The 56,202-nt window shown below is 71.6% G+C and carries 53 protein-coding genes and 1 riboswitch (2 of these 54 running past the window's edge); of the genes, 32 read left to right on the plus strand and 21 right to left on the minus strand.

All coding sequences use genetic code 11. The annotated features are described in order from the left end of the window. The 8 genes from lepB to ACFWBN_RS15080 all read left to right on the plus strand — a co-directional run. On the plus strand, window positions 1-126 hold the 3' end of the coding sequence (gene lepB / locus ACFWBN_RS15045) for a signal peptidase I (RefSeq protein ID WP_385176325.1). It extends 654 nt beyond the left edge of the window; 126 of the gene's 780 nt are visible here — the last part of the coding sequence; its start codon lies beyond the left edge, outside the window; its stop codon occupies window positions 124-126. Beyond that, window positions 116-622: an NUDIX hydrolase gene (locus tag ACFWBN_RS15050; protein WP_385176328.1), complete on the plus strand. Its 507-nt coding sequence runs from the start codon at window positions 116-118 to the stop codon at window positions 620-622. Before lepB ends, ACFWBN_RS15050 begins: the two co-directional genes overlap by 11 nt. 55 nt (window positions 623-677) lie before the next feature. Continuing rightward, window positions 678-986, plus strand: a complete 309-nt coding sequence (locus tag ACFWBN_RS15055) for a DUF2469 domain-containing protein (protein ID WP_005311352.1) — start codon at window positions 678-680, stop codon at window positions 984-986. A gap of 108 nt (window positions 987-1,094) precedes the next feature. Next, window positions 1,095-1,466: a YraN family protein gene (locus ACFWBN_RS15060; RefSeq protein WP_385176331.1), complete on the plus strand. Its 372-nt coding sequence runs from the start codon at window positions 1,095-1,097 to the stop codon at window positions 1,464-1,466. Further along, entirely contained in the window at window positions 1,466-3,100 is a 1,635-nt protein-coding gene (locus ACFWBN_RS15065) for a YifB family Mg chelatase-like AAA ATPase (RefSeq protein WP_385176335.1), read from the plus strand. Before ACFWBN_RS15060 ends, ACFWBN_RS15065 begins: the two co-directional genes overlap by 1 nt. Then, window positions 3,097-4,260 carry a DNA-processing protein DprA gene (gene dprA, locus ACFWBN_RS15070; RefSeq protein WP_385176337.1) on the plus strand — a complete coding sequence of 388 codons (1,164 nt, stop codon included), beginning with the start codon at window positions 3,097-3,099 and terminating at the stop codon, window positions 4,258-4,260. The genes ACFWBN_RS15065 and dprA overlap by 4 nt, the downstream gene beginning before the upstream one ends. 209 nt (window positions 4,261-4,469) lie before the next feature. After that, window positions 4,470-5,306: an RNA polymerase sigma factor WhiG gene (whiG, locus tag ACFWBN_RS15075; RefSeq protein ID WP_385176341.1), complete on the plus strand. Its 837-nt coding sequence runs from the start codon at window positions 4,470-4,472 to the stop codon at window positions 5,304-5,306. A gap of 52 nt (window positions 5,307-5,358) precedes the next feature. Beyond that, window positions 5,359-5,916 carry a TetR/AcrR family transcriptional regulator gene (locus ACFWBN_RS15080; RefSeq protein WP_385176606.1) on the plus strand — a complete coding sequence of 186 codons (558 nt, stop codon included), beginning with the start codon at window positions 5,359-5,361 and terminating at the stop codon, window positions 5,914-5,916. 81 nt (window positions 5,917-5,997) lie between these two features. Here the strand turns inward: ACFWBN_RS15080 and ACFWBN_RS15085 are convergent, their stop codons facing one another. Further along, window positions 5,998-6,492 carry a M23 family metallopeptidase gene (locus tag ACFWBN_RS15085; protein WP_385176344.1) on the minus strand — a complete coding sequence of 165 codons (495 nt, stop codon included), beginning with the start codon at window positions 6,490-6,492 and terminating at the stop codon, window positions 5,998-6,000. Window positions 6,493-6,740: 248 nt separating this feature from the next. On the opposite strand from ACFWBN_RS15085, the gene rpsB reads away from it, so the two are divergent. From rpsB to ACFWBN_RS15130, 9 genes are all read left to right on the plus strand, one after another. Further along, window positions 6,741-7,655: a 30S ribosomal protein S2 gene (gene rpsB, locus ACFWBN_RS15090; protein ID WP_385176347.1), complete on the plus strand. Its 915-nt coding sequence runs from the start codon at window positions 6,741-6,743 to the stop codon at window positions 7,653-7,655. Window positions 7,656-7,790: 135 nt separating this feature from the next. Beyond that, complete coding sequence (tsf, locus tag ACFWBN_RS15095; protein WP_385176350.1) at window positions 7,791-8,627, plus strand: translation elongation factor Ts; 837 nt, start codon at window positions 7,791-7,793, stop codon at window positions 8,625-8,627. Between the two features lie 162 nt (window positions 8,628-8,789). Beyond that, window positions 8,790-9,569, plus strand: coding sequence for a UMP kinase (gene pyrH, locus ACFWBN_RS15100; RefSeq protein ID WP_385176353.1), 780 nt, complete (start codon window positions 8,790-8,792; stop codon window positions 9,567-9,569). A gap of 85 nt (window positions 9,570-9,654) precedes the next feature. Next, complete coding sequence (gene frr / locus ACFWBN_RS15105; RefSeq protein ID WP_031144133.1) at window positions 9,655-10,212, plus strand: ribosome recycling factor; 558 nt, start codon at window positions 9,655-9,657, stop codon at window positions 10,210-10,212. Continuing rightward, the gene (locus ACFWBN_RS15110) at window positions 10,212-11,288 is read left to right on the plus strand and encodes a phosphatidate cytidylyltransferase (RefSeq protein ID WP_385176356.1); all 1,077 of its coding nucleotides are present in this window, start codon (window positions 10,212-10,214) and stop codon (window positions 11,286-11,288) included. The genes frr and ACFWBN_RS15110 overlap by 1 nt, the downstream gene beginning before the upstream one ends. A 75-nt stretch (window positions 11,289-11,363) precedes the next feature. Next, window positions 11,364-12,476, plus strand: coding sequence for a 23S rRNA (adenine(2503)-C(2))-methyltransferase RlmN (rlmN, locus tag ACFWBN_RS15115; RefSeq protein WP_385176359.1), 1,113 nt, complete (start codon window positions 11,364-11,366; stop codon window positions 12,474-12,476). A gap of 58 nt (window positions 12,477-12,534) precedes the next feature. Then, window positions 12,535-12,644, plus strand: a riboswitch (TPP riboswitch). Between the two features lie 85 nt (window positions 12,645-12,729). Further along, window positions 12,730-13,812, plus strand: coding sequence for a thiamine ABC transporter substrate binding subunit (locus ACFWBN_RS15120; protein ID WP_385176362.1), 1,083 nt, complete (start codon window positions 12,730-12,732; stop codon window positions 13,810-13,812). A gap of 95 nt (window positions 13,813-13,907) precedes the next feature. Beyond that, window positions 13,908-15,524: an ABC transporter permease gene (locus ACFWBN_RS15125; protein ID WP_385176609.1), complete on the plus strand. Its 1,617-nt coding sequence runs from the start codon at window positions 13,908-13,910 to the stop codon at window positions 15,522-15,524. Continuing rightward, a complete protein-coding gene (locus tag ACFWBN_RS15130) occupies window positions 15,524-16,546 on the plus strand; it encodes an ABC transporter ATP-binding protein (RefSeq protein ID WP_385176365.1) in 1,023 nt (340 codons plus the stop codon). Before ACFWBN_RS15125 ends, ACFWBN_RS15130 begins: the two co-directional genes overlap by 1 nt. Here ACFWBN_RS15130 and ACFWBN_RS15135 read toward each other — a convergent pair. From ACFWBN_RS15135 to ACFWBN_RS15180, 10 genes are all read right to left on the minus strand, one after another. Continuing rightward, a complete protein-coding gene (locus tag ACFWBN_RS15135) occupies window positions 16,543-17,790 on the minus strand; it encodes a cytochrome P450 (RefSeq protein ID WP_385176368.1) in 1,248 nt (415 codons plus the stop codon). The genes ACFWBN_RS15130 and ACFWBN_RS15135 overlap by 4 nt on opposite strands. A gap of 45 nt (window positions 17,791-17,835) precedes the next feature. After that, window positions 17,836-19,230: an NAD(P)/FAD-dependent oxidoreductase gene (locus ACFWBN_RS15140; protein ID WP_385176372.1), complete on the minus strand. Its 1,395-nt coding sequence runs from the start codon at window positions 19,228-19,230 to the stop codon at window positions 17,836-17,838. After that, complete coding sequence (locus ACFWBN_RS15145) at window positions 19,220-19,456, minus strand: ferredoxin (protein ID WP_385176376.1); 237 nt, start codon at window positions 19,454-19,456, stop codon at window positions 19,220-19,222. Before ACFWBN_RS15145 ends, ACFWBN_RS15140 begins: the two co-directional genes overlap by 11 nt. 159 nt (window positions 19,457-19,615) lie before the next feature. Then, complete coding sequence (locus ACFWBN_RS15150; protein ID WP_385176379.1) at window positions 19,616-20,221, minus strand: hypothetical protein; 606 nt, start codon at window positions 20,219-20,221, stop codon at window positions 19,616-19,618. 103 nt (window positions 20,222-20,324) lie between these two features. Then, complete coding sequence (locus ACFWBN_RS15155; RefSeq protein ID WP_385176382.1) at window positions 20,325-21,230, minus strand: hypothetical protein; 906 nt, start codon at window positions 21,228-21,230, stop codon at window positions 20,325-20,327. 80 nt (window positions 21,231-21,310) lie between these two features. Then, entirely contained in the window at window positions 21,311-22,399 is a 1,089-nt protein-coding gene (locus ACFWBN_RS15160) for an LOG family protein (protein WP_385176386.1), read from the minus strand. Window positions 22,400-22,425: 26 nt separating this feature from the next. Further along, window positions 22,426-23,499 carry a hypothetical protein gene (locus ACFWBN_RS15165; protein WP_385176389.1) on the minus strand — a complete coding sequence of 358 codons (1,074 nt, stop codon included), beginning with the start codon at window positions 23,497-23,499 and terminating at the stop codon, window positions 22,426-22,428. Continuing rightward, complete coding sequence (locus tag ACFWBN_RS15170) at window positions 23,481-24,290, minus strand: ABC transporter ATP-binding protein (protein ID WP_385176392.1); 810 nt, start codon at window positions 24,288-24,290, stop codon at window positions 23,481-23,483. The genes ACFWBN_RS15165 and ACFWBN_RS15170 overlap by 19 nt, the downstream gene beginning before the upstream one ends. Window positions 24,291-24,449: 159 nt before the next feature. Continuing rightward, window positions 24,450-25,811, minus strand: coding sequence for an aspartate aminotransferase family protein (locus tag ACFWBN_RS15175; RefSeq protein ID WP_385176396.1), 1,362 nt, complete (start codon window positions 25,809-25,811; stop codon window positions 24,450-24,452). A 3-nt stretch (window positions 25,812-25,814) separates the two neighbouring features. Then, entirely contained in the window at window positions 25,815-26,318 is a 504-nt protein-coding gene (locus ACFWBN_RS15180; RefSeq protein ID WP_385176400.1) for an Lrp/AsnC family transcriptional regulator, read from the minus strand. Between the two features lie 170 nt (window positions 26,319-26,488). Here ACFWBN_RS15180 and ACFWBN_RS15185 point away from each other — a divergent pair, with 170 nt between their 5' ends. The 3 genes from ACFWBN_RS15185 (at window position 26,489) to ACFWBN_RS15195 (ending at window position 29,741) form a co-directional block, all read left to right on the plus strand. After that, window positions 26,489-27,928 (plus strand): gamma-aminobutyraldehyde dehydrogenase, encoded by a 1,440-nt coding sequence (locus ACFWBN_RS15185; protein WP_385176403.1) that lies wholly within the window; start codon window positions 26,489-26,491, stop codon window positions 27,926-27,928. 92 nt (window positions 27,929-28,020) lie between these two features. After that, window positions 28,021-29,199 carry a PotD/PotF family extracellular solute-binding protein gene (locus ACFWBN_RS15190; RefSeq protein WP_385176406.1) on the plus strand — a complete coding sequence of 393 codons (1,179 nt, stop codon included), beginning with the start codon at window positions 28,021-28,023 and terminating at the stop codon, window positions 29,197-29,199. Between the two features lie 77 nt (window positions 29,200-29,276). Further along, window positions 29,277-29,741 carry a hypothetical protein gene (locus ACFWBN_RS15195; RefSeq protein WP_385176409.1) on the plus strand — a complete coding sequence of 155 codons (465 nt, stop codon included), beginning with the start codon at window positions 29,277-29,279 and terminating at the stop codon, window positions 29,739-29,741. Here the strand turns inward: ACFWBN_RS15195 and ACFWBN_RS15200 are convergent. The 5 genes from ACFWBN_RS15200 to ACFWBN_RS15220 form a co-directional block, all read right to left on the minus strand. Next, the gene (locus ACFWBN_RS15200) at window positions 29,713-30,930 is read right to left on the minus strand and encodes a serine hydrolase domain-containing protein (RefSeq protein WP_385176412.1); all 1,218 of its coding nucleotides are present in this window, start codon (window positions 30,928-30,930) and stop codon (window positions 29,713-29,715) included. The genes ACFWBN_RS15195 and ACFWBN_RS15200 overlap by 29 nt on opposite strands. A 147-nt stretch (window positions 30,931-31,077) precedes the next feature. Further along, window positions 31,078-31,746: a response regulator gene (locus ACFWBN_RS15205; protein ID WP_385176415.1), complete on the minus strand. Its 669-nt coding sequence runs from the start codon at window positions 31,744-31,746 to the stop codon at window positions 31,078-31,080. Beyond that, window positions 31,743-32,909: a sensor histidine kinase gene (locus ACFWBN_RS15210; RefSeq protein WP_385176418.1), complete on the minus strand. Its 1,167-nt coding sequence runs from the start codon at window positions 32,907-32,909 to the stop codon at window positions 31,743-31,745. The genes ACFWBN_RS15205 and ACFWBN_RS15210 overlap by 4 nt, the downstream gene beginning before the upstream one ends. Beyond that, window positions 32,906-33,595 carry a glycerophosphodiester phosphodiesterase gene (locus ACFWBN_RS15215; protein ID WP_385176421.1) on the minus strand — a complete coding sequence of 230 codons (690 nt, stop codon included), beginning with the start codon at window positions 33,593-33,595 and terminating at the stop codon, window positions 32,906-32,908. Before ACFWBN_RS15215 ends, ACFWBN_RS15210 begins: the two co-directional genes overlap by 4 nt. 36 nt (window positions 33,596-33,631) lie before the next feature. Then, on the minus strand, window positions 33,632-34,657 hold the full coding sequence (locus ACFWBN_RS15220; RefSeq protein WP_385176424.1) for an adenosine deaminase: 1,026 nt from the start codon (window positions 34,655-34,657) through the stop codon (window positions 33,632-33,634). A 109-nt stretch (window positions 34,658-34,766) separates the two neighbouring features. On the opposite strand from ACFWBN_RS15220, the gene ACFWBN_RS15225 reads away from it, so the two are divergent. Beyond that, window positions 34,767-35,477 carry a DUF4190 domain-containing protein gene (locus ACFWBN_RS15225; protein WP_385176429.1) on the plus strand — a complete coding sequence of 237 codons (711 nt, stop codon included), beginning with the start codon at window positions 34,767-34,769 and terminating at the stop codon, window positions 35,475-35,477. Window positions 35,478-35,484: 7 nt separating this feature from the next. Here the strand turns inward: ACFWBN_RS15225 and ACFWBN_RS15230 are convergent, their stop codons facing one another. The 3 genes from ACFWBN_RS15230 to ACFWBN_RS15240 all read right to left on the minus strand — a co-directional run bounded on the left by ACFWBN_RS15230 (window position 35,485) and on the right by ACFWBN_RS15240 (window position 38,538). Beyond that, on the minus strand, window positions 35,485-37,089 hold the full coding sequence (locus ACFWBN_RS15230; RefSeq protein ID WP_385176432.1) for a TROVE domain-containing protein: 1,605 nt from the start codon (window positions 37,087-37,089) through the stop codon (window positions 35,485-35,487). A 484-nt stretch (window positions 37,090-37,573) separates the two neighbouring features. Continuing rightward, window positions 37,574-37,969 (minus strand): NUDIX hydrolase, encoded by a 396-nt coding sequence (locus tag ACFWBN_RS15235; RefSeq protein WP_385176435.1) that lies wholly within the window; start codon window positions 37,967-37,969, stop codon window positions 37,574-37,576. Between the two features lie 14 nt (window positions 37,970-37,983). Then, on the minus strand, window positions 37,984-38,538 hold the full coding sequence (locus tag ACFWBN_RS15240; RefSeq protein ID WP_385176438.1) for an NADAR family protein: 555 nt from the start codon (window positions 38,536-38,538) through the stop codon (window positions 37,984-37,986). Between the two features lie 194 nt (window positions 38,539-38,732). On the opposite strand from ACFWBN_RS15240, the gene ACFWBN_RS15245 reads away from it, so the two are divergent. The 8 genes from ACFWBN_RS15245 to ACFWBN_RS15280 all read left to right on the plus strand — a co-directional run bounded on the left by ACFWBN_RS15245 (window position 38,733) and on the right by ACFWBN_RS15280 (window position 48,539). Next, on the plus strand, window positions 38,733-40,247 hold the full coding sequence (locus ACFWBN_RS15245) for a gamma-aminobutyraldehyde dehydrogenase (protein ID WP_385176612.1): 1,515 nt from the start codon (window positions 38,733-38,735) through the stop codon (window positions 40,245-40,247). Window positions 40,248-40,295: 48 nt separating this feature from the next. Beyond that, complete coding sequence (locus ACFWBN_RS15250) at window positions 40,296-41,546, plus strand: PotD/PotF family extracellular solute-binding protein (RefSeq protein WP_385176441.1); 1,251 nt, start codon at window positions 40,296-40,298, stop codon at window positions 41,544-41,546. A 118-nt stretch (window positions 41,547-41,664) separates the two neighbouring features. Continuing rightward, entirely contained in the window at window positions 41,665-42,813 is a 1,149-nt protein-coding gene (locus ACFWBN_RS15255) for an ABC transporter ATP-binding protein (protein ID WP_385176445.1), read from the plus strand. After that, window positions 42,810-43,739, plus strand: a complete 930-nt coding sequence (locus tag ACFWBN_RS15260) for an ABC transporter permease (protein WP_385176448.1) — start codon at window positions 42,810-42,812, stop codon at window positions 43,737-43,739. The genes ACFWBN_RS15255 and ACFWBN_RS15260 overlap by 4 nt, the downstream gene beginning before the upstream one ends. After that, window positions 43,739-44,545, plus strand: coding sequence for an ABC transporter permease (locus ACFWBN_RS15265; protein ID WP_385176451.1), 807 nt, complete (start codon window positions 43,739-43,741; stop codon window positions 44,543-44,545). The genes ACFWBN_RS15260 and ACFWBN_RS15265 overlap by 1 nt, the downstream gene beginning before the upstream one ends. Before the next feature lie 23 nt (window positions 44,546-44,568). Continuing rightward, complete coding sequence (locus ACFWBN_RS15270) at window positions 44,569-45,987, plus strand: NAD(P)/FAD-dependent oxidoreductase (RefSeq protein ID WP_385176454.1); 1,419 nt, start codon at window positions 44,569-44,571, stop codon at window positions 45,985-45,987. Window positions 45,988-46,153: 166 nt separating this feature from the next. Beyond that, window positions 46,154-46,651 carry a hypothetical protein gene (locus ACFWBN_RS15275; RefSeq protein ID WP_385176457.1) on the plus strand — a complete coding sequence of 166 codons (498 nt, stop codon included), beginning with the start codon at window positions 46,154-46,156 and terminating at the stop codon, window positions 46,649-46,651. 85 nt (window positions 46,652-46,736) lie between these two features. After that, window positions 46,737-48,539, plus strand: coding sequence for a chitinase (locus tag ACFWBN_RS15280; RefSeq protein WP_385176460.1), 1,803 nt, complete (start codon window positions 46,737-46,739; stop codon window positions 48,537-48,539). Here ACFWBN_RS15280 and ACFWBN_RS15285 read toward each other — a convergent pair. Then, on the minus strand, window positions 48,505-49,278 hold the full coding sequence (locus ACFWBN_RS15285) for a phosphatase PAP2 family protein (RefSeq protein WP_385176464.1): 774 nt from the start codon (window positions 49,276-49,278) through the stop codon (window positions 48,505-48,507). The two genes, ACFWBN_RS15280 and ACFWBN_RS15285, sit on opposite strands and share 35 nt — an antisense overlap. A gap of 142 nt (window positions 49,279-49,420) precedes the next feature. Continuing rightward, a complete protein-coding gene (gabT, locus tag ACFWBN_RS15290; RefSeq protein ID WP_385176467.1) occupies window positions 49,421-50,767 on the minus strand; it encodes a 4-aminobutyrate--2-oxoglutarate transaminase in 1,347 nt (448 codons plus the stop codon). A 250-nt stretch (window positions 50,768-51,017) separates the two neighbouring features. Between gabT and ACFWBN_RS15295 the strand changes: the two genes are divergently transcribed. The 3 genes from ACFWBN_RS15295 to ACFWBN_RS15305 all read left to right on the plus strand — a co-directional run. Further along, entirely contained in the window at window positions 51,018-53,144 is a 2,127-nt protein-coding gene (locus ACFWBN_RS15295) for an ATP-binding protein (protein ID WP_385176470.1), read from the plus strand. Window positions 53,145-53,310: 166 nt separating this feature from the next. Beyond that, window positions 53,311-54,891, plus strand: coding sequence for a PucR family transcriptional regulator (locus ACFWBN_RS15300; RefSeq protein ID WP_385176473.1), 1,581 nt, complete (start codon window positions 53,311-53,313; stop codon window positions 54,889-54,891). 327 nt (window positions 54,892-55,218) lie between these two features. Then, window positions 55,219-56,202, plus strand: partial view of an aldehyde dehydrogenase family protein gene (locus ACFWBN_RS15305; RefSeq protein WP_385176476.1) — the 5' portion only. The gene runs 462 nt beyond the window's last position; only the first 984 of its 1,446 coding nucleotides appear in the window; the start codon lies at window positions 55,219-55,221; its stop codon lies off the right edge, out of view.

The following is a 56,202-nucleotide window of genomic DNA, read 5'->3' on the forward strand; positions in this document are numbered from 1 at the left end:
GGCCCCTTGCGCCTCCAGGTCGCGGCGGTGGTGGCCGGAGCGGTCCTGGTGCTGCTGGGAGCCGCGTACGGGCCCTTCGTACGGGTCCTCGGGCGCGGGCGGCGGGAGCGCGCCGGTGTCCGCTGAGGGGGCCGCAGGCGACGGCCCCCGCAAGGTGTCGCGGGTGATCCTGCTGGACCCGGCCGACCGGATCCTGCTGCTGCACGGCTTCGAGCCGGAGGACCCCGGGGACGACTGGTGGTTCACGCCGGGCGGCGGGGTGGAGGGCGTAGAGAGCCGGGAAGAGGCCGCGCTGCGGGAGCTGGCGGAGGAGACGGGGATCACAGAGGTGGAGCTGGGTCCCGTGCTGTGGCACCGGTACTGCTCCTTCCCCTTCGACGGGCGGCGCTGGGAGCAGGACGAGTGGTACTTCCTGGCACGAACCACCCAGACGGCGACCCGGATGAGCGGGCTCACGGAGCTGGAGCGGCGCAGCGTCTCCGGAGCCAGGTGGTGGACCTCCGAGGAACTTCTCGCGGCCCATGAGACGGTGTACCCGACCAGACTCGCCGAGCTGCTCCGGACGCTGCTCGACGATGGTCCTCCGGGCGCGCCGGTGGTCCTGGCCCCGGAAATCGTTTAGGGGCACATGGGCCTGGCGCACAATAGGGGGACGCACGGCTGAAGGGGAACATGCCATGAGTGCCGAGGACCTCGAAAAGTACGAGACCGAGATGGAGCTGAAGCTCTATCGGGAGTACCGCGACGTCGTCGGGCTGTTCAAGTATGTGATCGAGACCGAACGCCGTTTCTACCTCACCAACGACTACGAGATGCAGGTGCACTCGGTCCAGGGAGAGGTGTTCTTCGAGGTCTCGATGGCCGACGCGTGGGTCTGGGACATGTACCGGCCGGCCCGGTTCGTGAAGCAGGTGCGGGTGCTGACCTTCAAGGACGTGAACATCGAGGAGCTCAACAAGAGCGATCTCGAACTGCCCGGCAGCTGAGTTCCTTCCCCGTGTGGGTGACCGGGTTGTCCACAACGGCGGGGTTGTCCACCAAGATCCACAGGGTGGGCGGGGGCGCGGGATCGTCGGTACCGGAGGTGGTGCCGAATGAACGCGAAGGGCGTGGCACGGCAGGCATTGGGGCGGTACGGCGAGGAGCTCGCGGCGCGGCGGCTGGCCGAGGCCGGGATGACCGTGATCGCACGGAACTGGCGGTGCCGCGGCGGGGAGATCGACATCGTCGCCCGGGACGGTGACGCCCTCGTCGTGTGCGAGGTCAAGACCCGCCGGGCAGGCGATTTCGAACATCCCATGGCCGCGGTGCGGTCCGGCAAGGCCGAGCGCTTACGCCGACTCGCCGGGCGCTGGCTCGCCGACCACGGCGGACCACCCCCGGGCGGGGTCCGCATCGACCTGGTCGGAGTCCTGCTGCCGCGGCGCGGTGCGCCCGTGGTGGAGCACGTCAGGGGGGTGGCCTGATGGGATTCGCGCGAGCCTGTTCGGTGGCCCTGGTGGGCGTCGACGGCGTGGTGGTGGAGGTCCAGGCCGACCTGGAGCCCGGGGTCGCGGCCTTCACGCTGGTGGGCCTGCCCGACAAGACCCTGGTCGAGAGCCGGGACCGGGTGCGGGCCGCCGTGGTCAATTCGGGCGCGGCCTGGCCGCAGAAGAAGCTCACGGTCGGCCTCAGCCCGGCCTCCGTACCGAAATCCGGTGCCGGTTTCGATCTCGCCGTGGCGGCCGCCGTCCTGGGCGCCGCCGAGGTGGTCGACCCGGGGGCGATCGCCGATCTCGTCCTGATCGGGGAGCTGGGGCTGGACGGCCGGGTGCGTCCGGTCCGGGGGATCCTGCCGGCGGTCCTCGCCGCGGCGGAGGCCGGATACCGGCAGGTGGTGGTCCCGCAGCAGTGCGCCGCCGAGGCCGCGCTGGTGCCGGACGTCTCGGTGCTCGGCGTGCGCAGCCTGCGCCAGCTGATCGCGGTCCTGACCGACGGGGTGGTCCCCGAGGAGGAACTCCCCGATCCGCCGGGCCGCCCGGATCCGATACTGGCCGGGCTGGTCCTCCCGGGGGCGGGCCTGGGCACGGGCCTGGCGGCCGGCCGCTCCGGCCAGGGGGACGCCGCGGACTACCCCGACCTCGCCGACGTGGCCGGGCAGCACACCGCGCGCCGGGCCCTGGAGGTCGCGGCCGGTGGCGGCCACCACCTCTTCCTCAGCGGGCCTCCCGGGGCGGGCAAGACCATGCTGGCCGAGCGGCTGCCCTGGATCCTGCCGCCGCTCACCCGCCAGGACTCCGTGGAGGTCACGGCCGTCCACTCGGTGGCGGGCATCCTCCCGCCCGGCGAACCGCTCGTCGCCAGACCGCCCTACTGCGCACCGCACCACTCGGCGACCATGCAGTCCCTGGTGGGCGGTGGCAACGGGGTCCCCAGGCCCGGGGCCGTCTCGCTGGCCCATCGCGGCGTGCTCTTCCTGGACGAGGCCGCCGAGTTCCACAGCCGGGCGCTGGACGCCCTGCGGCAGCCCCTCGAATCGGGTCACGTGGTCATCGCCCGGGCGGCCGGCGTGGTGCGGCTGCCGGCCCGGTTCCTCATGGTCCTCGCGGCGAACCCGTGCCCTTGCGGACGCCACACCCTGCACGGGGCCGGGTGCGAATGCCCGCCCTCGGTGATCAGGCGCTATCAGGGCAGGCTGTCCGGGCCGCTGCTCGACCGGGTGGACCTGAGGGTGGAGGTCGAGCCCGTGACCCGGTCCGACCTGCTCGGGCAGGGCGGCCGGGGGGAGTCCACCGCGGTGGTGGCCGACCGGGTGCGGGAAGCCAGGGACCGCGCCGCGGTCCGGCTCGCCGACACCCCGTGGCGGCTCAACTCCGAGGTGCCCGGCCAGGAGCTGCGCACCCGGTGGCAGGCGGGCCCCGGAGCCCTGGCGCAGGCCGAGCGGGACCTGGAGCGCGGGCTGCTCACCGCACGCGGCCTGGACCGGGTGCTGCGCGTCGCCTGGACCGTCGCCGACCTGCGGGGGCGCGACCGGCCCGAGGCGCTGGACGTGGCCGTCGCGCTGGAGCTGCGGACCGGCATCGCCCGCGGGGCGACCCTGGCCGCGGGGGCCGGGCCGTGACCCCGGAGGAGCTGGCGCGGGCGGCGCTGACGCGGGTGCTGGAGCCCGGGGACGAGCACGGCGGGCGCTGGCTGCGGGAGTACGGGGCCGTCGGGCTGATGGGGCTGCTGACGGCGCCCGATCCGGAGCCGGGCGTGCCGGGCGGGGTGGGGGAGGAGCGGCTCGCCGGGTACCGCAGACGGGCGGCGCTCGCCGACCCCCGGCGGGACCTGGAGCTGGCCGCCGGATCGGGGGGCCGGTTCGTGTGCCCGGGATCGGCGGAGTGGCCGACCCAGCTCGACGACCTCGGCGACGCCCGGCCCGTCGGACTGTGGCTCCGGGGCAGACCGAACCTGCGCACCTGGGCGCTGCGCTCCGTCGCCGTGGTCGGCGCCCGCGCCTGTACCCCGTACGGGGCGCACATGGCCCAGACCCTGGCCGCCGGGCTCGCCGAGCGGGGCTGGGTCGTGGTCTCCGGGGCCGCGTACGGGATCGACGGCGCCGCCCACCGCGGGGCGCTGGCCTCCGGCGGGGCCACCGCGGCGGTGCTGGCCTGCGGGGCGGACGTGGCCTACCCGCGGGGACACGCCGGGCTCCTCGGCCGGATCGCCGGACAGGGGCTCGTCCTGGGAGAGCTGCCACCCGGCAGCCATCCCACCCCCAGCCGCTTCGTCCTGCGCAACCGGGTCATCGCCGCCCTGACCCGGGGGACGGTCGTCGTCGAGGCCGCGCACCGCAGCGGATCCCTGGTCACCGCCCGGCGGGCCCGGCAGCTCGGGCGGATCACCATGGGGGTCCCCGGGCCCGCCACCAGCGGGCTCTCGGCCGGGGTGCACGAACTGCTCCGGGGCGAGGCCGCCCTGGTGACCGACGCGGCCGAGGTGGTCGAGCTGGTCGGCTCCATCGGCGAGCTGGCTCCCGAGCGGCGCGGCCCGGTCGTCGCGAGGGACCTGCTGGACCGGGAGACCGTCCGGGTGCTCGAAGCACTGCCCGCCGGCAGACCGGTGGACGTGGAGCAAGTGGCACTTGCCTCCGGCACCGGCGCCGATGAAGTCATCGGCAGACTGTACGAACTTCACTCTCTGGGGTTCGTCGAACGGCAGGGCGACGGCTGGCAGTTGACCAGAGGAACGGCTGGAGGAGGCATACAAACCGGAGCCACCCGGCGAGGCGGTCGTTGACCTGGGGCGTTCCGGTGAAAGAGTGAAACCGATGAGAGACGCGGTCTTCCCGGTGGCAGCCGCCGGGACCGTGCGCCAGGCGCCGGTCCCGGGTCGCCCGCGCGAGTCGCGACGCCCCTGCGCCCCCGCGCGATCCCGTACTCTTCGCGCACCGCGACACTTCCGTCACGCTACGCTCCCAAGGAATCCCGCTCCGGCAAAGGCGAAGCATGCCCCAGCACACCTCAGGGTCTGACCGCGCTGCGGTGCCCCCCGCTGCCCGCGGCAGCGTGCGGTCCACCGCGCCCTCGTCCCTGGAGGTGCTCTGGCGCTCGTACAAGGACTCCGGTGACGAGCGGCTCCGGGAGCAGCTGATCCTGCACTACTCGCCCCTGGTCAAGTACGTCGCCGGCCGCGTCAGCGTGGGACTGCCGCCCAATGTGGAGCAGGCCGACTTCGTCTCCTCCGGCGTCTTCGGGCTCATCGACGCCATCGAGAAGTTCGACATCGACCGGTCGATCAAGTTCGAGACGTACGCCATCACCCGCATCCGCGGCGCGATGATCGACGAACTGCGGGCACTGGACTGGATCCCGCGCTCGGTGCGGCAGAAGGCGCGGGCGGTGGAGCGGGCCTACGCCACGCTGGAGGCCCAGCTGCGGCGCACCCCGACGGAGGCCGAGGTCGCCGGGGAGATGGGGATCGGGGTGGAGGACCTCCACGCGGTCTTCAGCCAGTTGTCCCTGGCGAATGTGGTCGCCCTGGAGGAGCTGCTGCACGTCGGCGGGGAGGGCGGCGACCGGCTCTCGCTGATGGACACCCTGGAGGACACCGCCGCCGACAACCCGGTGGAGGTGGCCGAGGACCGGGAGCTGCGGCGGCTGCTGGCGCGGGCCATCAACACGCTGCCCGAGCGGGAGAAGACGGTGGTGACCCTCTACTACTACGAGGGCCTCACCCTGGCCGAGATCGGCAACGTCCTGGGCGTCACCGAGAGCCGGGTCAGCCAGATCCACACGAAGTCGGTGCTCCAACTCCGGGCAAAGCTGGCAGATGTGGGGCGGTGAGCTTGCGGGACCTCCGTAGAGTGGACACGTGCCCAGGATTCGAGCGGCCTCCGTGGCCGAGCACCGGTCGATGCAGCGTGGCGCCCTCTTGGACGCGGCGCGCTCCCTGTTGTCCGAAGGCGGGACGGAGGCGCTGACCTTCCCCGCCCTCGCGGAGCGGACCGGGCTGGCCCGATCCTCCGTGTACGAGTACTTCCGGTCCCGCGCGGCCGTGGTCGAAGAGCTGTGCGCGGTGGACTTCCCCGTGTGGGCGGCCGAGATCGAGGCGGCCATGCAGGAGGCGGAGTCGCCGGAGGCGAAGATCGAGGCCTACGTGCGGAGCCAGTTGGGGCTGGTGGGGGACCGGCGGCACCGGGCGGTGGTGGCCATCTCGGCGAGCGAGCTGGACGCCGGGGCGCGGGAGAAGATCCGCGCGGCGCACGGGGGCCTGGTCGCGATGATCGTCGAGGCCTTGGCCGCCCTCGGGCAGCAGGAGCCCAGGCTCGCGGCGATGCTGCTCCAGGGTGTGGTGGATGCGGCTGTGCGAAGGATCGAGCTCGGGGCTGCCGAGGACCCGGCCGTGGTGACGGAGGCGGCCGTGGCCATGGCGCTGCGGGGCGTCCGGGGCTGAGGTTCCCGGGGCTCCGTCCCGGACCCCGCGCCTCAAACGCCGGCGGGGCTGGATCTGCCGCCGCAGGTGTACCCGTGCGGCTCAAGGATCGGGGCTCCGCCCCGTGGCTGGAGGTGCCGACGGGGCCGGGATCGGCAGCAGGCGGGGAGTCGGGCGGGGGACCAGGGTGAGCGGGTTGAGGTAGGTCTCGCCTGCCAGGAGGCCCCAGTGGAGGCACGGGGTCTCGCAGTGGGAGCCTGCCGTCAGGACCGCCACCACCTGGCCCGCGGTGACCTGCTCACCCTCCGTGACCAGGGGGCGGACCGGTTCGTAGGTCGTGCGCAGGCCGTTCGGGAGGGTGAGGGACATTACGCCGCGGCCGGCGACCTGGCCGGCGTAGTGCACCCGGCCCGGGCCGACCGCGCGGAGCTCCGCGCCCACCGGCGCGGACAGGTCCACGCCGCGGTGGCCGGCCGCGTACGGGGTCGGGGGCGGGTCCCACCAGCGGGCCACCGTCAGGGGCGCGGGCAGTGGCCGGACCCCGGGGACGGCCGCCTGGGCCAGCGCCAGCAGCAGGCTGAGCAGCAGTGTCGTCATGGACCACAGCGTCCTCCGGATGCGGGGACGGCGAACGGGCCTGTGGACAGACCTGCGCATGTGGACAACGGCGTCACCCGGCATACCGCCGGGTCCCGTACACTTCTTGTGGCGATCCGGGTCACCGGGTCGACTTCGCACGCCCCAGCGCCGACCGGAAACGGTCGGGTGACAGCGTCTCTCGGTCCCTTCAGGGGCAGGGCGCGGCGGGGCGTCAGGAACCAAACCGAGAAACCAAGGAGATGGCCATGGCCGTCGTCACGATGCGGGAGCTGCTGGAAAGCGGCGTCCACTTCGGTCACCAGACCCGCCGTTGGAACCCGAAGATGAAGCGCTTCATCTTCACGGAGCGCAACGGCATCTACATCATCGACCTGCTCCAGTCGCTGTCGTACATCGACCGCGCCTACGAGTTCGTGAAGGAGACCGTCGCCCACGGCGGTTCCATCATGTTCGTCGGTACCAAGAAGCAGGCCCAGGAGGCCATCGCCGAGCAGGCGACGCGCGTTGGCATGCCGTACGTCAACCAGCGCTGGCTCGGTGGCATGCTCACCAACTTCTCCACCGTCTACAAGCGCCTCCAGCGTCTGAAGGAGCTTGAGGCGATCGACTTCGAGGACGTCGCCGCCTCGGGTCTCACCAAGAAGGAGCTCCTGGTCCTCTCCCGCGAGAAGACCAAGCTGGAGAAGACCCTCGGTGGTATCCGCGAGATGTCGAAGGTCCCCAGCGCCGTCTGGATCGTCGACACCAAGAAGGAGCACATCGCCGTCGGTGAGGCGCGCAAGCTCCACATCCCGGTCGTCGCGATCCTCGACACCAACTGCGACCCCGACGAGGTCGACTACAAGATCCCGGGCAACGACGACGCGATCCGCTCCGTCACCCTGCTCACCCGCGTGATCGCCGACGCCGTCGCCGAGGGCCTCATCGCCCGCTCCGGCGCTGCGACCGGCGACTCGAAGCCGGGCGAGAAGGCCGCTGCCGAGCCGCTCGCCGAGTGGGAGCGCGACCTGCTCGAGGGCGACAAGAAGGCCGACGACGCTGCTGAGGCCGCTCCGGCCGAGGCCGCTGTCGAGGCCCCCGCCGCCGAGGCCGAGGCTGAGGCCGCTCCGGCCGAGGCCGAGGTCGTCGAGGCTCCGGCCGCCGACGCCGAGCAGGCCTGACCCACTGAGAGAGCCCGGCGTTCACGCGCAGGGCACTCACAGCACGGACGATGACGGCGGGGGAGCCGCGCCACAAGCGCGGCGCCTCCGCCGTTCACCCGTAGATCTACGACTTCGAGAGAGAATCACAGACTCATGGCGAACTACACCGCCGCTGACGTCAAGAAGCTCCGCGAGCTCACCGGCGCCGGCATGCTGGACTGCAAGAACGCGCTCGTCGAAGCCGACGGCGACGTCGACAAGGCCCAGGAGGCCCTCCGTATCAAGGGTCAGAAGGGCGTCGCCAAGCGCGAGGGCCGTTCTGCCGAGAACGGTGCCGTCGTCTCCCTGATCGCCGACGACAACACCTCCGGTGTCATCGTCGAGCTGAAGTGCGAGACGGACTTCGTCGCCAAGGGCGAGAAGTTCCTGGCCGTCGCCAACCAGCTGGCCGCGCACGTCGCCGCCACCTCCCCGGCCGACATCGAGGCGCTGCTCGCGTCCGAGATCGAGCCCGGCAAGACCGTCACGGCCTTCGTGGACGAGGCGAACGCCAACCTCGGCGAGAAGATCGTCCTGGACCGCTTCGCGCAGTTCTCCGGCGGTTACGTCGCGGCGTACATGCACCGCACGATGCCCGACCTGCCGTTCCAGATCGGTGTCCTCGTCGAGCTCGACAAGGAGAACGCCGAGGTCGCCCGCGGCGTCGCGCAGCACATCGCCGCGTTCGCCCCGCAGTGGCTCTCCAAGGAAGACGTTCCGGCCGAGAAGGTCGAGTCCGAGCGTCGCATCGCCGAAGAGGTCACCCGCGCGGAGGGCAAGCCCGAGGCTGCCATCGCGAAGATCGTCGAGGGTCGCGTCAACGGCTTCTTCAAGGAGGCCACCCTCCTCGGCCAGCCGTACGCGCTGGACAACAAGAAGTCCGTCCAGAAGGTTCTGGACGAGGCCGGTGTCACCCTGAAGCGCTTCAGCCGCATCAAGGTTGGCATCTGAGTCCGTCCGTACGCGACGGACACCGGACCCCGGTAGGGTCTGAGGCAGTCGTCCGCGCTTGCGCAGGACGACCGCAGATCTGACGAGGAGGCCATTGCCGCAAAGGGAACCGCAAGGACCCACCGGCAATGGCCTTCTTCGTATGTGCACGAGGAGATCTCCATGAATCAGGGCGTGGACCCCCACACCGCATCCGACGACAAGAGCGACCAGGACAAGAAGGGCCGCCGCTTCATGCTGAAGCTGTCGGGCGAGGCCTTCTCGGGTGGCAGAGGACTGGGCGTCGACCCCGACGTCGTCCACGCCATCGCGCGCGAGATCGCCGCGGTGGTCCGTGACGGCGCGGAGATCGCCGTCGTGATCGGCGGCGGAAACTTCTTCCGCGGCGCCGAACTCCAGCAGCGCGGCATGGACCGGGCCCGGTCCGACTACATGGGCATGCTCGGCACGGTGATGAACTGCCTCGCCCTCCAGGACTTCCTGGAGAAGGAGGGCATCGACTCCCGCGTGCAGACCGCCATCACCATGGGCCAGGTCGCGGAGCCGTACATCCCGCTGCGCGCCGTGCGCCACCTGGAGAAGGGCCGCGTCGTCATCTTCGGCGCCGGCATGGGCATGCCGTACTTCTCCACCGACACCACGGCCGCCCAGCGTGCCCTGGAAATCGACGCCGAGGCCCTGCTCATGGGCAAGAACGGTGTCGACGGGGTCTACGACTCCGACCCCAAGAAGAACCCGGACGCGGTGAAGTTCGACGCGCTGGAGTACGGCGAGGTGCTCTCGCGCGACCTCAAGGTCGCCGATGCCACCGCCATCACGCTGTGCCGCGACAACAAGCTGCCGATCCTCGTCTTCGAGCTGCTCGCCGCGGGCAATATCGCCCGCGCCGTCAAGGGTGAGAAGATCGGCACGCTCGTCAGCGACCAGGGAACCCGGGCCTGAGCAGTCCGCTGCCGGGCCGAGCCCTGCCCGGCCCCGCACGTCCCGCCCGCCTGAACCATCCATTCAAGACATGCAGGAGCACGTGGTGACCGAAGAGATCCTCCTCGAGGCCGAGGAGAAGATGGAAAAGGCCGTCGTCGTCGCCAAGGAAGACTTCGCCGCGATTCGCACCGGTCGTGCGCACCCGGCGATGTTCAACAAGATCGTGGCGGACTACTACGGCGCCATCACGCCCATCAACCAGCTCGCCTCCTTCTCGGTTCCCGAGCCGCGCATGGCGATCGTGACCCCGTTCGACAAGAGCGCCCTGCGCAACATCGAGCAGGCCATCCGCGACTCCGACCTGGGCGTCAACCCCAGCAACGACGGCAGCATCATCCGGGTGACCTTCCCCGAGCTGACGCAGGACCGCCGCAAGGAGTACATCAAGGTCGCGCGCACCAAGGCCGAGGACTCCAAGGTCTCCATCCGCGCCGTCCGCCGCAAGGCCAAGGACGCCCTCGACAAGCTCGTCAAGGACAAGGAAGCCGGCGAGGACGAGGTGCGCCGCGCGGAGAAGGAGCTCGACGACACCACCGCGAAGTACGTCGCGCAGGTGGACGAGCTGCTCAAGCACAAGGAAGCCGAGCTCCTCGAAGTCTGATGAACGACTCTTCCTGGCAGCCGGAGCCGGTTCCGGCGGGTCCCGCATACGATGCGCAGGTGGGCCCGCACACTCGGCCCATGCCCATCGTGCCCGATGCCGCCGGCCGTGACTTCGACGACCGGGAAGCACGCGATCGGGGGGCCGCCGCGCACGGCGGCTCCCTCTTCCGCGCCGAAACGCCGCCGCAGGAGCCCATGCCCAGCCCCCCGCCCCCGCCTTCGCAGGTACCGCAGGACGCTTCGCCCCCGCCGCAGAAGAAGCGTGCCGGGCGGGACCTGCGTGCCGCCATAGGGGTCGGCGTCGGCCTCGGCGCGGTGATCTTCGCTTCGCTGTTCATCGTCAAGGCGGTCTTCGTCGGCGTCATCGTCGTCGCGGTCGTCGTGGGCCTGTGGGAGCTCACCTCCCGGCTGCAGGAGAAGAAGGGCATCAAGGCCCCGCTCGTTCCGCTCGCGGTCGGCGGCGCGGCCATGGTCATCGCCGGATACGTCCGGGGGGCCGAGGGCGCCTGGGTCGCCATGGCCCTGACCGCCCTGGCGGTCCTGGTCTGGCGGATGACCGAACCGCCCGAGGACTACCTCAAGGACGTCACCGCGGGTGTCTTCGCGGCGTTCTACGTGCCCTTCCTGGCCACCTTCGTCGCGATGCTGCTCACCGCCCACGACGGGCCGCAGCGCGTGGTCACCTTCCTGGTGCTGACCGTGGTCAGCGACACCGGGGCCTACGCGGTCGGCTGGCGCTTCGGCAAGACCAAGCTCGCACCGCGCATCAGCCCCGGGAAGACCCGCGAGGGGCTGTTCGGAGCGGTGGCCTTCGCCATGGCGGCCGGCGCGCTGTGCATGGAGTTCCTGATCGACCACGGTTCCTGGTGGCAGGGCCTGCTGCTGGGGCTGGCGGTCGCGGTCAGCGCGACCCTGGGCGACCTCGGCGAGTCGATGATCAAGCGTGACCTGGGGATCAAGGACATGGGCACCCTGCTCCCCGGCCACGGCGGCATCATGGACCGGCTCGACTCGCTGCTGCCGACCGCCCCGGTGGTCTGGCTGCTGCTGGCGGCCTTCGTCGGCACGGGCTGATACCGTCCGGGCGGTTACTCTTGAAGGGCGCGCTGCTTCTGCGGCGCGCCTTTCGTCTTACGAGGAGTACCAGCCATGGCCCGCCCTGTTCCGGGAGAGCTCACCTTCGTCGCCCCTCGCGGGGCCAAGAAGCCGCCCCGGCACCTCGCCGACATGACCCCGGCCGAGCGCCGCGAGGCGGTCGCCGCGATCGGCGAGAAGCCGTTCCGGGCCAAGCAGCTCTCGCAGCACTACTTCGCGCGGTACGCGCACGACCCGGCCGAGTGGACGGACATCCCGGCGGGCTCCCGCGAGAAGCTCCAGCAGGAGCTGCTGCCGGACCTGATGAACGTCATCCGGCACATCTCGTGCGACGACGACACCACCCGCAAGACCCTGTGGAAGCTGCACGACGGCACGCTCGTCGAGTCCGTGCTGATGCGCTACCCCGACCGGGTCACCATGTGCATCTCCTCGCAGGCCGGCTGCGGCATGAACTGTCCGTTCTGCGCCACCGGCCAGGCCGGCCTGGACCGCAACCTCTCCACCGCCGAGATCGTGCACCAGATCGTCGACGGCATGCGCGCCCTGCGCGACGGCGAGGTCCCCGGCGGCCCCGCCCGGCTGTCGAACATCGTCTTCATGGGCATGGGCGAGCCGCTGGCCAACTACAACCGCGTGGTCGGCGCCATCCGCCGCCTCACCGACCCGGAGCCCGACGGCCTGGGCCTGTCGCAGCGCGGCATCACCATCTCCACCGTCGGCCTGGTCCCGGCCATGCTGCGCTTCGCCGACGAGGGCTTCAAGTGCCGCCTCGCCGTCTCGCTGCACGCGCCCGACGACGAGCTGCGCGACACCCTGGTCCCCGTGAACACCCGCTGGAACGTCCGCGAGGTGCTCGGCGCGGCCTGGGAGTACGCCGAGAAGTCCGGCCGCCGGATCTCCATCGAGTACGCCCTGATCCGCGACATCAACGACCAGGCCTGGCGCGGCGACCTCCTGGGCAAGCTGCTCAAGGGCAAGCGCGTCCACGTCAACCTGATCCCGCTGAACCCGACGCCGGGCTCCAAGTGGACCGCCTCGCGGCCCGAGGACGAGAAGGCCTTCGTGGAGGCCATCGCCCGGCACGGCGTTCCCGTGACCGTACGGGACACCCGCGGCCAGGAGATCGACGGCGCGTGCGGCCAGCTCGCCGCCTCCGAGCGCTAGATTTCGGTCACGAAGGCTCGCATTCGGCCACGGGGTACCCTGTGGCCGAACCAATTTCATATTCCGACAGGGGAGCGCCACAGCGCTGAGAGTGCGGCAACCGTCATCCGCAGACCCTCTGAACCTCGCCCCGGTCATTCGGGGTAGGAAGTTCGGTCACCACTCAAGCTGTTGCGCCCTGCCCGGCGTCCGCTCCCACAGAGCGCCGGGCAGGGCCGCGTCTTCTCCTGGACATCCCAGGAGGAATTCACCAGTGAGCACCACCAAGAAGATCGCGGGCGCCGCGCTCGCGGCCGCGCTGGGCGTCACCACGCTGAGCGCGTGCGGCGACGCGAACGACAAGTCCGCGGGCGCGACCGACAAGACCGTCACCCTCGTCTCCCACGACTCCTTCAACGTGACCGAGGCGGTCCTGAAGGAGTTCGAGCAGCAGAGCGGCTACACCGTGAAGGTCCTGAAGTCCGGGGACGCGGGCGCCGCGCTGAACCAGGAGATCCTCACCAAGGGCTCCCCGCGCGGCGACGTCTTCTTCGGCGTGGACAACACCCTCCTCTCGCGCGCCCTCGACAACGGCATCTTCACCGCGTACGAGGCCAAGGGCCTGGACGCGGTCAAGCCCGAGTACGTGCTCGACAAGGAACACCGGGTCACCCCGATCGACTCCGGCGACATCTGCGTCAACTACGACAAGGCCTACTTCGCCGACAAGAAGATCGCCCCGCCGCAGACGCTGGACGACCTGATCAAGCCCGAGTACAAGAACCTGCTGGTCACCGAGAACGCCGCGACCTCCTCGCCCGGCCTCGGCTTCATGCTCGCCTCCGTCGGCAAGTACGGCGAGGAGGGCTGGAAGGACTACTGGAGCAAGCTCAAGGCCAACGGCGTCGAGGTCGTCGACGGCTGGGAGCAGGCCTACAACGAGCGGTTCTCCGGCTCCGCGGGCGGCAAGAAGGCCAAGGGCGACCGCCCGCTGGTCGTCTCCTACGCCTCCAGCCCGCCGGTCGAGGTGCTGTACGGCGAGCCGCAGCCGGCCGAGGCCCCGACCGGTGTCTCCACCGGCACCTGCTTCCGCCAGGTCGAGTTCGCGGGCCTGCTCAAGGGAGCGAAGAACGAGGCGGGCGGCAAGGCCCTGCTGGACTTCCTGATCAGCAAGAAGTTCCAGGAGGACATGCCGCTCCAGATGTTCGTGAACCCCGTGACGAAGGACGCTTCCCTGCCGGAGCTGTTCACCAAGCACGGTGTGGTGGTCGAGAAGCCCGAGAACGTGGCTCCCGAGACCATCGCCAAGAACCGTGAGCAGTGGGTCAAGGCATGGACCTCGCTCGTCGTGAAGTAGGCGGCACCAAGGAGTCGGGCGCGGCGCCGGGGGGCGCCGCGCCGGACCCCGGCCCCCGCGAGGGGCCGCGGGCGACCGCCGTGCGGCTCGCCCTGATGGCCGTGCCCCTCGCCTTCTTCGGGCTGTTCTTCGCCTACCCCGTCGCCGCGATCGTCGGGCGCGGCCTCAAGACCGGCGACGGGTGGCAGTTCGGCCGGATCGGCGAGGTGCTGACCCGGCCCGACATCGCCGGTGTGCTGTGGTTCACCACCTGGCAGGCGCTCGCCTCCACCGCGCTCACGCTGCTGATCGCACTCCCCGGCGCATACGTCTTCGCGCGCTTCGAGTTCCCCGGCAAGCAGCTGCTGCGGGCCGTGGTGACCGTGCCCTTCGTGCTGCCGACCGTGGTCGTCGGCACCGCCTTCCTCGCGCTGCTGGGACGCGGCGGGCTGATGGACGAAGCGATGGGGATCCGGCTCGACACCACGGTCTGGGCGATCCTGCTCGCGCACGTCTTCTTCAACTACGCCGTCGTCGTCCGCACGGTCGGCGGGCTGTGGGCCCAGCTGGATCCGCGCCAGGAGGAGGCCGCCCGGGTGCTGGGCGCCGGGCGGTTCACGGCCTGGCGGCGGGTGACGCTGCCCGCGCTGGCCCCGTCGGTGGCCGCCGCCTCGCTGATGGTGTTCCTGTTCACCTTCAGCTCCTTCGGCGTCGTACTGATCCTGGGCGGCCCCTCGTACTCCACCCTGGAGGTGGAGGTCTACCGGCAGACCGCGCAGCTCCTGGACCTGCCGACGGCCGCCGTACTGACGATGGTCCAGTTCGCCGCGATCGGCGCGATCCTCGCAGTGCACGCCTGGACCGTGCGCAAGCGGGAGACCGCGCTGCGGCTGGTGGATCCGGGCCGCACCACGCACCGGCCGCGCGGCTGGGCGCAGCGGGCCCTGCTGGGCGGGGTGCTGCTGACGGTGGCGCTGCTGATCGTGCTGCCACTGGGCGTGCTGGTGGAACGCTCCTTCGACGCCCCCGGCGGATACGGCCTCGGCTTCTACCGGGCCCTGCAGGACGCGGGCGCCGGTGGCGGAACCTTCCTCGTACCGCCGCTGGAGGCGATCGGGAACTCCCTGCAGTACGCGCTCGCCGCCACCGCGATCGCCCTGGTCATCGGCGGGCTCGCGGCCGCGGCACTGACCCGGCGCGGGGGCCGTTTCGTACGGGGCTTCGACGCGCTGCTGATGCTCCCGCTGGGCGTCTCCGCCGTGACGGTGGGCTTCGGCTTCCTGATCACGCTGGACAAGCCGCCGCTGGACCTGCGGACCTCGTGGATCCTGGTGCCGCTCGCGCAGGCGCTGGTGGGCGTGCCGTTCGTCGTACGGACCATGCTGCCGGTGCTGCGCGCGGTGGACGGGCGGCTGCGGGAGGCCGCCGCCGTGCTCGGCGCCTCCCCGCTGCGGGCCTGGCGGGAGGTGGACCTGCCGCTGGTGCGGCGGGCGCTGCTGATCGCGGCCGGGTTCGCCTTTGCGGTCTCGCTGGGGGAGTTCGGTGCCACCGTCTTCATCGCGCGCCCGGACCAGCCGACGCTGCCGGTGGCCGTGGCGCGGCTGCTGGGACGGGCCGGAGAGATGAACTACGGGCAGGCGATGGCCCTGAGCACGATTCTGATGCTGGTGTGCGCGGTGTCCCTGCTGGTGCTGGAGCGACTGCGTCCCGACAAGACCTCGGGAGAGTTCTGATGACACTGCTTCGGCTGGACGGGGTGTCGGTCCGCTTCGGAGAGCGCGCGGTCGTGGACTCGGTGGACTTGGAGGTCGCCGAGCACGAGATCGTGTGCGTGCTGGGGCCGAGCGGGAGCGGCAAGTCCACGCTGCTGAGGGTCGTCGCCGGGCTCCAGCCGGTGTCCGGGGGACGGGTGGTGCTGGGCGGGGCGGACCAAGCCGGTGTGCCCGTGCACCGGCGGGGCGTGGGCCTGATGTTCCAGGACCATCAGCTCTTCCCGCACCGGGACGTGGGCCGGAACGTCGCCTTCGGGCTGCGGATGCGGGGCCTTCCGCGCGCGTCGTACGAGGCCCAGGTCGCGGAGCTGCTGGAGCTGGTCGGGCTCCCCGGAGCCCAGGGCCGGGCGGTGGCCTCGCTGTCCGGCGGCGAACAGCAGCGGGTGGCGCTGGCCCGGGCGCTGGCCCCGTCGCCGCGGCTGCTGATGCTGGACGAACCGCTGGGACAGCTGGACCGCGGGCTGCGGGAGCGGCTGGTGGTGGAACTCCAGGGGCTGTTCTCCCGGCTGGGCACGACGGTGCTCGCCGTCACGCACGACCAGGGGGAAGCCTTCGCGCTGGCCGACCGGGTGGTGGTGATGCGGGACGGGCGGATCGCCCAGGCGGGGACCCCGCTGGAGGTCTGGCAGCGGCCGGCCTCCGAGTTCGTGGCGCGGTTCCTCGGCTTCGAGAACGTGGTCCCGGCCGTGGTCTCGGGCGAGGCGGCCGGGACCCCGTGGGGCAAGGTCCCGGTCCCGGCCGGATCCCCCGAGGGGGAGCAGCGGCTGCTGATCCGCCCGGCGGGGGTGGTGCTCTGCGCTGCAGGCCTGCGGTGCGAGGTGGTGTCGCGCACCTTCCGCGGCACGCACGTCGCACTGCGGCTGCGGCCGGAGGCGGGGCCGGTGCTGGAGGCGGAGTGCGATCTGGCCGGGGCGCCGGCCGTGGGCGACCGCGTCGCGGTGACCTTCACCCCGGGCGAAGTGGTCGTCCTGCCCGCGGCCTAGGCGGGGAGGATGCCGTCGCAGGCGATCGGGAGGTGGCGCGGGCCGCGCAGGACCGCGTTCTGGCGGTAGGGCGGCGGGTCCTCCAGCAGCCGGGGGTTCTCCAGCCGGCGGGCGAGCTCGCTCAGCGCCAGCTGGGCCTCCTGCCGGGCCAGCGGGGCTCCGAAGCAGCTGTGGATGCCGCTGCCGAGGCCGAGGTGCTGGATGTCCTTGCGGTCCGGGTCGAAGCGGTCGGGGTTCTCGAAGCGGATCGGGTCCCGGTTCCCGGAGGCCAGCATCAGCCACAGCGAGGCGCCCTTGGGGATGGTGACACCGCCGATCTCGACGTCGGACAGGGTGCTGCGCTGGGGCAGCAGCTGCACGGGCGGCTCGTACCGCAGCAGCTCCTCGACGATCGGCACCGACAGCTGCGGTTCGGCGCGCAGCCGCTGCAGGACGTCCGGGTTGCGCAGCAGGGTCAGCATGCCGTTGGTGATCAGGTTGACCGTGGTCTCGTGGCCCGCGATCAGCAGGAGCGCCGAGGTGCTGAGCACCTCCATGGTGGTCATCGCGCCGTCCGGACCGTCCGCGGTCGCCAGCTGGGACAGCATGTCCTCGCCGGGGTTCTTGCGGCGCTCCTCGATCAGTCCGGCCAGGTACATGCCCAGTTCCATGCGGGCGTCCATGGCCCCCTTGCCGTGCTGGGTCGGGTCCGCGTCCGGGTCGGGGTCCAGGCTGGCCGCGAGGGTCTCCGCCCAGACGTGGAAGCGCGGCTCGTCCTCGCGGGGCACCCCGAGCAGCCGGCAGATGACCATGACCGGGAAGGGGTACGCGAACTGGTCCACCAGGTCGATCCGGTCCAGGTTGCCGGTGGTGACGATGCCGTCGACGAGCCCGGAGACGAGGCCGCCGAGCTCCTCGCGCATGTCGTGCACCCGGTGGGGGGAGTGCGGCGGCCCGAACGGCCGGTTCGTCATCCGCCGCAGCCGGTCGTGGTCCGGCGGGTCGAGCTTGAGGAAGGACGGCGGCAGGGTCGACCCCTCGTCCTCGGCCTGGCCCAGCGGATCGTCCCCGGTGGCCTTCAGGTTGCGGGCGTCGGAGCTGATCCGGGGGTCGTGGAGGAGGCTGTGGATCTCGTAGTACGTGCTGATGACGTACGGCCCGTCCCCGTCGTGGGTTACCGGCGTCTTGCGGAGCTCCTCGTACAGCGGATACGGATCGGCGCGGTTCGCGTAGTCGATGATCTCCCGCAGGATGGCTTGTGTCATGACAGGTCCTCGTGGTCCTCGGGGGAGGGCGCGCTGGGGTCGGGGTCAGTGGTGCGCGGGGATGAACGTCATCTTCCGGTCGGCCGGCGAGTAGCCGCTGAGGGTGATGGTCGGGCCGTGCGTGGGCACCGACGGGTCCGGGAAGTCCGCCGGCATCGGCTTGTGCCCCTCGGGCCTGCGGTCCACGGTGGCGAACGGCACCGGGAAAGGCGCCCCGGTCTCGATCTGGTACTGGTAGAAGGGCAGCCAGCGGCAGTTGTCGAAGGTCACCGCGGCGATCACCCGGCCCTGGTAGCCGTACACCCCGGCGAACCGGCGCTCGGCCGGCGAACCCTGGGTGATCATGATCTCGGTGCCCATCGGCGGCACCCCGACGGACTTGATGTTCACGCCGAACTGGGAGGACCAGAAGGCCGGCACCCACAGGTGCGGGCGGCGGTCCGTGCTCTCGCTCAGCATGTTGTGCGCCGCGGTCTCGGCCTGGGCGACGGCGTTGCCCCAGTGCTCCAGGGACAGGAACTGGTACCCGAAGAGCGCGTGCGGGGAGCGTGCCACGTCACCCGCCACATAGATGTCGTCGGTGACGATGCCCCGGATGTCGAAGGCCCGGCACCCCGCGTCGCAGGCGATGCCCCGGGGACCCGCGCCCAGCCCGGACCCGGCCAGCCATTCCGTGTTGCGCTGCGCGCCGAGCGAGACGACCACCACATCGGCCTCGACCGTGGCGCCGTCGGAGAGGTGGGCGGCGCGGACCCGCCCCGAGGGGTCGCCCTCCAGCCCGGTCACCATGACCCCGGTGCGCAGGTCCACCCCGTTCTCCCGGTGCATGTCGGCCGCGACCTCGCCGATGACCCCGCCCAGCGCGCCGACCAGCGGCGCGTTGCCCCGCTCGGCGACGGTGACGGACAGGCCGCGCTCCCGGCAGGCGGAGGCGATCTCGGACCCGGTGAAGCCGGCTCCGATGACGAGCACCCGGCGCGGACCCGCCGCGAGGGCGCGTTCCAGCCCGGCGCCGTCGTCACGGGTGCGCAGGACGAAGACGCCGTCGAGTGCCCCCTCGTCCTCGTTCGGCCACGGCCGGGCCCGTACGCCGGTGGCGATCAGCAGCCGGTCGTACTCCACCTCGTCGCCGTCGGCGAGGCGCACCCGCCGGGCCGCCATGTCCAGGCCGGAGGCGGGGACGCCGAGGCGCCACTTCGCGTCGATGTCCCGGCGGCGGGGGAGCGCGGTCCGGTCCGCGGTGGCCTTGCCCAGCAGGACCTGCTTGGACAGCGGGGGCCGGTCGTACGGCTCGTACGGCTCGTCGCCGATCATCGTCAGCGACCCGGCGAAGCCCTCCTCGCGCATGGTTTCGGCCGCGCGCAAGCCGGCCAGGGAGGCGCCGACGACGACGATGCGGCCCTCGCGCTTGAGGTGCTTCAGGCTTCCGTCACCGCTCACCGCGCACCTCCGGGGTGAGGACGGGACCGTCCGCCCCGTCGTATTCGACGAGGATCGCCTGGACCGGGCAGGCGGCGACGGCGCGCGCGACGTTCTCGCGCTGCTCCTCGTCCGCCTCCGGGTTGTAGAGCAGCGACTCGTCTCCGTGCATGGCGAACACGTCCGGAGCGAGGAACGCGCACTGCGCGTATCCCTGGCAGCGATTGAGGTCGACGACAAGCCTCATGAAAGATCAGCCCTTCCGTGGCCCGATCATCCCCGTCATCCCGGAGCCCCCGACCCCCGTCCTTCCCCTCCCTCATCCAGCATGCACGCGGGCGCCGGGGACAGCCTCCCGGGAAGTGAACTCGCAGGTCAGGTCACGTATCGGCGTCCCGGGCGCGGGCTAGCGCAGCCGGGTGCGCAGGACGTGGACGCTGACGACGAGGGCCCAGGCGGGGAACAGGAGCTCGCTCCAGGGCACACCGGATCCCACCACGATCAGGATCAGGGCGACGACGGTGCCCAGCACGGCCAGCGGCCTCGGGAAGACCCCGAGCAGCCGCCCGATCGTCGAGGTGGAGAAGACGAACACGGCCGCCATCCGCATGGAGTAGGTCGCGAGGACCGTGTACGCGTAATGGCGGCCGAAGTCGGAGGGCGTGTTCTCCTCCAGCACGGTGCCCGCGGCCGCGGCGGCGACGAACAGGGTGGCGACGAAGACGAACCCGCTGCCGAGGAACACGGTGGCGACGAACTTGTCCTCGGCCTCACCGGTATGGGCGCGCAGGGCGCCCATGAACCAGAGGAAGAAGATCCCGGCGAAGGGCACGATCTCCAGGGCGACCCGTACCGCCCAGCGGCGGTCCGGATCGATGGGCGCGTCGGCGGCGTTCCCCGAGGGGATGGCGATCCGCATCAGCACGATGGCCGCCGCGAGCAGGAGCGCGAAGGCGATTCCGGCCATTCCCGCGGCCCGGGGTGTCCGGAGCCGCTCGCTGGTGGGTTCCATGAACCCCTCGCTTTCTCCCCCGTCCAGCAAGCGGCAGCGGCCACCGCGTCACCACCGGGGAACGGCCGACCGGGTGAACCGGCCGACCGGGTGAACCGGCCTGCTACGCCACCGCCTCGGGGACCGGGGCCTCGACTTCCTCCTCGGAGCCCTCGTGCTTGCCGTACCAGGCGACCGCCACCGCGCCGGTCACGGCCAGGACGAAGCCGAGGACCGCCAGCCAGGCCAGGCCAGGGCGGGAGGCGTCGCCGAGCCACAGGACGCCGATCGCGCCCGGAAGGACCGTCTCGCCGACGACCAGGGCCGCCGTCGCCCCGTTCACCGAGCCGATCTGGAGGGCCACCGTGTGCAGGTACATGCCGCCGATGCCCGCCGCCAGGATGGCGTAGAGCGCCGGGTCGGAGAGCAGCGTGCCGAGGTCGAACGGGTCGATGCCGTCCAGGATCCGCACGCCGACGCCCAGCGCGCCGAAGCCCAGGCCCGACAGCAGACCCGCCAGGATCGCCGCCCCGCCGCCGAGCAGGCGCACGGCCACCGTGCCGCCCACCATCAGCAGCAGCGTGATGCCCAGCAGCCACCAGTGCGTGGACATCGGCGCGTGGTGGCCGCCCTCGTGGCCCGCCGCCGTCGCCAGCAGCACCAGCGCGGTGCAGACGACCCCGATCGAGGTCCATTCCTTCCGGCTCAGCCGGATGCCCAGCATCTTGACGCTCAGCACGGCCGTGATCACCAGGTTGGCGCTGATCACCGTCTGGGACAGGAAGAGGGGGAGGAGCCGGGCCGCCAACGCGCCGAGGCCGAAGCCCACGAAGTCCAGGATCGTGCCGACGATGAACTCCCAGGTCATCGCGGCTTTGGCGGTGGACGACAGATTCGGTCCGCCGTGCGCCGTCACCCCGGCCGAGGGCGGGGACATCCGGGCGGCGCGGCGCGATCCGACGGCTTGCAGCACGGATCCCGTGCCGTAGCAGATGGACGCCGCGACAGCGGTCAGCAGGCCTATGAGCACCAAGGGCTCCGTTCACGTCTGGCAGGTTTTGCGGTACCTCTGCCAGACGTGATTACGGGCCGGAAAGTTGCCTCCGGAGGTCAGGCCATTGCGGAGAGGACGTCCGGGACCTCGTCGACGGAGTCCACCAGGGCGATCCGGGACTCCATCGCACGGCCGCGCGCCAGCGCCTGGAGCAGCGGCCACGCCGGGAGGTGCTCGGTCCAGTGGGCGCGGCCGACCAGGACCATCGGCGCCGGCTCGCCCCGCGACTGGTAGTAGTTGGGCGTCGCGCTGTCGAAGATCTCCTGGACCGTGCCGGCCGCGCCCGGCAGGAAGACCACGCCCGCGGTGGACCGGGCCAGCAGCCCGTCCTCCCGGGTGGCGTTCGCGAAGTACTTGCCGATGTGCCCCGCGAAGGCGTTCGGCGGCTCGTGCCCGTAGAACCAGGTCGGGATGCCCACCGAATCGCCGCCGTCCGGCCAGCGCTCCCGTACGGCGAAGGCCGCCCGCGCCCAGTCGGACACCGACGGCGCGAAGGACGGGGCCTTGGCCAGCAGTTCCAGGGCCTCCGGAAGGGCCTCGTCCGCGGCCGGGGCCAGGTAGGCGCCGAGGTTGGCGGCCTCCATCGCGCCGGGGCCGCCGCCGGTCGCCACCGTGAGCCCGGACCGGGTCAGCGCCCGGCCCAGCTCCGCCGCGCCGCGGTACTCCATACCGCCGCGGGCCATGGCGTGGCCGCCCATCACGCCCACCACCCGCGCACCGGCGAGGTGCTCGTCGAGGGCGTCGGAGATGGCGTCGTCGTGGATGGAGCGGAGCATCGAGGAGAAGATGTCGCCGTCGGCCTTGGTCTCCTGGAACCAGGCGTAGGCCTGGGCGTCCGGGGTGGCCTCGTAGCCGCCGGGCAGCCCGGAGAACAGTTCCTCAGGCGTGTAGAGGAGCCCGCGGTACGGGTTGAACGGCAGGTCGGGAACCGGCGGGAAGACCAGCGCGCCGTCGGCGCGGACCTTCACCGAGGCGTCGGGCTCCATCGCGCAGCCCAGGAACACGGCCGCCGAGGTGTCGGCGGACAGCAGCGCGAAGGTCCGCTCCAGCAGGTTGACCGACTGGATCCGGTAGCCGCTGAGCGAGCCGCGGGCCACGACCTGGTCGAATTCGGCGAGCGTCTCGATCTCGATGTCTGGAACCATTCGGCCCACCCTAAGGGCTGCCTGCGTCAGCGGGTCAGGGCCAGGGACGTCAGCTGTGCCACACCCCAGCTGAGGGGTACGCACACGGCCGCCAGCGCGGTGGCGCGCAAACTCGCCGCCGTACGGAGGACCTTGGCGGGAGCGCCCATGCCGACCAGGGCCTCACGGCCGGCGGCGCGGCTCTGCCGGGCCTCCACCGCGGATGTGAGAAGGGTCGCGGCGGCGCACGCGGCCACCAGCGCCGCGGCCGGTCCGGTCAGCGGGCCCAGCGGGACGAGCAGCCCGCCCCGGTCGCGCAGGGTCAGCGCGGTCAGGGCGCCCGCGCCGACCGCGCACAGCACCCCCAGGGGCGGGCCGAGCCGGGGCGCCTCCTCCTGCAGGGCCCGGCCGGCCAGCAGCCGGAGCGCTCCGGGGCGCACCGCCTGGACCAGCGCCCCGCAGGCGTACGCCACGCCCGGCCCGGCGAGGGCCAGGCCGATCGCGGTGAGCGACCAGCCGGCGAGCATGCCGGGGCCGCCGCGTCCCGCGTAGGCCTCGACCGCGAGCCCGCAGGCGGTCAGCGCGATGCCCCAGGGCAGCCCGGTCTGCGGGGCCGTCGGCGTGCGCCGGCGCAGCGTCCAGGCGGTGGCGGCCGAGGCCGTCAGCGGGATCAGGGCCAACAGGGTGAGGGCGGCCGCGACGGGCAGCGGCCGGTCGGCGTGGAGCAGCCGGGCCCCGGCGCCGTCGAACGGCAGCCCGGCCAGGTCGCCGCGCAGGTGGAGGAAGGCGGCCAGGGCCAGGGCGCCGCCCAGGGCGCACGCGATGGCGGTGGAGATCGCCGCGACCAGGGTGAGCCGTACGGGTCCCAGCCCGGCCGCGTCCATCCCTTCCCGGGGCCGGGTCGCCGGGTCGGTCCGGGCCACGGCGACGGCGAACTGCACGGTGAAGGCGAGCGGGACCAGGGCCCACAGCAGGCGAGGGAACGATCCGGCGGGCCGCGCCACCGCCCCCGCGAGCACGTACAGGAGGAGGAACCCGGTACCGGCCGAGGCGGCGGCGACGAGCAGCCGGCGCAGCTGGACCAGCGGCCGGGAGCCGCGGACTAGGCGGAGAGCGAGCACGCGGCCTGGTCCTCCGGGGTGTCGGCGGCGGGGGCGCCTGGGGAGCCTGCCTCCGCTGCGGCAGCGGCGGCCGCGGCGGCGGTCCGGCCGTCGAGCAGGGCCAGCCGGCGGTCGGCGGCGGCCGCGGTCTCCTCGTCGAGGGTGGCCAGCAGCACGGTGATCCCGTGGGAGCGGGCCGCGCTGGTCAGCGTGCGCAGCAGCAGGGCGCGCTCGGTCCGGTGCAGCGGGGCCGTGGGCTCGTCGGCGAAGATCACCGCGGGCTGGTTGACCAGGGCCCGGGCCAGGGCCACGCGCTGGGACTCGGCGCGGTCGAGGGCGGTGGGGCGCTTGCGGGCGAGGCCGCCGATGTCGAGGCGGTCCAGCCATTCGCAGGCGGCGTGCTTGGCGCCGCGGTGGGAGGCGCCGGCGATCAGCAGCGGCAGGGCGGCGTTCTCCCAGACCTTCAGCTCGGGCAGCAGCTGCGCCTCGGGGCCGATCCAGCCGAACCGGTCGCGCCGCAGGCGTTCGCGGGCCAGGGCGCCCATGGTGTGTACGGGGACGCTGTTGAACCAGACCTCGCCCTGGTCGGGCCGCAGCCGCCCGGACAGGCAGCGCAGCAGGGTGGTCTTGCCGCTGCCGCGCGGGCCGGTCAGCGCCAGGATCTCGCCCTGGCGGACTCCGACGGAGACCCCGATCAGGCCGGGTGAGCCTCCCCCGGACTTCGTCCGCGGGGACCCCCAGTGGGAGTAATGAAGGGACCGTGCCCACAGGACGTCATTGTCTGGCGGGGCCTTGTCCGGTGAAGCCACCATGGCGTACACCTCCGTCCGGGGGAACGAAGCGGAGCCCGCTGAAGTCACTGGCGCCGCACTGAGATGTAAAGAGATGAACGTCTTGGATGGTGACAGCACGCGGCCCGGACCCCCGCGTTCTCACTCGAACGAAGGATCCGGGCCGTGTGATTGGACTATTTAGAGCTTGGTCCACGCCTCGGTGAGCACCGAGCGCAGGATGCCTTCGATCTCGTCGAAGGTGCCCTGGTCGGCGATCAGCGGCGGGGCCAGCTGGATGACCGGGTCGCCACGGTCGTCGGCCCGGCAGTACAGGCCGTTCTCGAAGAGCGCCTTGGAGAGGAAGCCGTAGAGCACGCGCTCCGTCTCCTCGTCCGTGAAGGACTCCTTGGTGACCTTGTCCTTGACGAGCTCGATGCCGTAGAAGTAGCCGTTGCCGCGGACGTCGCCGACGATCGGCAGGTCGTGCAGCTTCTCCAGCGTCGAGCGGAAGGCGTCCTCGTTGTCCAGCACGTGCTGGTTGAGGCCTTCCTTGTCGAAGATGTCGAGGTTGGCGAGCGCCACCGCGGAGGACACGGGGTGTCCGCCGAAGGTGTAGCCGTGCAGGAAGGTGTTGTCACCCTTGTAGAACGGCTCGGCGAGCTTGTCCGAGATGATGCAGGCACCGATCGGGGAGTAGCCCGAGGTCATGCCCTTGGCGCAGGTGATCATGTCCGGGACGTAGCCGAACTTGTCACAGGCGAACATCGTGCCGAGGCGGCCGAAGGCGCAGATCGTCTCGTCGGAGACGAGCAGCACGTCGTACTCGTCGCAGATCTCGCGGACCCGCTGGAAGTACCCGGGCGGCGGCGGGAAGCAGCCGCCGGCGTTCTGCACCGGCTCCAGGAAGACGGCGGCGACGGTGTCGGCGCCCTCGAAGAGGATCTCCTGCTCGATCTGGTCGGCGCACCAGCGGCCGAAGGCCTCGGGGTCGTCGCCGTAGATCGGGGCGCGGTAGATGTTGGTGTTCGGCACCTTGTGCGCGCCGGGGACCAGCGGCTCGAAGGGGGCCTTCAGGGCCGGCAGGCCGGTGATGGACAGGGCGCCCTGCGGGGTGCCGTGGTAGGCGACCGCACGCGAGATGACCTTGTACTTGGTGTGCTTGCCCTGCAGCTTGAAGTACTGCTTGGCGAGCTTCCAGGCGGTCTCGACCGCTTCGCCGCCACCGGTGGTGAAGAAGACCTTGTTCAGGTCGCCCGGGGCGTAGTCGGCGAGGCGCTGGGCGAGCTCCACGGCCTTGGGGTGCGCGTACGACCAGATGGGGAAGAACGCGAGTTCCTGCGCCTGCTTGTAGGCGACCTCGGCCAGTTCCTTGCGGCCGTGACCGGCGTTGACCACGAACAGTCCGGCGAGACCGTCGAGGTAGCGCTTGCCCTTGTCGTCGAAGATGTAGGTGCCCTCACCACGCACGATGGTGGGGACGGGTGCGTTCTCGTAGGACGACATGCGGGTGAAGTGCATCCACAGGTGGTCGTACGCGGTTTTGGAGAGGTCCTGGCTCACGGGCTATCGAGTTCCCCACATGTAGGTCTGCTTCTTCAGCTTCAGGTAAACGAAGCTTTCGGTTGATCGCACGCCGGGGAGCGTGCGGATCTTCTTGTTGATCGTGTCGAGCAGGTGGTCGTCGTCCTCACAGACGATCTCCACCATCAGGTCGAACGATCCTGCGGTCATCACCACGTATTCGCACTCCGCCATTGCGGTGAGCGCGTCGGCGACGGGGTCGAGGTCTCCCTCGACGTTGATGCCGACCATGGCCTGGCGTCGCAGGCCCACGGTGAGCGGGTCGGTGACGGCGACGATCTGCATGACGCCCTGGTCGAGCAGCTTCTGTACGCGCTGGCGTACGGCCGCTTCGGACAGGCCGACGGCCTTGCCGATCGCTGCGTAGGGACGGCGACCGTCCTCCTGCAGTTGCTCGATGATCGCCAGGGACACAGCATCGACCGAAGGGGACGGTTGTCTGTTCCTGGAATCTGCGCTTCGACTGACCACGACCACACTGTGCACGAGGAGTCGTCTGTTCCGCAAGACGGAATCGATGAAATCCGTTGTTTGGCGACTCGGATCTCACTGATTTCGTAGTTCATCGTGTCTGGCTCTGTCGAAAGCCTCCGCCTAGGGGCTACGCTTGGGGGGCAGTCTCAATCGATGGACATGTGATCAGGAGTGTGGCTGGAGTGACCACGGAACTGCGTCGTCTGCGCAACTACATCGGCGGGGAGTTCAAGGACGCCGCTGACGGGCGGACCACCGAGGTGGTCAACCCCGCCACCGGCGAGGCGTACGCCACTGCCCCGCTCTCGGGCCAGGCCGATGTGGACGCCGCCATGGCCGCCGCCGCGGCCGCGTTCCCGGGCTGGCGCGACACCACGCCCTCGGACCGCCAGAAGGCCCTGCTCAAGATCGCGGACGCCTTCGAGGCGCGCGCGGACGAGCTCGTCGCCGCCGAGTCGGAGAACACCGGCAAGCCGCTGGGCCTGACGGCCAGCGAGGAGCTGCCGCCGATGGTGGACCAGATCCGCTTCTTCGCGGGTGCCGCCCGGCTGCTCGAGGGCCGCTCGGCCGGCGAGTACATGGACGGGATGACCTCGATCATCCGCCGCGAGCCGGTCGGCGTCGTCGCCCAGGTCGCGCCGTGGAACTACCCGATGATGATGGCCGTGTGGAAGTTCGCCCCGGCGATCGCCGCGGGCAACACCGTGGTCCTCAAGCCCTCGGACACCACCCCGGCCTCCACCGTCCTGATGGCCGAGATCATCGACTCGATCCTGCCCAAGGGCGTCTTCAACGTCGTCTGCGGCGACCGCGAGACCGGCAAGGCGATGGTCGAGCACAACACCCCGGCGATGGCCTCCATCACCGGCTCGGTGCGCGCGGGCATGCAGGTCGCCGAGAGCGCCTCGAAGGACGTCAAGCGCGTCCACCTGGAGCTCGGCGGCAAGGCCCCGGCCGTGGTCTTCGAGGACGCCGACATCGCCAAGGCCGTCGAGGACATCGCGGTCGCCGGCTACTTCAACGCCGGCCAGGACTGCACCGCCGCCTGCCGCGTACTCGTCCACGAGTCGATCCACGACGAGTTCGTGACCGCGCTCGCCAAGGCCGCCGCCGACACCAAGACCGGCCAGCCGGACGACGAGGACGTGCTCTTCGGCCCGCTGAACAACCCGAACCAGCTCAAGCAGGTCGCGGGCTTCATCGAGCGCCTCCCCGCGCACGCCAAGGTCGAGGCGGGCGGCCACCAGGTCGGCGAGAAGGGCTACTTCTACGCCCCGACCGTGGTCTCCGGCCTCAAGCAGGACGACGAGATCATCCAGAACGAGGTCTTCGGCCCCGTCATCACCGTCCAGTCCTTCTCGGACGAGTCCCAGGCCCTGGAGTACGCGAACGGCGTCGAGTTCGCCCTCGCCTCCTCCGTGTGGACCAAGGACCACGGCCGCGCGATGCGGATGTCCAAGAACCTCGACTTCGGCTGCGTGTGGATCAACACCCACATCCCGCTCGTCGCCGAGATGCCGCACGGCGGCTTCAAGAAGTCCGGCTACGGCAAGGACCTCTCCGCCTACGGCTTCGAGGACTACACGCGCATCAAGCACGTGATGACCTCGCTCGACGGCTGATCGGTCGCATCGATCACAGCACAGCGTTGACGGGGCGGGCAGTAGACAACATGTCTATTGCCCGCCCCTTCGCGTTGTCCGAGGCTGAGGCCATGCCTGAACTCGCCTTCTCCCGCCGCGCCGCGCTGCGCGGCCTCGGTGCCACTGGGCTGCTGGCCGCCCTCACCGGATGCGGAGTGCCCGCCGCCTACGTCCCCGAGGACCGGCGCGAGGGCACCGACCGCTCCGGGCGGGACCGCAGCGTCGCCTTCTCCAACTGGCCGCTGTACATCGACACCGACGAGGAGGACGAGGAGCGCCGGCCGACCCTGGACGCCTTCTCGCAGCGGACCGGCATCGAGGTCCGGTACACCGAGGAGATCAACGACAACGACGAGTTCTTCGGCAAGATCAGCCCGGCCCTGATGAACCGCCAGGAGACGGGACACGACCTGGTCGTCGTCAGCGACTGGATGGCCGCCCGCTTCGTCCACCTGGGCTGGGCCCAGAAGATGGACCGCTCGGCGCAGTCCAACGTGGCCACGTACCTGGACCCGCAACTGCGTTCCCCCGCCTTCGACGAGGGCCGGCTGCACACCGTCCCCTGGCAGTCGGGGATCACCGGCATCGCCTACAACCGCAAGGCCCTGGGTCGGGAGATCAAGTCGGTCGCGGACCTGTGGCGAGAGGACCTGGCGGGCAAGGTCACCCTCTTCTCCGGCCTCGACGAGTCCTTCTCCCTGCTGATGCAGGGCAACGGCGTGGACGTCACCCGTTGGACCGAATCAGACTTCCACCGGATGTGCGACCAGGTCGAGGACCTGGTGCGCAGGAAGCACATCCGCCGCTTCACCGGCAACGACTACACCTCCGATCTGAGCAAGGGCGACGTCCTGGCCTGCCAGGCCTACTCCGGCGACGCCATCCAGCTCCAGGCCGACAACCCGGACATCGAGTTCGTGGTTCCGGAGGAGGGGGCCGAACTCTGGGCGGAGAGCCTGCTCGTCCCCAACCTCGCCCGGCACAAGGCAAACGCCGAGGCCCTGATCGACCACTACTACGCCCCGGAGGTGGCCGCGGAGCTCGCCGCCTCCGTCAACTACGTCTGCCCGGTACCGGCCGCCCGGGAGGTCCTGGCCGCCTCCGACGACAAGGAGACCGCCGAACTCGCCGAGAACCCGCTGATCTTCCCCGACGACACGATGCGCGAGCGGCTCGTCGTGGCCCGGGACATCTCCTCCGCCGAGCGCCGCTCCCTCGCCAGGCGGTGGAACGCGATCGTCGGACTCTGATCACGGTCCGGCTACAGAATTGAACATGTTCAGCAGTTTGGCTGAACGTGTTCAGAAAGCTGCGTAGGCTTCCTTCCATGAGCGAGAGAAGCGCCCTTCAGCGGCGGATCCGTGCCTGGCTGGTCCTGTTCATCGTCTGCCTGGTCCTCAGCGGCCTCACCGCCTTCCCCCTGGTCAGCGAGCTCCACTGGGCCAACGCCCTGGTGGACAACTTCTGGCTGCGGCGGGTCGGCGACGGGCTGGAGCAGGCCGACGCGCAGTACCCCTTCCTCCTCTACGGCACCGACTGGCTCGCCTTCGCGCACCTCGTCATCGCCGTCTTCTTCTACGGGGTCCACCGCGACCCGGTCCGCAACATCTGGATCGTCGAGGCGGGCATGATCGCCTGTGCGGGCGTGATCCCCCTGGCCCTGATCTGCGGCCCCATCCGGGGCATCCCCTTCTGGTGGTCGGTCATCGACATGTCCTTCGGAGTCTTCGGGGTGATCCCCCTGCTGGTGCTCCGCCGCATGATCAAGCGCCTTGAGGCGATGCCGGCTTAGCGAAGGCCGCCATCACGATGCCGAGGGCCACCTTGTTCATGTCCTGGCCCTTGGCGTCCGTGGCGTTCACCGAGTACACCAGCGTGCGGGACAGGTCGCGGGTCGCGCCTATCGCGGTGTTGTAGCCGTACCGCCCGCCCGTCTTGCCCCACGCCACCGTGCCGTCCGGCAGGACCAGCCGCGCCAGGCCCGCCGTCAGCGTGGCGGACTTGCCGCTCGCGAAGTCCTTCACCCGGGGCACCGTGAACATCTCCTCCAGCTGGGCCTTCGGCACGATCCGGCCGCTGAACAGCGCTGTGGTGAACCGCTCCAGATCGGCCGTCGTCGAGATGATGTCGCCCGCCGCCCACCGGTCCGACGAGTTCCACTCGGTCACATCGCGCAGCTCGGTCGAGCCGTCCGCCTTCGCCACCGCCTGGTAGCCCCGGTTGTGCGGCCCGTAGATCTTCGTCTGGGTCCGCCCGGGGAAGGAGGTGTGGTGCAGGCCCAGCGGCTTCAGGATCCGCCGGCCGACCGCATCCTCGTACGTCGTGCCCGTCAGCTCCTCTATCAGGACGCCCAGCACCGTGTAGTTGATGTTCAGGTAGTGCTGCGCCGCACCCGGGGCGAACTCCCTGTCCTTGGCGACGGCGTTGGCGATCTGCAGACGCGGATCGGTCACATCGAAGCGGTGCTCCCACTGCGACTCGAAGGCGTCCCCCGGCCCGTCCGCCGCAGGTATGCCGCTGGTGTGGTTGAGCAGCTGCCGGACCGTGACCGCGCCGTACGCGTCGGGAATGGTCCCGGGGAGGTACTGCCGGACCGGCTGGTCCAGATCCACCCGGCCCTCGGCGGCCAGCTGCAACACCACCGCCGAGGTGAAGGTCTTCGTCACCGACCCCGCCCGGAAGCGGCCTTGCTCGACAGCGGCCCGCCCGGTGCGGATGTCCGCGACGCCCGAACTCCCCTGCCAGCGCCCGCTCGTGCCGCCCACGCGGACCAGCGCGGCCGTCGCGCTCTCGTTCTGCGCGCCCACTCCCGCGATCGCCTTCTCCAGCGCCGCCGCGTTCGGCGGGGTCGGGACGATCGGGCCGTCGGCCCGGGCGGCGGCCGTCGGCACGGGCGCCGACGCGTGTGCGGCGACCGCCGGGCCGGAGGCGATGCCCAGGACCAGAGCGGCGGCGATCAGCGTGCGTGTACGAGCGTTCATGGTGGTTCCCCCTGTGAGATCCGCAAGGCGTCTGCGCCCCGATGACCTCAATGCTGCAGGTCAGAGGGGTAGTTGCGGATCACCCCCGAGAGGGGTCTTCACCGGTACGACAACTCACCGGCTGGAGGGAGCCGACACGCCGTCCCCTCACTCCCCAGAGGGAGTACCCGCCGCGATCAGGCCCGTCTCGTACGCGCAGATCACCGCCTGGATCCGGTCCCGCAGCCCCAGCTTCGCCAGCAGGTTCCCCACGTGCGACTTGACCGTGTGCTCGCTCACCACCAGAGCCGCCGCGATCTCCGCGTTCGACAGCCCCCGTCCCAGGTGCAGCAGCGTCTCCCGCTCCCGCGCCGTCAGCACCTCCAGCCGGTCCGACGGAAGGGCGGGCCGCACCGTCGCCGCCGTGTACTCCTCGATCAGCCGCCGCGCGACCGAAGGCGCCAGCAGCGAATCGCCCGCCGCCACCACCCGTACCGCATGGACCAGATCGTCCCGCCGTACGTCCTTCAGCAGGAAGCCGCTCGCCCCCGCGTGCAGGGCCTCGTACACGTACTCGTCCGAATCGAAGGTCGTCAGCATCACCGTCCGGCAGGCACTGCGCGCCGTGATCGTGCGGCACGCCTCGATCCCGTCCAGCACCGGCATCCGGATGTCCAGCAGCGCCACGTCCGGCGCGAGCCGGACCACCGCCTCCACCGCCGCCGCGCCGTCCCCGACCTCCGCCACGACCTCGATGTCCTCCTGCACGTCGAGGATCATCGCGAACCCGCTGCGCACCAGCTCCTGGTCGTCGGCCACCACCACACGGATCGTCAATTCCCCACCTCCAGCGCCGAGGTTACAAGGGCCACCCGCACCGAGTAGCCGACCCCGCCCGGCCCCGGACCGGCCTCCGCCGTCCCGCCGTGCGCCGCCGCCCGCTCGCGGATCCCGATCAGGCCGTGCCCGCCGGAGGCCCCGCCAGGACCCCGGCCGTCGTCGGTCACCGTCACCGTGACCGACCGCGGCCCGTAGTCCAGCCCGACCTCCACCAGCGAGGCCCCGGCATGCTTCACGACGTTGGTCAGCGCCTCCTGCACCACCCGGTGCACCGTCGCCTCCAGCGCGGCCGGCAGCTCCCGCACCTCGCCCGTCCGCTCGTACGACACCCGCAATCCGCTGGCCCGCACCCGGTCCAGGAGCGCCGGCAGCGCCCCGATCCCGGGCTGGGGCGCGCGCGGAGCCGTCTCCTCCGTACGCAGCACGCCCAGCATCGTGCGCAGCTGCGCCATCGCGTCCCGGCCCGTCTCGGCGATCGCCTCGAAGGCGGCCTCGGCCCTGGCCGGCGCCCTGCGCACGGCCACCGGACCGGCCTCCGCCTGCACGATCATGATGCTGACCGCGTGCGAGAGGATGTCGTGCATCTCCCGCGCGATCCGGGCCCGTTCGCGCGCGGCGGCCTGCTCCGCCTCGATCCGGTTCGCCCGCTCCAGCTGCGCCGCCCGGTCCTCCACCGCCGCCGTGTAGGCCTGCCGCGTGTACTGGAGCCGGCCCAGCGCGTACGCCGCGGCCGCACAGAACATGGTGAAGAACAGCTCCCTGGCCGAGCCCGTGTTCAGCCCCACCGACCCGACGACGGTCACCACCGAGAGCACCCCGACCGCCGCCCGCACCCGCGCCGTACACAGCAGCGCGACCGTGTAGAAGGCGATCAGCCCGGCGTACGGCAGCGGCTGCCCGGGCCCGTCGAGCGCCACCTTGTACACCCCGCCGACGAGCAGGATCACCACCAGTACGGTCACCGGCCGGTGCCGCCGCCACACCAGCGGCACCACCCCCAGCGTGGTCATCGCGTACGCGCCCCAGGTCACGGGCGGCAGCCCGGCCTCCCGCGGCAGCACGAACGGCATCGTGACCGCCGACTGCACCAGCAGGGTCAGACCCAGGTCCACGACCCAGGGATTGGCCCGCCGGACCCGCTCGGCCAGCTCGCGTATCACCGGCCGAGCTCGGCCCGTACGGCGGTCAGGGCGTCGACCCGGTTCGTCGTGATCGAGTCGACCCCGGCCCTGACGAGCCGCCGCATGGACCGTTTCGTGTCCGCCGTCCAGGCCGACACCAGCAGGCCGTCCCGGTGCAGCGCGTCCGTCAGCCCCCGGTCCACCAGCCCGAAGCGGTAGTTGAGCCAGCGCGGGGTCACCGCGTCGATCAGCACCCGGCGCGGCGGCGACAGCGTGGTCCAGGTCAGCGCGATCTCCGCGCCCGGATCGGCGGCGCGGACCGCCAGCATGGTGTTCGGGCCCGCGCAGTAGTACGTGCGCTCGCGCGCCCCGCACTCGCGGACCAGGTCCACGACCGTCCGTACCGACTCGGCGCTCGCACCCGGCAGGTCGAGCATCACCCGGCCCGCTCCGGCCGCCATCAGGGCGTCGCGCAGCGTCGGAACCCCACCCTCCGTCAACTCCTTGAGCTGCGGCGCGGTGACGGCGTCGAGCCGCACGTCATGGCCCCACAGCCGCTGGAGCGTCTCGTCGTGGAGGAGGACCGGCACCCCGTCGCGGGTCAGCCGTACGTCGATCTCCACCGCGTCCGCCCCGCGCGCGAAGGCGGATCGGATCGAGAAGAGGGTGTTCTCACGGACACGGTAGGGATCGCCGCGGTGGCCGACGGCAGTCAGGGTTCGCATGACCCCATTCTCAGGGCCGTACGGATCGGCGGGACGTCAGCGCGCGAGCCATTCGGCCGTGTACGCGTCGATCTCCGCGGTGAGCTTCTCCTTGCCCGCCTGGTCCAGGAAGGAGGCCTCGACCGCGTTCTTCGCGAGCTGCGCCAGCCCGCGCTCGTCGAGGTCCAGGAGGCGGGCGGCCACCGCGTACTCGTTGTTGAGGTCGGAGCCGAACATCGGCGGGTCGTCGCTGTTGATGGTGACGAGCACGCCCGCGGCCACCATCTCCTTGACCGGGTGCAGGTCGAGGTCCGTCACCGCGCGGGTGGCGATGTTGGAGGTCGGGCAGACCTCCAGCGCGATGCGGTGCTCGGCGAGGTAGGCGAGGAGCTCCGGGTCCTGCGCCGCGCTGGTGCCGTGGCCGATGCGCTCGGCGCCCAGCTCGCGGATGGCGTCCCAGACCGTCTCGGGACCGGTGGTCTCGCCGGCGTGCGGCACGCTGTGCAGGCCGGCGGCCCGGGCACGGTCGAAGTACGGCTTGAACTGCGGGCGCGGCACGCCGATCTCGGGGCCGCCGAGGCCGAAGGAGACCAGGCCCTCGGGGCGCAGGTCGACGGCGAGGCGGGCGGTCTCGGCCGCGGCCTCCAGGCCGGCCTCGCCGGGGATGTCGAAGCACCAGCGCAGGATGACGTTCAGTTCGGCCTCGGCGGCCTTGCGCGCGTCCTCGATGGCCTCCATGAAGGCCGTCTCCTCGATGCCGCGGCGGGTGGAGGAGTACGGGGTGATGGTCAGCTCGGCGTAGCGGATGTTCTGCCGGGCCATGTCGCGCGCGACCTCGTAGGTCAGCGTGCGGACGTCGTCGGGGGTGCGGACCAGGTCGACGACCGACAGGTAGACATCGATGAAGTGCGCGAAGTCGGTGAAGGTGAAGTAGTCGGCGAGCGCCTCGGGGTCGGTGGGCACCTTCGAGTCGGGGTGCCGGGAGGCGAGCTCGGCGACGATGCGCGGCGATGCCGAGCCGACGTGGTGGACGTGGAGTTCCGCCTTGGGCAGCCCCGCGATGAAGGGGTGCAGGTCGGTCATGAGGATGCCTCCGGGAGGACGCGGGTACGGGCAGGTCGGCTTCATCGTAGGCAGACCGGTGACTGTCGGTGGCAGCGCTTAGCATGGCTGTACGAGAGGGGGGTGCCGCATGACCGAGAACAGTCCCGAGCAGCGAGACCCGTGGGCGCCGCCGGAGCGGCCGGCCGTCGATCTGGGCAAGCAGCAGGGCATCCCGGGTGCGCCGGGTGTGTCGGGCCCGCCGTCCGTGCACGACCAGCCGACGCTCGCGGGGATGCCGGGCGACGCCACACCGACCCCGTCCGTGCCGCTCGCGTCCCCGGCTCCGGCCGCGCCGCCGGTCACCGGTCCCGCCCCGGCCGCCTACGGGTACCCCGGCCCGCCGACGCCGCCCGCCCTGCCGGGCTACGGGTACCCCGGCGACGCGGGCTATCCCGGATACCCCGGTCAGCCGGGACATCCGGGTCAGCCCGGCCACCAGGGCTACTACCCGGGATACGCCGGGTACCCGCCGTACGGGGCCCAGCCGAGCAACGGCTTCGGCATCACCGCCCTGGTCCTCGGCATCATCTCGGTCGTCGGCTGCATCACCAGCTTCATAGCCATCGCGCTCGGCATCGGCGCGATCGTCTTCGGCGCCCTGGGCAAGGGCAAGGCGACCCGCGGCGAGGCCGACAACGGCGGGATGGCGCTCGCGGGCATCATCCTGGGCGCGATAGGCATCCTGCTGGGCTGCCTGATGCTGTTCGCCATGTTCGCCCCGGTCCTCGACGGGTTCTCCGACGACGACTCCGACTACGACAGCCCCTACTCGAACTCCCAGGTGCACGAGAAGGTCTGAGCCGGGCTCAGACCGCCCACGGCCAGTCGGCGTCCCGGCCGCCCTCGATCAGGGACACCATGCGGAAGGCCGCGTCGGTGAGCCCGCCGAAGGCGTGCCGGTGCGCCGAGCCCGACGGTGCGTGCCCCACCCGGTAGCCGGCCAGGTTCCAGGTGTACACCGGGACGGTGTCCGGCACCTGGGCCGTCGGATCGCCCCCGTAGGAACCGGCGGCCTGCTCGTCGGTGACGATCAGCACCCGGTCGTGGCCCCGGTAGTGCTCCTTCACGGCCTTCGCCGTGTAGGTGCCGCCGAGGTCACCGAACCGCTCCAGCACCTTCAGCACGGATTCGCCCCGGGTGTAGGGGACGACGTGGCTGTCCGAGCCGAACTGCACCAGGTCGCCGTGCTCGGCGCGCAGCGCCAGCGCCGCCCCGAAGACGGCGGCCGCGTCGGCCCGGTTGAGCTGCGAGCGCTCCGACAGCGGGGACCACATCGACCCGGAACGGTCGACGAGGACCAGCGTCCGGCCCGGCAGGGCCGGTACGTTGCCCAGCGAGTGGCCGAGCGCCCGCTCCAGCGGGTACGCCCAGCGCAGCGAGGGAGCGTGCTGGTAGGCGGCCAGGTAGCGGAAGGGGAACTGCCGGGACCGGGCCACGACCTCCGGGTCGGAGATCTTCGCCGCGACCCGCGCGGCCACCTCGTCCGAGACCCCGGCCTGGTCGAAGTTGCGCAGGTTGCGCAGCAGCGCCATCGCGCCCATGGACGGGATGACCGCCTCCCAGGCCGCCGCGTCCATCGGCCCCTGCAGCCATCCGGCCAGCGCCTCCCAGGTCATGCCCGCCTCCGCGAGCCGCTCGGCGCCGTCCGGAGCCGTGACGACCCCGCGCCGCTCGGAGACCGGCAGCTCCATCAGCGCCCGGTGGGCGGCGAGCGTGCGGTTGCCCGCCGGGACCTCCGCGCCGTCCGGGTGGTGGCGGCGGTCGAGGGCGTAGCGGAACAGCTCGCCCTGCCAGGGCTTGGCCGGGTCGGGGGAGGCGTGCACGAGGTTGAGCACGTCGCCGAAGCGGTAGGCCTTGGAGTCGGTGTCGTACTTCAGCAGCGAGGTGCCGGAGTACAGGCGGCGTACGGCGTCGGCGATGCCGCGCTTGACCGGCTTGGGCACGTTCCGCCCGTACGTCGCCGTCCAATAGGCCAGCAGCTCGCCGGGCTCGTCCGCCCGCCGCAGTACGGAGTCCACGACCTGGCGGTTCGACGGCCCGTCGGTGGCGCCGGTGTCGAGCCGCGCCTTGACGTACTCCGCGGCGCCGACGAGCGAGGCGGTCCGCATGTTCGCGTCCCCGCGGAGCCAGCCCAGCAGGCCGGCCGTCCACGCGGGATCCTCGACCGCGAGCCGGCGCACGAGGGCGCCGAAGCGGTCGTCGCGGGCCTCGCCGCTCTCGTAGAAGGTCCGCTGCGTCACGAAGTTGGCGACGGCAAGCAGGAACAGCTCGGAACGCGCGTCGCGTTCGTGGCCCGGTCCGCTCTCGCGGGTGCGGGAGCGTCGGGTCGAGCGCACGGGCGAGGTGGGCGACGTGGGCGAGGCGGACGCGTCGGGCGCGGACCTGAACGCGCGCAGGTTGAAACGAGCCATGGTGAATTCCCCCGAATTCAAAAGGAAGCGGGGGAGGAGTGACGTGAGGGATGCCCGAGATCAGGGTCGGCGGCGGACTATTGCCCGGCGAGCTTCCTGACTGCTCCACCGGCCGTCGCCCTCGCGGGCGGGGGGCCGGGTGGGATTCGAACCCACGACCTCCGGGTCCGGGAAGTAACCGCTGCCTGCGCACCGGGCATCCCCCACGCACGTCCTCCCGAGATCAAGGTGGCGGCGGCCTGGTGTCTTTGCGAAAGAAGGAGCCGCAGCCTGCGCACCGGGAGGTGCGTGACGTAGGTGTCCAGAGATCGAGTTCGGCGAAACCACGTGGTGCTCTGCCAACTGAGCTACACCGGCACGGAGCCGGCGGCGGGACTCGAACCCGCGACCTCCCCATGAAGAGTGGAAGTAGGTCTCGCCTTCGCACCTGGACAACGATCACGTTAGGCGCCGGGGCCGGGCGCCGCCACGCAATTACCGCCCCTCAGACCGTGGCCGCCATCAGCAGCGTCGGCACCATGACCTCGCCGTCGGCGCCCCCGCGCGACAGCGGGACCCAGATGAGCCCGACCATCCGCGGGCAGTCGCACTCCAGGTCCGCATCCACCCCCAGGACCGGATCGCCGGGCTCGACGTCCACGCGGAAGCAGGCGGTCCAGCCCGACGGGTACGGCGAGTCGTAGGCGAACCGCACGCCCAGGGCGTGCAGCCCCACCTCCTCGGCCACCTCCCGCCGGACCGCCTCCTCGGGCTGCTCGCCGGCTTCGATCCCGCCACCCGGCAGGGTCCAGTACTCCGGCCCGTCGTGCCGGCCCGCGGGCCCCCGGCCGCGCTCGCGCACCATGAGCACGCAGCCGTCCCGGATGATCACGGCGGCCACCCTGCGCCGCTCCGTCACGCGCCGCCCTCGCGCAGCCGCTCCCGGGCCTCCATGAGGGCGAAGCCCAGCAGGTTCAGGCCGCGCCAGCTCGCCGGGTCCAGGGCGCGCTCGTCGTCGGGGGCCAGGCCTATGCCCCAGATCCGGTCCACCGGGCTCGCCTCCACCAGTACCCGGTCCCCGGTGGTCAGCAGGTACGAGCGCAGGGCCGGGTCGGAGGCGAACTTGTGCACGCTGCCCTCCACCACGATCCCGTACCGCTCGCGCTGCCACACCGCGTCGTCGAATCCGCGCACCAGCCGCCCGGCCTTCTTCGCCTCGGCCGGGGTCCGGGCCGCGAGGGCCGCCCGCTCCGCCTCCGCGTCCCCGAACAGCCGAGCCTTCCCGGCCATCATCCAGTGCTCGGCGGTGGCGTACCGGACGTCACCCACAGTGAAAGCGGACGGCCACCACTGGCTGAGGCAGCTCGGCCCGAGCGTCCCGTCCGGCCTCGGCCGGTGTCCCCAGAACGGCAGGAACTTCACCCGCTCACCGCGGCTGACCTGCTTGATCAGGTTGTCGATCATCTCCATGCACGCGAGTCTGACAGTCGCCACTGACACTTCGTACGGGATTTCGGGTGTGCCTCGACACATGGTCGACCGATTCCGTCGCGTAATCAAAAGGCAACAACGGAATCACTTGGCCGAGGGGACCTCCTCTGCCAGGATCGGCACTCAATTCGAGCTGTAGCTCGAACTGTAGCTACGGAGAGCGTGAGAGCGTGATGGGCAACCGCTTCCAGGTCAAAGACCGCTTCGCAGACGGCGCGCAGTACATCGACGGACAGCTGAGGTCCGGCACGTCCGGACGGTCACACACGGTGGTCGATCCGGCCACCGGCGACGAGGTCCTCACCTACGAACTCGCGAGCACCGCGGACGTCGACGAGGCCGTCGCCGCCGCCAAGAGGGCCTTCACGGGCTGGTCCGCCGCCACCCCCGGTGAGCGGTCGGACGCCCTGCACCGGCTGGCCGCCGTACTGGCCGAGCAGGCCGAGGACTTCGCGTACGCCGAGTCCCTCCAGTGCGGCAAGCCGATCAAGCTGTCCACGGAGTTCGACGTGCCGGGGACCATCGACAACACCGCCTTCTTCGCGGGCGCCGCGCGCCACCTGCAGGGGCAGGCCGCCGCCGAGTACTCCGGCGACCACACCTCCTACGTGCGCCGCGAGCCCATCGGGGTCGTCGGCTCCATCGCGCCCTGGAACTACCCGCTCCAGATGGCCGCCTGGAAGATCCTCCCGGCCATCGCCGCCGGCAACACCATCGTCCTCAAGCCCGCCGAGCTCACCCCGCTGACCTCGCTCATGTTCGCGCAGGCGGCCAAGGACGCCGGCCTGCCCGACGGCGTGATCAACATCGTCGCCGGGGCCGGCCGCGACGCCGGCGAGCACCTGGTCGGCCACCCCGACGTGGTCATGACCTCCTTCACCGGCTCCACCGGCGTCGGCAAGCGGGTCGCGGAGATCGCCACCGCCACCGTCAAGCGGCTCCACCTGGAGCTCGGCGGCAAGGCACCCTTCCTCGTCTTCGACGACGCCGACCTGGAGGCCGCCGCGCACGGCGCCGTCGCCGCCTCCCTCATCAACACCGGCCAGGACTGCACCGCCGCCACCCGCGCGTACGTCCAGCGCCCCCTCCACGACGCCTTCGTCGCCCGCGTCGCCGAGCTGATGGAGACCGTCCGCCTCGGCGACCCCTTCGCGGCCACCACCGACCTCGGACCCCTGGTCTCGCACGCCCAGCGCGACCGCGTAGCCGGCTTCGTCGAGCGCGCCCGCGGCTACGCCACCGTCGTGACCGGCGGCGAGATCCCGGGCGGCGAACTCGCCACCGGCGCGTACTACCGGCCCACCCTCATCGCGGGCGCCGCCCAGGACAGCGAGGTCGTCCAGTCGGAGATCTTCGGTCCGGTGCTGGTCGTCCTGCCCTTCGACACCGACGACGAGGGCATCGCGCTGGCCAACGACACCCCCTACGGACTCGCCGCCTCCGCCTGGAGCCGCGACCTCTACCGCGCCAACCGCGCCACCCGCGAGATCAAGGCGGGCTGCGTCTGGATCAACGACCACATTCCGATCATCAGCGAGATGCCCCACGGCGGCTACAAGTCCAGCGGCTTCGGCAAGGACATGTCCGCCTACTCCTTCGAGGAGTACACGCAGGTCAAGCACGTGATGTACGACAACACGGCGGTGGCGGCCAAGGACTGGCACCGCACGATCTTCGGGGACCGATAGCAGACGCACCGCTCGACCAGCGGTCCACCTCCCGAAAGGGCAACGCGCATGGAGCAGTTCGAGCCCGACCGCCTCTCGGCGGCGCAACTCGCCGCGATGCGGCGCAGCCTCACCAGCGGGCGCGGCGCCCTCACCCGCCGCTCGCTGCTGCGCGCCTCCGGAGTCGGGGCGCTCACCCTCGGCGGCCTGTCCACCCTCGCCGGGTGCGGCATCCCGCCCGCCAAGCGCCAGGGCGACACGGCAGCGGCCTCCGACGACCACTCGGCTCAGGAGAAGGAGATCAACTTCTCCAACTGGACCGAGTACATGGACACCAGCGACGACGAGAAGACCCGTCCCACCCTGGAGGAGTTCACCAAGCGGACCGGGATCAAAGTCAAGTACACCGAGGACATCAACGACAACGTCGAGTTCTTCGGCAAGATCCGCCCGCAGCTCGCCGCCGGCCAGGACACCGGCCGCGACCTGATCGTCGTCACCGACTGGCTGGCCGCCCGCATCATCCGCCTCGGCTGGGCGCAGAAGCTCGACCCCTCGAACCTGCCGCACGCCTACGCCAACCTGATCCCGCAGTTCCGCACCCCCGACTGGGACCCGGGCCGTGCGTACAGCTACCCGTGGACCGGCATCGACACCGTCATCGCCTACAACACCAAGGCCACCGACGGGAAGAAGGTCGACTCCGTCACCCAGCTGCTCGACGACCCCACCCTCAAGGGCCGGGTCGGCTTCCTCACCGAGATGCGCGACAGTGTCGGCATGACCCTGCTCGACCAGGGCAAGGACCCCGCCAACTTCACCACCGCGGACTTCGACGGGGCCATCGGCCGGCTCCAGAAGGGCGTGGACACCAAGCAGATCCGCCGCTTCACCGGCAACGACTACACCGCCGACCTCGACAAGGGGGACCTGGCCGCCTGCCTCGCCTGGGCGGGCGACGTCATCCAGCTCCAGGCCGGCAACCCGGACATCCAGTACGCGATCCCGGCCCCCGGATACATCACCTCCAGCGACAACCTGCTGGTCCCGGCCCACGCCCGGCACAAGGCCAACGCCGAGAAGCTCATCGACTTCTACTACGAGCCCCCGATCGCCGCCCAGCTGGCCGCCTTCATCAGCTACGTCTGCCCGGTCGAAGGCGTCAAGGACGAGCTGGCCAAGATCGATCCCGCACTCGCGGACAACCCCCTGATCGTCCCGGACAAGGCGATGGCCGCCAAGGCACACGCCTTCCGCTCGCTCACCAGCGAGGAAGAGACGGCGTACGAAGAGAAGTTCGCCAAGCTCATCGGAGCCTGACGCCCCGCGGCGAGCCGTGGAGGACCGGGGCGCCGCCCGCCGGACGAACCGGCGGCGGCGCACCCCGGCCGGCTCCCAAGCCCTTGACCCTTCCCCCACCCAACCCCGGGACCCACCCATGACTGACAAGACCGCAGGCGGCGACGTCCGCCTCGCCGGGATCAGCAAGCACTACGGCACCTTCACCGCCGTGCACCCGCTGGATCTCACCATCCCCCAGGGCTCCTTCTTCGCCCTGCTCGGCGCCTCGGGCTGCGGGAAGACCACCACCCTGCGCATGATCGCCGGCCTGGAGGAGCCCTCCACCGGCACGGTCCACCTCGGCGACCGTGCGGTGACCCACCTGCCGCCGTACAAGCGCCCGGTGAACACGGTCTTCCAGAGCTACGCGCTCTTCCCGCACCTCAACATCTTCGAGAACATCGCCTTCGGCCTGCGCCGCCGCGGCATCAAGTCGGTCAAGAAGCAGGTCGACGACATGCTGGAGCTGGTGCAGCTCGGCGAGCAGGCCGGCAAGAAGCCGCACCAGCTCTCCGGCGGCCAGCAGCAGCGCGTCGCGGTCGCCCGCGCCCTGATCAACCACCCCCAGGTGCTCCTCCTCGACGAGCCGCTCGGCGCCCTCGACCTCAAGCTGCGCCGCCAGATGCAGCTGGAGCTCAAGCGGATCCAGACCGAGGTCGGCATCACCTTCGTGCACGTCACGCACGACCAGGAGGAGGCCATGACCATGGCCGACACGGTCGCCGTGATGAACGGCGGCCGCGTCGAGCAGCTGGGCGCCCCCGCCGAGCTGTACGAGAACCCGGGCACCACCTTCGTCGCCAACTTCCTCGGCACCTCCAACCTCATCGAGGCGTCCGTGGAGTCCGCGGGCACCGAGGTCGTGGTCTCCGCCTCCGGCACGAAGCTGCACCTGCCCGCCGCCCGATGTTCGACCACCCCCCGCGCCGGCGGAAAGCTGCTGGTCGGAGTGCGCCCGGAGAAGATCTCCCTGGTCCACGCCGACGAGGAGCACACCATCGCCGCCGGCCGCAACAAGGTCCCCGGCCGCATCGCCGACTCCTCCTTCATCGGCGTCTCCACCCAGTACGTCATCGACAGCCGGGTCTGCCCCGAGCTGGAGGTGTACGCCCAGAACATCGAGCGGGACGCCCGCCTCGTCCCGGGCGCCGAGGTGATCCTGCACTGGAACCCGGAGCACTCCTTCGGCCTGGACGCCGCCCAGGACATCGACGCGGGCATCGAGACGGTGGAGGAGAGCGCATGACGACCACCGCGGCGCCGCCCCAGGCGCCCGCCCCCGCCGAACCCCCGGTGCACAAGGCGTCCGTGCGCAAGCGGATGGTCCCGTACTGGCTGCTGCTCCCCGGCATCCTGTGGCTGCTGGTCTTCTTCGTGCTGCCGATGGTCTACCAGGCCTCCACCTCGGTGCAGACCGGCTCCCTCGAAGAGGGCTTCCAGGTCACCTGGCACTTTCAGACCTACTGGGACGCCTTCACCGAGTACTACCCGCAGTTCCTGCGCTCCCTGCTCTACGCGGGCACCGCCACCGCGCTCTGCCTGCTGCTCGGATACCCGCTGGCCTACCTGATCGCCTTCAAGGCGGGCCGCTGGCGCAACCTGCTGCTGGTGCTGGTCATCGCCCCGTTCTTCACCAGCTTCCTGATCCGCACCCTCGCCTGGAAGACGATCCTGGCGGACGGCGGGCCGGTGGTCGCCGTCCTCAACAACATCGGCTTCCTCGACGTCACCAGCTGGCTCGGCATGACCGAGGGGGACCGTGTGCTGGCCACGCCGCTCGCGGTCGTCTGCGGTCTGACGTACAACTTCCTCCCCTTCATGATCCTGCCGCTGTACTCCTCGCTGGAGCGCATCGACACCCGCCTCCACGAGGCGGCAGGGGACCTGTACGCGAAGCCCGCCACGGTCTTCCGGAAGGTGACCTTCCCGCTCTCCATGCCGGGCGTGGTCTCCGGGACCCTGCTCACCTTCATCCCGGCGAGCGGCGACTACGTCAACGCCGAGCTGCTCGGCTCCACGGACACCCGGATGATCGGCAACGTCATCCAGTCGCAGTACCTGCGCATCCTCGACTACCCGACGGCGGCCGCGCTGTCCTTCATCCTCATGGCCATCGTGCTGATCATGGTCACCATCTACATCCGCCGAGCGGGGACGGAGGACCTGGTCTGATGCGCACTCTCACCACCTGGCTGCGGCGCAATCTCGTCGTCATCTTCGGCCTCGGCACGCTCGCGTACATGATCCTGCCGAACGTGGTCGTGACCGTCTTCTCCTTCAACAACCCCACCGGGCGGTTCAACTACGCCTGGCAGGAGTTCTCGCTCGACGCGTGGAAGGACCCCTGCGGGGTCGCCGACCTGTGCGGCTCCCTCTCGCTCTCGCTGCAGATCGCCCTGTGGGCCACCCTCGGCGCCACCGCCCTGGGCACCGCGATCGCCTTCGCGCTGGTCCGCTACCGCTTCCGGGCGCGCGGCGCGGTCAACTCGCTGATCTTCCTGCCCATGGCCATGCCCGAGATCGTGATGGCGGCCTCGCTGCTCGCGCTCTTCCTCAACATGGGCATCCAGCTGGGCTTCTGGACGATCCTGATCGCCCACATCATGTTCTGCCTCAGCTTCGTCGTCGCCGCCGTCAAGGCTCGCGTCCTGTCCATGGACCCGCGGCTGGAGGAGGCCGCCCGCGACCTCTACGCGGGCCCGGTGCAGACCTTCATACGGGTCACCCTGCCGATCGCGGCACCCGGTATCGCGGCGGGCGCGCTGCTCTCCTTCGCGCTCTCGTTCGACGACTTCATCATCACCAACTTCAACTCGGGCAACACCGTCACCTTCCCCATGTTCGTGTGGGGATCGGCCCAGCGCGGTACGCCCGTCCAGATCAACGTCATCGGTACGGCGATGTTCGTCATCGCGGTGCTGGTGGTCCTCGCCGGCCAGATGGTCGGCAACCGCCGCAAGAAGGCACAACCGAAGTAGACCCCTGTAGGGAGTTGGAAGCCATGGCCCCAGTCGCCATGCGTAGTGTTGCGAAATCCCTTTCCGAAGCGAAGCCGGTCTCGTACTGGCTGGACGACCCCGGCAAGCCCGCCCCCCAGCCGGCGCTCACCTCCGACGAGCGCTGCGACCTGCTGGTCATCGGCGGCGGCTACAGCGGGCTGTGGACCGCGCTGCTCGCCAAGGAGCGCGATCCCGGGCGGGACGTCGTCCTGATCGAGAGCAAGGAGGCGGGCTGGGCCGCCTCCGGCCGCAACGGCGGCTTCTGCGCGGCCTCCCTCACCCACGGGTTCGCCAACGGACTGGCCCGCTGGCCCGACGAGCTCGCCAAGCTGGAGGAGCTGGGCGCGCGCAACCTCGACGCCATCGAGGAGGCGGTCGCCCGCTACGGCATCGACTGCGACTTCGAGCGCACCGGCGAGATCGACGTGGCCACCGAGCCGCACCAGGTCGAGGAGCTGCGCGAGCTCCACGAGGAGGCCGAGCGCCTCGGCCTGGCCGGCGGCTCCGAATGGCTGGACGCCGAGGCCGTGCGCGCCGAGGTCGACTCCCCGAACTTCCTCGCGGGCCTCTGGGACCGCGACGGAGTCGCCATGCTCAACCCGGCGAAGCTGGCCTGGGGCCTCAAGCGGGCCTGCCTCGACCTCGGGGTGCGGATCTACGAGAACACCCGCGGCCTGAAGATGTCCTCGGTCGGCACCGGGATGGCCGTCCAGACCCCCTACGGCACGATCCTCGCCCGCCGGGTCGCCCTGGGCACCAACATCTTCCCCTCGCTGGTCAAGCGGATCCGCCCCTTCACGGTCCCGGTCTACGACTACGCGCTGATGACCGAGCCGCTGACCGAGGAGCAGCTGGCCGCGATCGGCTGGAAGAACCGGCAGGGGCTGGGCGACAGCGCCAACCAGTTCCACTACTTCCGGATCACCCGGGACAACCGGATCCTGTGGGGCGGCTACGACGCGATCTACCCCTACCGGGGGAAGCTCGACTCCGAGTACGACCACCGCCCCGAGACCTACCTCACGCTCGCCGAGCACTTCTTCACCTGCTTCCCGCAGCTGGAGGGCCTGAAGTTCAGCCATGCCTGGGGCGGTGCGATCGACACCTGCTCGCGCTTCTCCGCCTTCTTCGGCACCGCGCACTCGGGGAAGGTCGCCTACGCGGCCGGCTACACCGGGCTCGGCGTGGGCGCCACGCGCTTCGGCGCGGACGTGATGCTGGACCTGCTGGACGGCGTTCCCACCGAGCGCACCCGGCTGCAGATGGTGAAGTCCAAGCCGATGCCGTTCCCGCCCGAGCCCTTCGCGTGGACCGGGATCGCGCTCACCAAGTGGTCGCTGGCCCGCGCCGACGCCCGCGGCGGCCACCGCAACCTGTGGCTGAAGACGCTGGACCGCTTCGGGCTCGGCTTCGACAGCTGACGGGGACGGCCGCCGTCCGGCCTGCACGCCCCCGGCGCACACCCGCCCCTCGCCATGTGACCCGGTTCACCACCACGGAGTGGTGGAAGCCGCGTCATAGTCGCGCCCGGCCCCGCTCTCTCCCGGTGAGACACCTTCACCTAGGCAGGGAACGGGAGGCCGGGCGATGACGACCCCGGACAAGACGGCAGTGGAATGGCTGGTATCGGTGGCGCCGGATCCCGACGCCTGCCGGTGGGAATGGGAGCGCAACCCCCTCGGGGTGGCCCTCCTGCCCGCCGGCCGGCGCTGGGACGTGCTGATCCTGCCCGGGGAGCTGGGGCAGGCCACCCTCGACGTGCTGAACCTGCTCCTCGACCGGCCCGGCCCGGTGCTCGCCGATTTCGGCGCCACGCGGCGGAGCCGCACAGTGTTCGGCAGGCTGGGCTTTTTCGTGCCCCCGGGCACGGCGTCCCGCTGGATCGGCACGGGCGTGCGGGGAGCGGGGCGCGGGACCTGGATCGTGGTCCCGTATCCGGGCCGGGCGACGGGCGGGGTGCGCTGGCTGGTGCTTCCGGACGGGGAGGGGACGCTCACCGATCCGGCGGTCCTGGAGCTCGCGATGCACGAGGCCGCGGCGACGGTCCTGGCGGCGGCGGGGGAGCGGGGGTACCGGAAGCCTTGACAAGGATATTGGTCTGGACCATCTTGGGCGCCACTGTTCCCTGTCCGACAGTCTGGCTCCATCCCCCCATGCTCCGGAGGCAGTTGTGCGCAGAGCCTGGTCCATCCTCACGGCCGCCGCCCTGGCGGCGGCCGGATTCCTCGCCGCGGGCCCCCCGGCCGCGGCCGCCGACGCCGATCTCGCCCGCAACGGAGGCTTCGAGTCCGGCCTCACCGGCTGGAGTTGCTCGGCCGGCAGCGGAACGGTCGTCACCACCCCGGTCCACGGCGGCGGCTCCGCCCTCAAGGCCACCCCGGCCGGGCAGGACAACGCCCGCTGCTCCCAGACCGTCACCGTCAAGCCCGACTCGACGTACACGCTCGGCGCCTGGGTGCAGGGCGCGTACGTCTACCTCGGCGCGAGCGGGACCGGCACCACCGACGTGTCGACCTGGACGCAGACCCCGGGCGCGTGGAAGCAGCTGACCACCGGCTTCCGCACCGGCCCTTCGACCACCTCGGTCACCGTCTACACCCACGGCTGGTACGGCCAGCCGGCGCACTTCACCGACGACCTCACCCTCGTCGGCCCCGACCCCGGCGGCCCCGTCGACCCCCAGCCCCCGGCCGCCCCCACCGGCCTGACGGCGTCCGGCGCCACCGCGAGCACCCTGAACCTGTCCTGGTCGGCGGCCTCCGGAGCCACCGGCTACACGATCCACCGCGACGGAGCAGCGCCCCTGAGCGTCACCGGAACCTCGGCGACGATCACCGGGCTCGCCGCGTCCACGACGTACACCTTCCGGGTCAGCGCGGTGAACGCGGCGGGCGAGTCCGCCAAGAGCGCCCCCGTGTCCGGGACCACGACCGGCGGCGGCGGCGGCGGTGGCGGCCTCCCCGCGCACGCCCTGGTCGGCTACCTCCACGCGAGCTTCGCCAACGGCTCCGGCTACGTCCGGATGGCCGACGTGCCCGCCTCCTGGGACGTCGTCAACCTCGCCTTCGGCGAACCGACTTCGGTGACCTCCGGCGACATACGCTTCCAGCTCTGCCCGGTCGCCGAATGCCCGAACGTCGAATCCCCGGCCGAGTTCAAGGCGGCCATCAAGGCCAAGCAGGCCGCCGGCAAGAAGGTCCTGATCTCCATCGGCGGCCAGAACGGCCAGGTGCAGCTGGCGACCACCGCCGCCCGCGACACCTTCGTCTCCTCCGTCGGCAGGATCATCGACGAATACGGGCTCAACGGCCTGGACATCGACTTCGAGGGCCACTCCCTCTCCCTCGCCACCGGCGACACCGACTTCCGCGCCCCCACCACCCCGGCGATCGTCAACCTGATCTCCGCCGTGAAGACCCTCAAGGCCAAGTACGGCCCGGACTTCGTCCTGACCATGGCCCCCGAGACCTTCTTCGTCCAGCTCGGCTACCAGTACTACGGCTCCGGCCCCTGGGGCGGCCAGGACCCGCGCGCCGGCGCGTACCTCCCGGTCATCCACGCCCTGCGCGACGACCTCACCCTGCTCCACGTCCAGGACTACAACTCGGGCTCCATCATGGGCCTGGACAACCAGTACCACTCCATGGGCGGCGCGGACTTCCACATCGCCATGACCGACATGCTCCTCACCGGCTTCCCGGTCGCGGGCAACACCGCCCGCGTCTTCCCGGCGCTGCGCCCGGACCAGGTCGCCATCGGCCTGCCCGCGACGACGAACGCGGGCAACGGCCACACCCCGCCCGCCGAGGTGAACAAGGCCCTGGACTGCCTGACGAAGAAGACGAACTGCGGTGCGTACCAGACCCACGGCACCTGGCCCGCCCTGCGCGGCCTGATGACCTGGTCGATCAACTGGGACCGCTTCGGGGGCTGGGAGTTCAGCCGGAACTTCGACGCGTACTTCGGAGGCTGAACCAGCGCACTGCCAGCAGCAGCGGGGTACACAGGAACAGGCTGGCCAGCACGTCCAGCGGCCAGTGCCAGCCCCGCAGCACCAGCCCGACGGCCGTGGCCCCCGTGAGGACGAGGGCGGCGGCCGTCGGCCAGTTGCGGCGGGTGTACGGGGCGAGGAGCAGGGCCGCGCCGATGTAGGCGACGGCCGAGGTGGCGGTGTGGCCCGAGGGGTAGTACCCGGCGGCCCAGGGCTCCAGGGGGCCCGGGCGGGCGGTCCACTCCTTGAGCGGGACGATCAGGGCCGGCACCAGGGCCATGGCCAGCGCCGCGGCCGCCGCGCCGAGGCGATTGCCGCGCCGGGCGGCGTACGCGACCGCGAGGATCAGGACCGGGACCGCGACCGGGATGTTGCCGAGGTCCGACAGGCGCTCGGTGACGGTGTCCGGGACGGAGCGGACGACGGCGCGGCTGAGGCGCTCGTCCGGGGACAGCAGCGGGCCCGAGACCAGGACCTGCCAGGTGATCAGGGCGAAGGCGGTCAGACAGAGCGCGGCCCGGATGATGGCCGGCCGTCCCGGAACAGGGGGGATGGTTCCGGGACGGCCGCCCGGATCGGGTTGCCGCGCGCCCCGGGGGGTTTGGGGCGGACGGCCGTCCGATCGGTGAGGAGTGTGCGCGAACGCATGCCCAGTGCGGCGCTGGGGAAGCCCGGTACTGGTGTCGCCCCCGATTTCCCGGGAGCGGGGTGTCTCACTCATCTGCAGAAACCGTACGGCAGAGAAAAGGGGACCGACAGCTGGAACGCGCTCCCGCCATCGGCCCCCCACACCTTCTTCACAGCGCCCGACCGTTACCACCGGTACTGCTCGGGCCTTGCGATCGGGCGTTCTAGACGTTCGATCAGATCTCCGTGCCGATGGCCGCGAACGCGGCCTCGATGAGGTCCAGGCCCTCGTTCAGCAGGTCCTCGCCGATGACGAGCGGCGGGAGGAAGCGGAGCACGTTGCCGTAGGTGCCGCAGGTGAGGACGAGCAGGCCCTCGGCGTGGCAGGCCTTGGCGAGCGCGCCGGCCGCCTCCGGGAAGGGGGTCTTGGAGACCGGGTCCTTGACGAGCTCGATCGCGATCATGGCGCCGCGGCCGCGGATGTCGCCGATGATGTCGTACTTCTCCTGCATGGCCGTCAGGCGGGCCTTCATGACGGACTCGATCTTCTTCGCCGCGGCGTTGAGGTCGAGCTCCTTCATGGTCTCGATGGAGCCGAGCGCACCGGCGCACGCCACCGGGTTGCCGCCGTAGGTGCCGCCCAGGCCGCCCGCGTGGGCGGAGTCCATGATCTCGGCGCGGCCGGTCACGGCGGCGAGCGGCAGACCGCCCGCGATGCCCTTGGCGGTGGTGATCAGGTCGGGGACGATGCCCTCGTCCTCGCACGCGAACCACTGGCCGGTGCGGCAGAAGCCGGACTGGATCTCGTCGGCGACGAAGACGATGCCGTTGTCGTTGGCGAACTTCACGATCTCCGGGAGGAAGCCCTTGGCCGGCTCGATGAAGCCGCCCTCGCCGAGGACCGGCTCGATGATGATCGCGGCGACGTTCTCGGCGCCGATCTGCTTGGTGATGTTGTCGATCGCCTGGGCGGCGGCCTCGGGGCCGCAGTTCTCGGCGCCGGTGGGCCAGCGGTAGCCGTAGGCGACCGGGACGCGGTAGACCTCGGGGGCGAACGGACCGAAGCCCTGCTTGTACGGCATGTTCTTCGAGGTCAGCGCCATCGTCAGGTTCGTACGGCCGTGGTAGCCGTGGTCGAAGACGACGACGGCCTGGCGCTTGGTGTACGCACGGGCGATCTTGACGGCGTTCTCGACGGCCTCGGCGCCGGAGTTGAACAGGGCCGACTTCTTGGCGTGGTTGCCCGGCGTCAGCTCGGCGAGGGCCTCGCAGACCTCTACGTAGCCCTCGTAGGGGGTGACCATGAAACAGGTGTGGGTGAAGTCGGCGAGCTGCGCGGAGGCGCGGCGCACGACGGCCTCGGCGGAGGCACCGACCGAGGTCACGGCGATGCCGGAGCCGAAGTCGATCAGGCGGTTGCCGTCGACGTCCTCGATGATGCCGCCACCCGCGCGGGCCGTGAAGACGGGGAGCACGGAGCCCACGCCGCCGGCCACCGTCTCGAGGCGGCGGGCCTGCAGCTCCTGCGACTTGGGGCCGGGGATCGCGGTGACGATGCGGCGCTCCTGCGGGACAGCGGTCATAGAGGGCTCCTGGGGGGTGTTTTCGGACGCACTTGTGTCTTTGTCCGCAGGCTAGGCCCGGGAGAGGGGGTACTGCATGCTCCATCCGGGAGTGGTGTCCGCGTTTCCTTGTCCGTGACGGCCATAGGAAGGATGTGGGCGGGTCTTGTGGGCGGCGCGGCGAAATGGTGCACGGGTACGGGCCCACGGCCGCTGTCGGGCAACTACATTGAGCGGCGCAGCGCAGGAACGGGCAGGGGGCAGGGGTTTCATGGACACCGACGGCACGCACGAGACGCGCCCGCCCCGCACCGGGCACATCCCGCGGCCGGCCTCCCCACCGCCTCCGGGCCTCCCGCCGAAGCCGGCCCACGCGCCGGCGGCCGGCCCCACACTCGGGGAGTGGCTGCGCGTCCCGCGCTCCTCGGACGGGCCGGGCGTCTGGTCGTACGGGCACGTGCCGCGGGCCGCCGAAGAGCCCGAGGCGACCCCGACCCGCCAACTGCTCAGCGGGGCCCTGATCGCCCTCCTGGCCGGGCTGCTGCTGTGGTCCCTGCTGTGGAACGGCTACCTCGGCGGCTTCTGGCTCTGGCCGCTCTACATGTTCACGCCCGACTCCTGGGCCGGGACGCTGCCTTCCGTCGTCGCCGCGTACATCTGGTACGGCGTCGTCGCCATCATCCTGGCCGTCGGATTCGGGCGCCTCGGCCGCTGGCCCGAGCTGGCCCGCCGCGTCATCGGCAGCCGCGCCGGACGGGCCGTCCAGGCGGCCGTCCCGGCCTCCCGGTCCGAGCAGGGCGGCCCCGAGGACCCCGCGCGGTGGCCGCAGGTGCGCGGGGCCGGGTTGGCGGAGGCGGCCGACCGGCTGGAGGGCGAGGTCGGGGCCGGGCGGATGAATGATGTGGACTATGCGCGGATCCGGCGGGCCTGGGAGTCGGTGACCGTCGACCCGCCGCGGCTGCGGGCCTTTGCCGAGGCCGTGCGGGACAAGGGCGCCGGGGCCTGCGTGCACCCGTCCGGGGCGCGGGACCTGCCCGTGCGGGCCGCCCGGCACGATCTGCTCGCCCGTCAGGTGCTGCTCGGCACCGTCGAGGACGGGCCGCGCAACCCGTACGCCCGCCGCGGCACCTCGCTCGCGCTCGACCCCGAGGTCCTCGGGACCTCCCTGCTCGCCGTCGGGCCCTCCGGAGCCGGGAAGACGGGGCGCCTCGTGCGGCCCGTCGTCGAATCCCTCGCACTGCAGGCGCTCGCCGGGCAGGCCGCCGTGGTCGCCGTCGGGGCGGCCGGGGCGCAGCTCGGGCCGGACGACGCCTACGACGTCGTCGTCCGCGTCGGCGACCCCGCCTCCGTGTACGACCTCGACCTCTACGGCGGCACCACCGACCCCGACGAGGCCGCCACCCTGCTCGCCGAGGCCTTCGTCGGGGACGTGCCCGGGATCGACGTGCGCCGGGCCGCGACCGCCCTCGCGCAGCTCCTCGGACCCTTCCGGGCGGCGTACGACCGCTTCCCCGCCGTGCCCGAGCTCCGCGAGCTGCTCGACCAGGTCCCGGACGTGCTCGACGGGCTGCGCCGGGCCCTGGCCGACGCCGGAGCGCACGCCATGCTCCGCGAGCTCGACGCCCGGCAACGGCAGCACGGGACCCCCGCCGACCCCGGACCCGCCCTCGCCGACCGGGTGGCCCTGCTGGACCGGCCCGCCTTCGCCACGTTCTTCAACGTCGGGGACTTCGACACCACCGGCCAGGGCAGGCCCTTCTCGCTGCGTGCCCTGGAGCACCCGGTCCGCGTCCGCGTCGACCTCCCCGAGCGCGGGCACGCCGACGCCTCCCGGATGCTGGCCCGGCTGCTGCTCGCCCAGTTCAACGCCGCCGCGGCCGCCCGCACCGACCGCTCCCTCTTCGCCTTCCTCGCCTTCGACGACGCCTCGCACACCGTGACCCCGGAGACCGTGCGCGGCGTACAGCGGCTGCGCTCCGCGAACGCCGGGGTCCTGCTCACGCTGCGCACCCTGGACGACGTACCGGAGGCGCTGCGCACCCCGCTGCTCGGCGCGGTCGGCTGCCGGATGGCCTTCTCCGGGGTCACCACCTGGGACGGCAAGCGGTTCGCCGAGACCTGGGGCACCGAGTGGGTGGAGACCCGCGACGTCACCCACCGCACCGTCTTCGCCGACCAGCCGCTGACCCGGGCGATGCACGCCTTCCGCAAGCTCGTCACCGGCAAGGCCGTCACCACGGACGCGGTCACCGTGCGCCAGGTGGAGCGCGAGCGCTGGTCCGCCTCGGACCTGGCGCACTCCGTACCGCCGGGGCACGCGGTGCTCTCCCTGACCTCGGTCCGCGGAGAGCGGGCGGCTCCGCTGCTGGTCCGGCTGGCGGGGGCGGCGACGCTCTGATTCGGGCTGAGCGGACCCGTACGGGGTGGCAGAATCGAGGAGGGCCGTTCATACGACACGGCGAAAAACGTCGGCGGCTCCTCTGCTGCTCTTCTCCCGCGGCGCTTTCCCCCGCGCCCACCCCCGTCCTTCCCCTCGCCCCCTCCCGCTAAGGCCCCGGTAACCGATGCCGCTCACCCTCGCCTCGCTCGTCCAGCACTCGGCGCTCAAGCTCAGCGTCCGGGCGGGGGAGAGCCGCCTCGACACCCCCGTGCGCTGGGCCCACGTCAGCGAGCTCGCCGACCCCGTCCCCTACATGGAGGGCGGGGAGCTGCTCCTGATCACCGCGATGAAGCTGGACGCGGAGGACCCGCAGGAGATGGGCCGCTACGTGCGCCGGCTCGCGGCGGCCGGGGTCGTCGGCATCGGCTTCGCGGTCGGCGTCAACTACGAGGCGATCCCCGAAGCCCTGGTCGAGGCCGCGCGGGCCGAGGACATGCCGCTGCTGGAGGTGCCCCGGCGGACCCCGTTCCTCGCGATCAGCAAGGCCGTCTCCGCCGCCCTCGCGGCCGACCAGTACCGGGCCGTGACCGCCGGTTTCGAGGCGCAGCGGGAGCTGACGCGTGCCGCGCTCTCCGCCGACGGGCCCGCCGAGCTGCTGTCGAAGCTGGCGGCGCACGTGCACGGCTGGGCCGCGCTGTACGACACCTCGGGCGCGGTCGTCGCGGCCGCCCCCGACTGGGCCGCGCGGCGGGCCGCCCGGCTCACCCCCGACGTGGAGCGGCTGCGGGAGCGGCCCGCGCCCGCGAGCGCGGTGGTCGGCGGCTCGGAGGACCGGGTCGAGCTCCAGTCCCTGGGCACGGGGCGACGGGCGCGCGGCGCGCTCGCGGTGGGCACCGGGGCTCCGCTGGGCACGGCCGAGCGGTACGCCGTCCACTCCGCGGTCGCGCTCCTCACCCTCACCACCGAGCGGTCGCGCTCGCTGCACGACGCCGAGTCCCGGCTGGGGGCGGCGGTGCTGCGGATGCTGCTGGCGGGGGAGGCGGACCATGCGCAGACGGTGGCCGGCGACCTGTACGGGGCCCTGCTGGAGGCGCCGTTCCGGCTGATCACGGCCGAGCCGGCGCTGCCGGGGACCGCGCAGCCGGAGGGGCTGGCCATGCTGGCCGACGCGGTGGAGTCGGCGGCGGCCCGTACGGGCGAGACGCTGCTGGTCGTCCCCGAGCCGGGGCGGCTCGTGGTGCTGGCCGCCGACGCGGGCTCGGCCGTACAGGCGTGCGTGGACCACGCGGAGGCGATCGAGGCGCGGCGCGGCCGGGACGCCGCCGGTCCGGAGCCGGACGAGCTGGTGGTCGGCCTGTCCGCGCCGGCGGGTCCGGCCACGGTGGCGGCGGCCCTGAAACAGGCCGACCAGGCGCTGGCCGTGGCCCGGCGGCGCGGGCGCTCGCTCGTGGAGCACGAGGACATGGCGGCGGGGTCGGTGCTGCCGCTGCTGGCCGACGACGCGGTACGGGCCTTCGCGGACGGCACGTTGCGGGCCCTGCGGGAGCACGACGCGACCGGGCGGGGCGACCTGGTCGCCTCGTTGCAGGCGTGGCTCTCCCGCCACGGCCAGTGGGACGCGGCGGCCGCGGACCTGGGCGTGCACCGGCACACGCTGCGGTACCGGATGAAGCGGGTCGAGGAGATCCTCGGCCGCTCCCTGGACGACCCGGACGTCCGGATGGAACTGTGGCTCGCCCTCAAGGCCTCCCCGACTCCGTCGTAGGCCGCCGGGGGTACGGATGCCGCTGCGCGGGGCCTCCCGGCCACTGCCCGCCCCCGCGCCTCAATCGCCGGCGGGGCTGGAGATAGCCCCGCCGGCGTTTGAGGCGCGGGGGCTCGGGGGCGGAGCCCCCGCAGCGGCGGCGCGCCCGCGCACGTACCCCGCGGCCCCCGGTAGGGGCTCGGCATGGGCGCGCCCTCCCCGACACTGACAAAGCGGCGCAGCCCCACCGGCAGGTACTACACGCCGGATAAACACCGAATCCCCCGCGGAGTCCTACCGTGGAGGAGTCAACGACCCACCGCACACATCCGAAGGGCCGGGATTCGCATGACTTCCACCCACGCCTTCTGGCTCGCCGGCCGCCAGGCCACCGGCGAGGACAGCTTCGACGTCCACTCCCCGTGGGACGGCCGGCTGGTCGGCACCGTCAGCGTGCCCACCGACGCCCAGGTCGAAGAGGCCGTGGCCGCGGCGTACGCCGTGACGGCGGAGTTCTCCGCGACCCCGGCCCACGTGCGGGCCGCCGCCCTGGACCACGTGTCGAAGCGGCTCGTCGAGCGGACCGAGGAGATCGCCCAGCTGATCTCCGCCGAGAACGGCAAGCCCATCAAGTGGGCCCGCGGTGAGGTCGGCCGTGCGGTGTCCGTGTTCCGCTTCGCCGCGGAAGAGGCCCGCCGCTTCAACGGCGGCGACGCCCAGCGCCTCGACACCGACGCCGGCGGCGTCGGCCGTCTCGCGCTGACCCGCCGCTTCGTCAAGGGCCCGGTCCTCGGCATCGCGCCGTTCAACTTCCCCCTGAACCTGTGCGCCCACAAGGTGGCCCCGGCCATCGCCGTCGGCGCGCCGATCATCCTCAAGCCCGCCCCGGCGACCCCGCTGTCCGGCCTCATCCTCGGTGAGCTCCTCGCCGAGACGGACCTGCCCGCCGGCTCCTGGTCGGTCCTGCCGGTCGCGAACGAGAAGATGCCCGCCCTGGTCAAGGACGAGCGCCTCCCCGTCATCTCCTTCACCGGTTCCGACACCGTCGGCTACGCCATCCAGCAGTCGGTGCCCCACAAGCACTGCACGCTGGAGCTCGGCGGCAACGCCGCGGCCGTCGTCCTCGCCGACTGGGCCTCCGAGGCCGACCTCGACTGGGCCGCGACCCGTATCGCGACCTTCTCGAACTACCAGGCCGGCCAGTCCTGCATCTCCGTGCAGCGCGTGATCGCCGACGCCTCGGTCTACGACACCCTCGTCGAGAAGGTCGTCGCGAAGGTCCAGGCCCAGGTCACCGGCGACCCGTCCGACTCCGCCACCGACGTCGGCCCC

The organism is Streptomyces sp. NPDC059989 (assembly GCF_042736975.1).
Classification (GTDB): domain Bacteria; phylum Actinomycetota; class Actinomycetes; order Streptomycetales; family Streptomycetaceae; genus Streptomyces.

What these genes read in the sequence shown, in the direction of transcription:
- ACFWBN_RS15215 (WP_385176421.1), bottom strand. Translation starts at nt 33,595, where the DNA reads ATGCGAACCCTGACTGCCGTCGGCCACCGCGGCGATCCCTACCGTGTC.
- ACFWBN_RS15285 (WP_385176464.1), bottom strand. Translation starts at nt 49,278, where the DNA reads ATGAGTGAGACACCCCGCTCCCGGGAAATCGGGGGCGACACCAGTACC.
- rlmN (WP_385176359.1), top strand. Translation starts at nt 11,364, where the DNA reads ATGGCCCGCCCTGTTCCGGGAGAGCTCACCTTCGTCGCCCCTCGCGGG.
- ACFWBN_RS15270 (WP_385176454.1), top strand. Translation starts at nt 44,569, where the DNA reads ATGGCCCCAGTCGCCATGCGTAGTGTTGCGAAATCCCTTTCCGAAGCG.
- ACFWBN_RS15295 (WP_385176470.1), top strand. Translation starts at nt 51,018, where the DNA reads ATGGACACCGACGGCACGCACGAGACGCGCCCGCCCCGCACCGGGCAC.
- tsf (WP_385176350.1), top strand. Translation starts at nt 7,791, where the DNA reads ATGGCGAACTACACCGCCGCTGACGTCAAGAAGCTCCGCGAGCTCACC.
- ACFWBN_RS15245 (WP_385176612.1), top strand. Translation starts at nt 38,733, where the DNA reads ATGGGCAACCGCTTCCAGGTCAAAGACCGCTTCGCAGACGGCGCGCAG.
- ACFWBN_RS15065 (WP_385176335.1), top strand. Translation starts at nt 1,466, where the DNA reads ATGGGATTCGCGCGAGCCTGTTCGGTGGCCCTGGTGGGCGTCGACGGC.
- ACFWBN_RS15255 (WP_385176445.1), top strand. Translation starts at nt 41,665, where the DNA reads ATGACTGACAAGACCGCAGGCGGCGACGTCCGCCTCGCCGGGATCAGC.
- whiG (WP_385176341.1), top strand. Translation starts at nt 4,470, where the DNA reads ATGCCCCAGCACACCTCAGGGTCTGACCGCGCTGCGGTGCCCCCCGCT.
- ACFWBN_RS15300 (WP_385176473.1), top strand. Translation starts at nt 53,311, where the DNA reads ATGCCGCTCACCCTCGCCTCGCTCGTCCAGCACTCGGCGCTCAAGCTC.
- ACFWBN_RS15225 (WP_385176429.1), top strand. Translation starts at nt 34,767, where the DNA reads ATGACCGAGAACAGTCCCGAGCAGCGAGACCCGTGGGCGCCGCCGGAG.
- ACFWBN_RS15060 (WP_385176331.1), top strand. Translation starts at nt 1,095, where the DNA reads ATGAACGCGAAGGGCGTGGCACGGCAGGCATTGGGGCGGTACGGCGAG.
- ACFWBN_RS15230 (WP_385176432.1), bottom strand. Translation starts at nt 37,089, where the DNA reads ATGGCTCGTTTCAACCTGCGCGCGTTCAGGTCCGCGCCCGACGCGTCC.
- ACFWBN_RS15160 (WP_385176386.1), bottom strand. Translation starts at nt 22,399, where the DNA reads ATGGTTCCAGACATCGAGATCGAGACGCTCGCCGAATTCGACCAGGTC.
- ACFWBN_RS15135 (WP_385176368.1), bottom strand. Translation starts at nt 17,790, where the DNA reads ATGACACAAGCCATCCTGCGGGAGATCATCGACTACGCGAACCGCGCC.
- ACFWBN_RS15190 (WP_385176406.1), top strand. Translation starts at nt 28,021, where the DNA reads ATGCCTGAACTCGCCTTCTCCCGCCGCGCCGCGCTGCGCGGCCTCGGT.
- ACFWBN_RS15130 (WP_385176365.1), top strand. Translation starts at nt 15,524, where the DNA reads ATGACACTGCTTCGGCTGGACGGGGTGTCGGTCCGCTTCGGAGAGCGC.
- ACFWBN_RS15150 (WP_385176379.1), bottom strand. Translation starts at nt 20,221, where the DNA reads ATGGAACCCACCAGCGAGCGGCTCCGGACACCCCGGGCCGCGGGAATG.
- ACFWBN_RS15200 (WP_385176412.1), bottom strand. Translation starts at nt 30,930, where the DNA reads ATGAACGCTCGTACACGCACGCTGATCGCCGCCGCTCTGGTCCTGGGC.
- ACFWBN_RS15240 (WP_385176438.1), bottom strand. Translation starts at nt 38,538, where the DNA reads ATGGAGATGATCGACAACCTGATCAAGCAGGTCAGCCGCGGTGAGCGG.
- pyrH (WP_385176353.1), top strand. Translation starts at nt 8,790, where the DNA reads ATGAATCAGGGCGTGGACCCCCACACCGCATCCGACGACAAGAGCGAC.
- ACFWBN_RS15260 (WP_385176448.1), top strand. Translation starts at nt 42,810, where the DNA reads ATGACGACCACCGCGGCGCCGCCCCAGGCGCCCGCCCCCGCCGAACCC.
- ACFWBN_RS15250 (WP_385176441.1), top strand. Translation starts at nt 40,296, where the DNA reads ATGGAGCAGTTCGAGCCCGACCGCCTCTCGGCGGCGCAACTCGCCGCG.
- ACFWBN_RS15110 (WP_385176356.1), top strand. Translation starts at nt 10,212, where the DNA reads ATGAACGACTCTTCCTGGCAGCCGGAGCCGGTTCCGGCGGGTCCCGCA.
- ACFWBN_RS15195 (WP_385176409.1), top strand. Translation starts at nt 29,277, where the DNA reads ATGAGCGAGAGAAGCGCCCTTCAGCGGCGGATCCGTGCCTGGCTGGTC.
- ACFWBN_RS15125 (WP_385176609.1), top strand. Translation starts at nt 13,908, where the DNA reads ATGGCCGTGCCCCTCGCCTTCTTCGGGCTGTTCTTCGCCTACCCCGTC.
- ACFWBN_RS15275 (WP_385176457.1), top strand. Translation starts at nt 46,154, where the DNA reads ATGACGACCCCGGACAAGACGGCAGTGGAATGGCTGGTATCGGTGGCG.
- ACFWBN_RS15145 (WP_385176376.1), bottom strand. Translation starts at nt 19,456, where the DNA reads ATGAGGCTTGTCGTCGACCTCAATCGCTGCCAGGGATACGCGCAGTGC.
- gabT (WP_385176467.1), bottom strand. Translation starts at nt 50,767, where the DNA reads ATGACCGCTGTCCCGCAGGAGCGCCGCATCGTCACCGCGATCCCCGGC.
- ACFWBN_RS15170 (WP_385176392.1), bottom strand. Translation starts at nt 24,290, where the DNA reads ATGGTGGCTTCACCGGACAAGGCCCCGCCAGACAATGACGTCCTGTGG.
- ACFWBN_RS15085 (WP_385176344.1), bottom strand. Translation starts at nt 6,492, where the DNA reads ATGACGACACTGCTGCTCAGCCTGCTGCTGGCGCTGGCCCAGGCGGCC.
- ACFWBN_RS15265 (WP_385176451.1), top strand. Translation starts at nt 43,739, where the DNA reads ATGCGCACTCTCACCACCTGGCTGCGGCGCAATCTCGTCGTCATCTTC.
- rpsB (WP_385176347.1), top strand. Translation starts at nt 6,741, where the DNA reads ATGGCCGTCGTCACGATGCGGGAGCTGCTGGAAAGCGGCGTCCACTTC.
- ACFWBN_RS15055 (WP_005311352.1), top strand. Translation starts at nt 678, where the DNA reads ATGAGTGCCGAGGACCTCGAAAAGTACGAGACCGAGATGGAGCTGAAG.
- ACFWBN_RS15220 (WP_385176424.1), bottom strand. Translation starts at nt 34,657, where the DNA reads ATGACCGACCTGCACCCCTTCATCGCGGGGCTGCCCAAGGCGGAACTC.